This window comes from uncultured Maribacter sp., assembly GCF_947496775.1.
GTDB lineage: Bacteria > Bacteroidota > Bacteroidia > Flavobacteriales > Flavobacteriaceae > Maribacter_B.
This window is the reverse complement of the sequence record NZ_CANMDU010000012.1, coordinates 57,672-107,202: the sequence shown is the minus strand read 5'-3', so window position 1 is coordinate 107,202 and position 49,531 is coordinate 57,672. Positions and strand designations below refer to the sequence as shown.

Genomic DNA, 49,531 nt, shown 5'->3' with positions numbered 1-49,531 from the left:
TCATTAGCAAAAACAGAAGCAGTAGTTCCACCAGCCGTACCATTAATTTTAGTAGCGCTAAGGTCATCGTTAACTGCATCAATAGTTAGAATTGATAATAATGCAGCGGTTGAATTTGTAGCTTCTATATCACAAACATTACTGACTGTAGAAACAATTATTCGGTAATAATTACCATCTAAGGAATCATCTAAAATATTTACATCTAATGAATTTGTATTTGTCCCGCTATAAATGGCATTGTCTGATATGTTAACAAAACCAGAGCCTGAATCTTCTTGCCACTGGTATAAAGGTATTGTGCCAGCCCCAATTGTTGTTGCGGTTACATTAAAATTAACGCTACTTGTAATCACAGTTGTAACTGAATTAGGATTAGTTACGTTGTCAATACCACTAAGCTGTAAATAGTCCTGGGTAAGGTTTATATCTAAATCAGCAGGGGAGGAGTATCCCGCAGCTATTACCCTACCATCCGCATCTATAGTACTAGCAACTAAGGATAATGGTTCTGTAGCGGTATTTCCCGGATTATAGATGCCTCCATCTCCACCATCGGCAGTGTTAACCCCATAACCTTCATTGGCATCAGAACAACCATCTCCATCACTATCTAAATCTTGCCAATCAAAATCTGAATCGGCATTTGTTGGATGCGCACTATCACTATTTAAAAGACTATAATTTACGCCTCCAGAGCCATTGTCAACAAGACTAGGTATACCATTTGTTGCATTTACTAAGCCATTTACTACACCATTTGTATGTGGATGTCCATGACCAGCTTCTACAGCATCGTAAATACCATCATTATCACTATCTAAATCTAAACTATCAATGATTCCGTCTCCATCGGTATCACAACCAGGTATAAGTGTGTCTCGTAAAGCAGGATCGCCTGTTGAAAATTTAGCAGCATCCGCAACTGTATAACCAAAGGCACCGTCTGCATTGTGACCAACAAAACAATAATTTTTTTGATAGCTGTCATAGTAAATAGATTGGTGTCCACCAACACCAACTCTTATTGGGTTTCTATCTAAGTTATTTACAGCTAAATCTCCATTAAAATCTGCATAAACTCCATTTCCAGCTCCAGAATAATAACTAGGAATACCTGCAAAATATTGAGGGTCCGATGAACCATCGGATAATGTTTGGTTATTGTTAGATCCCCACATATATAATTCTCTTATACCTGCAACTTCAGTTATTGCGGCTCCTTCAGGATTATCAATACTATATGATTGACCTGCCATGAAAACAACATTGGTTAATTCCGAGCCGCCAGAAACTTTAACAGTGTTCCAGTCAGCTACATGAGAATCAGTACTGTTGTTTATACCTAACTGTCCTAAACTATTTCCACCCATGGTGTAGATTTTACCATTGGTTGGATGTAATACAAAATAACTTGCGGCATCTCCAGGGTTCAAATCTGGTGAGGATCCAGCAACCCATTCTCCAGTTGCCATTTCAATTTGAATTGGAGACTGTCCAATTAAAAAGTCGCTTGGCTTGGTCATTTCGGTAGCAATGTCTAATGCTGCTGCATTAGAGCCAGAACCGTTTCCTCCCAAACTTGCTTTTGGTCCCCAAGTATACCATTCTCCGGTGCTTAAAATTGCAAAAGCACCTACTTCGGTAATATCAAGGTCTATAACATTAACTAAATCTGTTGCTCCAGACCCAGGGTTATATTGTACAGTATACCATCCATTTGAATCTGCGGATGTTCCATTTGCTCCCCTTATTTCAGAAGATGTATTTTCTAAGGAGCCTCTGGTATATACTCTTCCGTCTGTTGTATATATTGCTAATACTCCTGGGCCTGCTGTTATATCAGTTATATTTGATACATCTATTTCACCTGAATTAGTAGTGTTTCTAGGTAAAGGCAATGATTGAATAGCAGTTGACGAGGTAACACTAGTAGCAATTAGCTCGTTTTCACTACCCCATACATATAAACCGGTAGAAGTTAATAATACATACTGTGGGTCACCATTGTCTGCACCAACTAACTTTATTGTTGTTCCAGAAACAGAAGCCCAATCACCACTACCAGGTGTTATTTCTTGAAAAGAAAAATAGTTACTATTTCCAGTTGTTGGATTAGAATCTTGACCTGTCACAAAAATTTTGTTATCAGGTGCATTAATAATATTCGCATGATATAAAGGAATGAAAAAATCTTCTGGTATAGGTACTGGACAAGATTCATCTACATCTAAGATACCATCATTATCGTCATCTAAGTCAATAGCGTTTGGAATGGGGTCACCATCAGTATTTTGAGCGTGAACATTATTATTAAAAAGTAATCCCAAAAAAAATAGAATAAAAAGTACTCTTTTTAGCTTAATAATGCTTCCAATGGAGTAGGAATAAAGAGTTTTCACTGAGTTTTTCATAAATAAAATATGATTCGTTAATGGTTAAGAAACAAAGGGTGTAAATACCAATTTATTTGAATACGAATATAGAGATGCAATCACTGTTCATTCAATAAATGTTGTGAGCTGTAGAAGGGTCATCGGTGAAATGCATATTTTTTGTAGTATAGATTTTTCCTACAAAATAAAAGTTTGCTATTTTTAGCAATTAGAGTTATGGTCTCCTAAGAGAAGAGTGTATGCAAAAATAAGGGAATCTTGTTGTTTGTTATTTTTATAAATAGTGTTTTTTATCGATAAATAACGATAAACAGGAGGTTTTTAAACTAATTTTACGCTATTGTTTAGTGCTTGAAAGACCTAGTGATTTTCCTTTTTGTAACATAAAGGTATAAGCATCTTCATAACTATTTGCAATTTTGCCTTCTAAAATAGCTTCTTTAATGGCATCTTTAATAATTCCAATTTCTTTAGAAGGTTGTAGTCCAAAAATATTCATAATTTCTTCTCCGGTGATAGGAGGTTGAAAGTTTCTTATTTGATCTCTTTCTTCAACTTCTACTATTTTTTGGCGAACAATTTTAAAGTTGTTTTTGTATTTTTTTTGCTTTCTAGCATTCTTAGTAGTAATATCCGCCTCACATAGCGTCATTAGATCTTCTATATGATCGCCAGCATCAAAAATTAATCTTCTTACAGCAGAATCAGTAACAAAATCTTCGGATATTACAATGGGACGAGAACTCATGAGTACAATTTTTTGTACAAATTTCATCTTGTCGTTTAAAGGCATTCGAAGTCTTTTAAACAATTTGTAGACCATTTTGGATCCTACAAATTCATGCCCGTGAAAGGTCCAGCCAATTTTTTTATGAAATTTTTTGGTTGGCGCTTTACCAATATCATGTAGTAATGCCGCCCAACGTAACCATAAATTATCGGTAGTTTTGGCTATATTATCTACAACTTCTAAGGTATGCCAAAAGTTGTCTTTATGTTTTTGTCCTTCTATTTCTTCAATACCTTGTAATGCCACAAGTTCTGGAAGAATAAAAGGTAATAACCCAGTTTTATGTAGTAAGGCTAATCCAATAGAGGGAGTTTTACTTGCTAGTATTTTATGTAGTTCATCTACAATACGTTCTTTAGATATGATTTGGATACGATCTTTATGTTCCGTAATAGCATCTAAAGATTCTTTTTCAATTGTAAAATTTAATTGGGTTGCAAAACGTATGGCACGCATCATTCGTAAAGGGTCATCGGAATACGTTATGCCTGGTTTTAAAGGTGTTTGTATACTTTTTTGTTCTAAGTTTTTTATTCCAGAAAAAGGGTCTACTAAGTTTCCAAAAGACGTTTTGTTTAAAGAAAGCGCTAGAGCATTAATAGTAAAATCTCGCCTTTTTTGATCGTCCTCTAATGTTCCATTCTCTACCACAGGTTTACGACTGTCTCTATGGTAGCTTTCTTTTCTAGCACCAACAAATTCTAATTCTAAATTTTTGTATTTAATCATGGCGGTACCAAAATTCTTAAATACCGAAACTTGGGGGCTATTTGGCAATAAAGAAGCTACTTTTTTTGCAAGTTCAATACCGCTTCCTACTGCTACAATATCTATGTCTTTTGGAGTTCCTCTTTGTAATACAAAATCCCGAACGAAACCACCTATTACATAAACTTCAAGAGATAAGGACTCTGAAGCTTCCATTAATATTTTAAAAATAGGGTCTTGTAAGGCCTTGGTGTAGTTTTCTTGCATTTTTATTCGCGAATCACCTTTACCTTTCCGTCATTACTTAATTTAATGATAGAAGATGGAGATCCAAAATTTTGTTCAGGATGCAAATCTACAATATAGTCTACACCTTTTAAAATTACATTGCTAATTTCATTTCTGCTTTTAGGAGTCGGTTTACCAGAAACGTTTGCAGATGTAGAAACTATAGGTTTTTTAAATTTGTTTATTAAGTATTGACAAAATTTATCAGAGGCTATTCTAATGGCTAAAGTGTTATCTTCTGCAATTAAATTTTTAGCAATGCCTTTGGGCTGGTCGTAAATTATAGTGGTGGGTTTGGTAGCTAAATCAATAATGTCGTAAGCTAAATCTGGTACATTTTCAATATGACGTTCTAACATGCCATCATGGGCCACTAAGCAAATTAAAGCTTTGCTATCTTCTCTTTGTTTAAGTGCGTATACTTTTTTTACTGCCTCTACATTTGTGGCATCACAACCTATTCCCCATACCGTATCTGTAGGGTAGAGAATGATTCCGCCGTTTTGTAAAATTTCAATCGCTTTGTTTATTTCTTGTGTCAATTTACATTTTTTATTTTGTAAGGATTAAGCTTGCCAAATTAAAATGATTTGACAGATTAATCCATTGGGTAGTATTTTTATCCTTCCCAATGTTATCTTTTTTTAATGATACTTTTTGAGAACCTATTATAGGTATTGGTTCTCTGGCTTTTTCTTTTGCTTCTATGCTATTTGTTTTATTTAAAAGAGACATAGCTTTAAACCATAAATCATCAGCTTTTGGTGCTAATTTTAAGAATAATTCTACATCTGTAACTTTTTGGTTTAAAGAATTAGGAGGGTAAAGAACACCCCAAGCTCCAATTGGCAAAAAGGATTTTGGGTTAATAATATTATTTAAAGGCTGTCTCCAGTTTTTAAAAGGGAGAGGATTACTAGATGCATCATGGTTTATATGTACGGTTTTGTTTCCAATAACTACATTAGGGTTTTTTTTATGTGCTTTGAATAATAATGATAACCATTCTTTTCTATAAATTAAATCATCATCACAAGTAACAATAATCTTATTTGGAAAAAGATCTAGCGTATGTATAAGTTTTCTGTGCGAACAGTTTAACTCGGAATATCTAATTTCAAATAAGCTCGACTGTAATTTAAGTAGGGATTTGGGTACTTTCGGTTTTAAATCATTATTAAGCCAAAGAATAATTTTTTGCGGTAACTCCTCCTGTTTTATGAGGCTTTTTATTACTAAATGTAGAGTTTTTAATCTCGGTTCTATTGATGTTAAAGAAACAACAACAGGCAGTTTTTCTTTACTCAATATTTTTTTTGAAGTTCCAGATATTAACGATAATTTGCAACTATGTAATATGGAAAGAGGAAGTTCTTTTATTACTTTCATCTCAATTATATTTATAAACGGGTGATATATTTTTGACCTTTTGGAATACTAGGTAATGTTATGTAATCTCCAAAAGTAGTATTGTATTCATCTGGTTCAAAATCCATTCTTCCATCCGTAGGATAAAATGTCATTTCTCCAAATAAAATATTCCCATTTATATTATATAAATCCACTCTCACAAAAGGAAATTTGTTTGCTAGTTTGGTAGCTACAGCTACCATTTCGTCATAATTTTTTGGTTTCTCGAGGGTTTCTTTATATTCCTTAATACCTTTTGTTGTTAAACCTTCTATCTTATTCCAACCTAAATCGTAGAAACACCGTAAATGTTCAATAGTACGGTCTAAATCTACTTGTATAAATTTAGGTTCCCCATTAAAACAGAAGAATTTATAATCGTTAATGGATGCTTTTCCCATTTCCGAAAGATACTTTTCTGCGATTAATTTTGGGGTAACGTTTTTATAAGCCCATTCTAATCCTCCTCTGGTATATTGATTTTTAGACATCCATTTAGTCATCAATAATTTAGATTTTATTTTGTTTAATTCGTCTTTGTTTTCTACAATTAGGTTAAAGTGATATCCATGAACAGCCTTTATTACAAATTGTTGGGGTAATTCGTCAAAACTAACTTCACTGGTTTTGCTATATACTTTGATTAGTTCATTTAAATATTTTACTCCAACGGTTTTTTGTACATATTCTCTAACTTCATACTTATCCACCAATTGTGTTAAAAGAGGAACTCTATAATAGGCTTTTAGCCATTGTAGTTTTTGATTAAATTCTATTGGGTTGTCTAAGTCTAGTTTTTTTCCAACATAGTATTCATAATAACTTTCTAGATATAATTTTATAGGTAAGAATTGCATTTTTTTAATAATTGCTAATCTTAATTTTCGTAACGAATAAGCCATTTTAACAAAGAGTATGATAGGTGTTAATCTGTTTTTCTTAAAGAGGATAAAGATAACAAAGAAAATCTAAGAATTTAGAGAATATAGAGGCAGTAAAACTTTAGACAAACGGGTATAAACGAAAATTGTATATAAGATAAGATAATAGTTTTATATTTTTGCACATAACTTATAATAGTTTATGAAAAATATTCAAATTTCAATAATAGTAAGTACATATAATTCTGAAGACTGGCTGCGCAAAGTATTATTGGGATTTAATAGCCAAACATTTAAGAATTTTGAAGTTGTAATAGCTGATGATGGTTCTGGTCCAAAAACTAAAGAGTTGTTGGAAAGCATGTCTAAAGAAGTATTTTATCCAATAGTACATGTATGGCAAGAAGATGAGGGTTTTCAAAAATCTAGAATATTAAATAAAGCTGTTGTAGCCTGTAATTCGGAATACATAATAATGACAGATGGCGATTGTATTCCTAGGGAAGATTTTGTACAAGTACATTATATAAATAAACAACCTGGTTATTTTATTTCTGGTGGGTATTATATGTTACCTATGAATATTTCTAAAGCTATTACAGCGGAAGATATAAAAAAACAAAATTGCTTTAATATAGAATGGCTCATGGAAATGGGTATACCAAAAACGTTCAAAAATAAAAAACTTACTGCTAAAGGATGGATATCTAAAATATTCAATACAGTTACACCTACGAATGCTAGTTGGAATGGACATAATTCTTCTGGGTGGAAGAAAGACATTGTAAATGTTAATGGTTTTGATGAAAGAATGCAATATGGGGGGCAAGATAGAGAACTAGGAGAGCGCTTATTTAACTTTGGAATAAAATCTAAGCAATTGCGCTATAGTGCGGTATGTGTGCATTTAGACCATAAAAGAGGGTATAAAACTCCAGAATCTATAGAAAAGAATCAGGGTATTCGTAAAGAAACTAGAAATAAGAAATTAGTTTGGACGCATTATGGCATTACTAAGTAATATGCAAGCTCATTCTTTTTCTCTAATCTTTTTAATTCTTTACAGTATTCCAAAACACCTAAAGCGTTTAAATAAGAGATTGTAATTCCTTTTTTACCATCTAAGAAACCTAAGCGTAAAAAATAATGGTTAAAAAATTTCCAAAGAGGTTTTACAGCTAACAAGAAATAAGTGAATTTTTTTTCGCGGTAAAAAGCTTCTTTAGCTTTTAGTTTACCGTACTTCAGCATTTTACCTTTGTAGTCTTTGTAATTTTTGTAGCAGTAGTGGGTTAATTTATTATTTAATATTCCAGATGTGCCCTCTACTTCTAAGGTTTCATGTACTATTTTTTTATCAGAAAATTGCGCTTTACTCTTTCTAAAAAGACGATAGTTCTTATCCGTTTGCCAACCACTAAAATTTAACACTTGGTCTTGAAACATAAATTTTCTATAAAACCAATACGCAACTTCACTACGGTCAGAATTTATTGTATTTGCAATTTCTAACTCCAATTCTTCGGTAACAACTTCATCTGCATCTAAAAACAATACCCAGTCATTAGCAGCTTGTTTTAAAGTAAATGCTTTTTGCGCTGTAAAATTTGAAAATGGATGTTGAATTACCTTTACCTTAGGGTGATCAACTAAAAACTCGTAAGTGCCATCTGTACTATAAGAATCTACCACTATTATCTCATCGGCAAATGAAACAGAATTAATACATTTTTCAATATATCCTATTTCATTATATGTAATAATTAAAGCGGAAAGTTTTTCTTTACTGTTGTTTGGCATTATTCTTAAATTAATCTAATTATTAGATTCGGATTTTTATAAAGGTTGCGCTTTTTTTAAAATCAATCTTTCTATATAACGTATGAGAAAATAAAAAAGTATAAAATTACAATGTAATATTCTTACAAATAAAAGATTACGAGCTTTTTTTAATTTTTCAACGGCTATATTAATTACTAACTAAATATTTTTTTTGTTTTGGAAAGGGCGGAACCAATAACTTGGTGCATGTCGTAATATTTATATTCCGCAAGTCTTCCTCCAAAAATTACATTGCTTTCAAGAGATTTTTGTTTGTATTTTTTATAAATAGATGTGTTTTTAAAGTCATTAATAGGGTAGTAGGGCTCTTTTTTTATAGACCATTCTGCTGGATATTCTTCCGTAATAATTGTTTTCTTTTGTTTTCCAAATTCAAAATGTTTGTGTTCTATAATTCTAGTATAGGGAATCGAAGCTTCGGTATAATTTACAACAGCATTACCTTGGTAATTTTCACTATCTAAAATTTTGTGTTTAAAATCTAAACTGCGGTATTCTAACTTGCCATAACAGTAGTCATAATATTCATCAATCTTACCGGTAAAGACAATAGTTTCCGCAATTTCGGCGAATTCTTTTTTATTCGCATAGAAATTAGTGTTTAGTCTAACTTCTATATCATTTAATAACCCTTCGGTTAATTTATTATAACCTCCTATGGGAATACCTTGATAAATATCGTTAAAATAATTATTGTCAAATGTAAATCTTAATGGTAGCCTTTTTATAATAAAAGCAGGGAGTTCTGTTGCTTTTCTACCCCATTGTTTTTCTGTATAACCTTTGATAAAAGTTTCATAAATATCCTTGCCAACTAATGAAAGGGCTTGTTCTTCTAAATTTTGAGGATTTTTGATGTTAGCTTCTAAAGTTTGTTTTTTAATTATTTCTTTAGCTTGTTCAGGGGTGTTAACATTCCATAATGTATTAAATGTATTCATATTAAAAGGAAGATTAAAAAGTTTTCCTTTATAATTAGCAATTGGAGAATTAGTGTATCTATTAAACGGGACAAAACTGTTAACATAATCCCAGATTTCTTTATTACTAGTATGGAAAATATGAGCGCCGTATTTGTGTACATTTATGCCTTCGATATTTTCACAATAGGTATTTCCGCCAATATGACTTCGTTGGTCTATGACTAAACATTTCTTCCCGTTTTTATGCGCTTCATGTGCAAAAACGGAACCATAAAGTCCTGCTCCAACGATTAAATAATCGTATTTTTTGGTACTTAAATTCTCTTTATTCATCCTAAATTTTCAAAGTGTTAAATTTAAGACAAAAGATTGAGGTTTATCTGTAAATAACCCTTCAGTTTTTCGGCAATACTTATATTTGAATTTATAACTAACCATTTTTTTAATGAGCTTATTTTACATTTCTCGGAACTATAAATCTAGCAATAATGCCGCATCTAAGCCTAAAACCGATTGTGAGGTTGTTATGGCAAAGAACGGCTTTAAGAACTTAGGATTTAAACAAACTACACATGCTAGTTCGGCTATAGGCGCAATAATTAGTTTTTTTGGTATTACCAAGGGTTTACTATGGTTACCTAGAAAATCTGTATTGGCAATGCAGTATCCTCTAAGTAAATTTTATGGGTATGTAACAAATGTTGCAAGAATTAAAGGGTGTAAAGTAATTTTAATTGTGCATGACGTAAAAACCTTAATGGGAAAGACAAAGAACATTAAAAAAGAAATGCAAAAATTTTCTAAGGCCGATGTTTTAATAGTTCATAATGACGAAATGAAAAAATGGTTTATAACTAATGGGTATAATGGTAAAATTGTTCCATTGTATCTTTTTGATTACATGTCTTTTGATACCTCTTTAGAAACAGGTTTGATTAAAAAAAATGAGAAATATGAAATTGTTTTTGCAGGAGGTTTAGGAAAAGAAAAGAGCGCTTTTATTTACGAAATGGATAATTTTAAAAATCGAAATTTTGCTTTAAAATTATACGGAAATGGTTTTCAGAAAAATGAAGTTAATTCCGAAAATTCGGTTATAAAATATCAAGGAGTATTTTCTCCGGACGAAGTTGTAAAGAAAATTAAAGGAAATTTTGGGTTAGTTTGGAATGGAAATTCTGTAGAGGAATGCGCAGGGGATTTTGGTAAATACCTTTTGTATAATAATCCTCATAAAACTTCTTTATATATATTATGTGGTTTGCCTATTTTAGTTTGGAAAAAAGCGGCAATAGCGAAATTTATTACTTCTAACAAATTGGGTATAGCTATTAATACTTTAGAAGAGGTAGATGAAAAGTTAAGAAATCTTAGTACAGAAGAGTATAAAGAGATGACAGATAATGTCGCAGAGACTAGAGAAAAAATTATGGAAGGCGGTTTTTTGTCAGAAGCTCTAAAAAAAGCACTGCAAATGGTGTAAAAAAACGCTCCTTAAACTTAATATTTTAAGGAGCGTTTATCCATAAGTTTGTTAAACAGCAACATCATATTCTCTTAATGCATCGTTCAAAGAAGTCTTTTTATTGGTACTTTCTTTACGTTTTCCAATGATTAGAGCACAAGGAACATTGTATTCACCAGCAGCAAATTTTTTAGTATAACTACCAGGAATCACAACAGAACGAGCAGGAACAACACCTTTTGTTTCTACTGGCTTATCCCCGGTTACATCTATAATTTTTGTACTCATGGTTAAAACAACATTAGCACCTAGAACAGCCTCTTTTTCTACTCTAACACCTTCTACGACAATACAACGCGAGCCAACAAAAACGCCATCTTCAATAATTACGGGAGCAGCTTGTAAAGGTTCTAAAACACCACCTATACCAACACCACCACTTAAGTGAACGTTTTTACCAATTTGTGCACAGCTACCAACAGTTGCCCAAGTATCTACCATAGTACCTTCATCTACATAAGCACCTATGTTTACATAACTAGGCATTAAAATAGTTCCGGCAGATAGGTAAGAACCTTGGCGAGCAGATGCACCAGGTACAACACGAACTCCTTGTTCTTCATAATTAGTTTTTAAAGGCATTTTGTCATGATATTCAAAAATACCAGCCTCTAAAGTTTCCATTTTCTGAATAGGGAAATAAAGAACTACGCCCTTTTTTACCCATTCATTTACTTGCCAACCATCCGTAGTTGGTTCAGCAACACGTAATTCACCTTTGTCTAATAAAGCAATAACCTTTCTAATAGCATCTTGGGTTGCGCTTTCTTTTAATAGGTCTCTATTATCCCACGCTTTTTCTATAATATTCTGTAATTCCGTCATTTTATATCTAATGTTTACACAAATATAAGTGGAAGTGTGGGAATTCATCTTTCAAATTTATAGTTATAACAATTTATCGTTTATTTTTGCCAAAAATTAATTTGGGAAGAATTGTAGCAATAGATTTTGGAAGAAAAAGAACTGGGATAGCAGTTACAGATGAATTACAAATTATTGCATCTGGTCTTACCACTGTAGCCACGCACGATTTAGTTTCTTTTTTACAAAAGTATATTGCTGAAGAAAAAGTAGATGCTATTATTGTGGGAGAGGCAAAACAAATGGATAATACGCCATCTGAGTCAGAGGCTTTTATTATCCCTTTTTTAAATAGATTAGCAAAGGTTTTTCCTAATATGCCTGTAGAAAGGCAAGATGAAAGGTTTACTTCTAAAATGGCTTTCCAAACCATGATAGATAGTGGATTAAAAAAGAAGCAAAGAAAAAATAAAGCTTTAGTAGATGAAATTAGCGCTACTATAATTTTACAAGCATATTTAAATAGAAAGTAAATGATATTACCAATTATAGCTTACGGTGATCCTGTTTTAAGAAAAGTAGGAAAGGATATAAATGTGGACTACCCTAAACTAGACGAGTTATTAGAAAATATGTGGGAGACCATGTATAATGCACATGGGGTGGGTTTAGCTGCTCCGCAAATAGGTCTTCCTATTCGTTTGTTTTTAGTAGATGCTACTCCATTTGCCGACGATGAAGATATGTCGGCAGAAGAAAAAAAACAGTTAGATGGGTTTAAGAAAGCGTTTATTAATCCTAAAATAACTGAAGAGTCTGGTGAAGAATGGACCTTTAATGAAGGATGTCTTAGTATACCGGATATAAGAGAAGATGTTTCACGAAAAGGAACTATCCACATAACATACTTAGACAAGAACTTTAAAGAGCACAAAGAGACTTATGGTGGGTTATTGGCAAGAGTTATACAACATGAGTATGATCATATTGAGGGGGTTTTATTTACAGATAAATTATCTACTCTTAAAAAACGATTATTAAAAGGAAAATTAAGTAATATTTCTAAAGGAAAAATATCCGTAGACTATAGAATGCGTTTTCCTGACATGAAAAAACGTAGATAATAGATAATTAATCAAAGTAAAAGTAGCATATTTGCGGTCTTAAAAATTGAAAGAAAATATGGGTTTAGATAAAATTTTGTCCATTGCAGGAAAACCAGGATTATATAAGTTGTTAACACAAACTAGAACGGGCTTTGTGGCGGAATCTTTAGTGGATGGTAAAAAACTAAGTGTTAGTTTACGAAGTAATGTAAGTGTATTATCAGAAATAGCTATTTATACTTTGGATGAAGAATTACCTTTACGAGATGTGTTTTTAAAAATACAAGCAAAAGAAAAAGGAGAGAAAACTTCTATAGGGCATAAAGAAGACAAAATAAAGCTAGAGGAGTATTTCTTTGAAGTTTTACCAAATTACGATGAGGATAGAGTATATGCTAGTGATATTAAAAAAGTAATACAATGGTATAACTTATTGCACGATCAAGGTATTACTGATTTTGATGAGAAAAAAGATGCTCAGGACACTGAGGAAGAATAAAACCTTTATAATAGACATAAAAAAGCCTTCATAATTTGAAGGCTTTTTGGTTTTTTACAATATAAATGTTTTAATCTTTTTCTATTATTTCATACGTATGTTTGCTTTTTTTCCAATCTATTAATTTAGATGGATAATATTTTACATCCATACGGTCTAAAAACGGAGCTTGGTTTGCTAAACGAATTTTATAATCTTCCCAATCTCTATTTTCTTTGGTACTCCAACTTAGTTCTGAGTACCCAATAATTCTAGGAAAAGCTAAATACTCTAACTCATCTATATTACTTATAGTTTCTGACCACAAAGGAGCTTCTATTCCAAGAATGTTTTTCCGTGGAATATTGCCAAACGTTTCCGGAGTCCAAACATAAGCAGTATCTACAGGGATATATGCTGCCCAATGCAATCCGTGTTTAGAAAGAGTATCATACTCCATATCTAAATATGCTTTTTTTGCAGGAGACATAATTATTTTCATGCCTTTTTTTATTGCTTTTTTCGCATTTTCTTCACTCGCCCACCATTGTGAGATGGAGGTAGAGTCTACATTGGCAATTGCAACTTCGTCCCAACCAATCATTCTTTTACCATGTTTTTGTACAATCTTTTCTACTCTGTTTACAAAATAGATATAATCCTTTTTCTTGGTAACATGGCTTTCATCTCCTCCAATATGAAAATAAGGCCCCGGAGTTATTTCGGATATTTCTCTAACTACATCATCAATAAAACTATATACTGTATCTTTTTTTGTGTCAAAAGTACTAAAGCCAACTCGCATACCTTCGTATAATTTTAAAGGTTTACCATTTCCATTTAAAAAAGGATAAGAAACAGATGCTGCGTTGGTGTGGCCTGGCATATCTATCTCGGGAATTATTGTCATATATCTTTCTGCAGCGTAGGCAACAATTTCTTTATAATCTTCTTGAGTATAAAAACCTCCAGCTTCTCCTCCAACTTCAGTACTTCCACCGACCTCCGTGAGTTTAGGCCAAGATTTTATTTCTATGCGCCACCCTTGGTCATCGGATAGGTGTAAGTGTAAAACATTGATTTTGTAATATGATAATAGGTCTATATATTTTTTAACATCTTTTACACTAAAAAAATGCCGCGCCACATCTAACATGGAACCTCTATATTCAAAATTTGGATTGTCGATTATTTTACCTGAAGGTACTGGCCATATTTTCTGCTCCGCTAAGGTGTCATTACTAATTTCTGGAATGATTTGTCTTAGGGTTTGTATGCCTCTAAAAGCACCCTCTGCTGTATTGGAGTTAAGAATAATAGAATCTTGATTTATATATAATTGATAGGCTTCTGGGGTTTCTAAATCTAAGCTATCCGATTGATTTATGTAAATAACACGCTCTACGGGTTCTTGACTTTCAGAATTTACTGGGATATCTAAATCTATTTTCGATTTAATTTTTTTAGCCAAAAAATTGCCTACGCTTTCAAAACCAGCAGCTCCTTTTGTGGTATAAATTGCAGTATATCTATCTAAACCAAAAGCGTTATTTGTAGCAACGATTTTAAGTGGTTTAGGCATCATATTCGCTTTAGATAAATCTGTGGTAGGAAATTTAATCCGCGGTTTTGGTTCTTCTTTACAGGCAAAGACTAATAATATTAAAAATATGGTAGTTAGTAATTGATATCCTTTTTTCATTTTGTGTCGTTTTTAATTTAGATGCTGTTTTATTGCCATATACCAAATTTTATACCCTTGCGGGTTCATATGTAGTCCGTCCGGAGAAAATAAATCAGTATTTATTTTTTTTCCCTTTAACATAGGTTTCCAGACATCGACAAAATGTATGTCCGATTCCTTTTTGGTTATGCGTTTTAATTTTCTATTAAACCGCTTATATTTTTTCTTTAAGTGCCATCTATTTATGCTTGGCTTTGCTGAGATTAAAATTACATCAATTTCTTTGTTACTTTTTTTAATCTTTTCAATTATAGCTATAAGGTTTTTTAAAATTTCTTTTGGCGTTTTATCGTATGCTATATCATTATCACCTTCATAAATAAAGACTTTAGTTGGGTTATATTTAATTATTAGTTCATCCGTAAAATGTAATAAGTCGCCAGAAAGAGACGCTCCAAATCCGGTGTTTATTATTTGTTTATTGGGAAAAATTGAATCTAAATTTTTCCATAGTCGTATACTAGAACTACCTGTAAAAACTATAGTTTCTTTATTTTTATTCCATAGAGTTTCGTATTTTTTTTGAATAGAATTTACTTCAGTTTGAAATCTATTTTGACTATAAATACAAAAAGTACTCTGAATTAATAAAAAGAATATAAAAACTCTTTTCGGCATTTTTGAATATGGTATTAAGTTAATGTATTAGAGTTTTTTAAGCAAACAACAGAGATTGAATGTTGTAGGATGAAATTTTTCTTAAAATTTAAAGATATAGAAGTTCTTACTGTTTTTAAAATAAATATTTTTTTATCATTTTGATTTATTTTTTTGACTTAGTTTTTTTAACTTACTGGACAGTAATAAATTATTAACTTAAAAACAATTGTATTATGAGTGAATTAGCGGAAAAGCTAGCAAAACTAAAGGCTACGGCTGTGAGTCAATTAAATGATTGTGGAGTTACAGATATTGATCATGATAAATTAGATGGTTATGTAAACAGTCTAAAATCTATGGTTAATAATAAGGACGCTACACTAGTTTCTGGACAGGATGAATCGGAATTGGAAACAGTTCGTAGAAATTTTGTGGAAAAAAAGTTAGGAGTTACAGATAAAGATAAAGCAATGGCTGCAATAGAAGGTGTAGCTTCTAAAATGTCTGGTATTCGAATGAAAAGTAGACCAGCTTTTTATTATTTGGTACAAGCTGAGTTAAGTTAGTAGTTTAAAACAACCAATTAGGGTAACTAACAATTTATAAACCACTCTTTTAAGGGTGGTTTTTTAGTACCTAACGCCTTTTACATTCATTTTTAATGTGTAAACAGAATTCATCGCCGTTATAAAAAGGATGTTTTGTTCAGGACCTCCGAAAGTTACATTGGCAGTCCAATTTTGATTTATATTAATATGATGAATTTGCTTTCCTTTTTTATTAAAAACGGTAACTCCTTTTCCTGTTAAATATACATTTCCTTTATTATCTATAGTCATACCATCTGACCCCATAGAAGTAAAAAGTGCTTTGTTGCTTAATGATCCATCTTCACCTATGGTGTAGCTATATGTTTTTTTATTTCCAATATCTGCAACATAAAGTGTTTTGCCATCAGGAGCTCCTATAATACCATTAGGTTGTATTAAATCATTAGCAACAATATGTACGGTTTTCTTTTTAGGATCTATATAATATACTCGTTCTTTTTCTATTTCTTTTTTTGTTCTTGTCCAATATGGTCTTTGGTAATATGGGTCTGTAAAATAAATACCACCATTTGGTGTAACCCATAAATCATTAGGGCCATTTAGTTTTAAATTATTAAAATCAGACACCAGTACCTTTTTGTTTTTCTTTGGGTCTATTTGCCATAATTCAAAATTTTCATCAGCACAGGCTAACAAATTCTCATTGTTATCAAAATATAATCCGTTAGAACGTCCTGCATTTTCCATAAAAGTACTAATAGCATTAGTTTGCGATGACCACATAAGAATGCGATTATTTGGTTGGTCGGTAAAATAGACGTTGCCATCTTTGTCCGATGCAGGACCTTCCGTAAATTTAAAAGCATCGGATACTAATTCTAATTTTGCATTTTTAGCTATAATACCTTGAGCAGTAATCTGCATTATTGAAAAAAACATACAAATAGCTATGATTATATACTTGTTGTCCATATTTTTTACTCTAAAATTAAATTTGGCAAAATCAGAGAAATACTAGGAAATAAAGTTACAAGTATTAAAACTAATATACTTACAGCTAAAAAAGGTAAGCTAGCCTTACTTACTTTACTTATAGATACTTTTCCGATACTGGAAGAAACAAACAAGCATATTCCTAATGGAGGGGTCGTGAGCCCTATCATTAAATTCAGCAATGCAATAATAGCAAAATGAATTGGGTCTACGTCAACTGCAACTGCAAGCTTTAACAAAATAGGAAAAAGAATGAGTAGAGCAGCAATGGTTTCCATAAATGTACCTATAAAAATAAGCAGTAAATTAATAACTAGTAGTACTACGTATTTGTTGGTAGAAAACCCTAAAATTTCAGTGGAGATTATTTGCGGTAATTGCTCTGTAATTAAAATCCATCCAAAAAGATTAGCAAACCCAATTAAGACCATTAATGAAGCTGAGGTTTTCATGGAGTCTAAAGTAATTACCGCTAAATTTTTAAAACTAATTTTTTTGTAGACAAAAGCTCCAATTAAAAGAGCATAAATTACGGCTATAATAGATGCCTCTGTTGGAGTGAAAACACCGCCGATAATACCAAATAAAATTATAAAGGTCATTAAGAGAGACCAAAAAGTATCTTTAAACCCAATCATAATTTGCTTAAATGAACTTTTGGGGTGTTTAGGGTATTTTCTTTTTACTGATATGTAGTACGTCGTAATCATAAGTCCTACTCCCAATAAAAGTCCAGGTAAAGCTCCTGCTAAAAACAGTTTACCAACGGATAAGCCACTTAAAGTTGCTGCAATAATCATGGGTACACTTGGAGGTATAATTGGCCCAACTGTAGAAGAGGAAGCGGTAACAGCACAAGAAAAATCCGCATCATAACCTTCTTTTTTCATTGCAGGAATCATTACGGCTCCAATACTTGCGGTATCTGAAACAGCTGTACCGGAAATTCCTGCAAATAGCATAGAAGCACCAATATTTGCTAGTGCTAGCCCTCCTCTAATATGCCCTAATAGGTGATTGCAAAAACCAATTATTTTTGCTGTTAAGCCTCCTTGATTCATTAAATTACCAGCTAGTATAAACCCAGGAATGCTTAGAAGAACAAAAACGTCAATTCCTGAGTACATTTTCATTGGAATCAAAATCAAAGGTATTCCTTTAATGAGTAAATATGCTAAACAAGATATTCCTAGGGAAAATGCAATTGGAAACCTTAGTATTAAGCATATTGCAAATATTATTATAACAGTCCAAATCATTATTTTCTTTTAATTAGATCAATAATTGAATAGTAAGTAATAGAAATTCCCATTAAGGTCATACTGGCAAAACCTATAGCCATTGGTATTTCCATACTAGGAGATTTTTCAGGGATTCCTAGAATAACGAATTTTAAACTATAAATAGTAAATGTTGTAAACAGAAAAGAGGTAATTATACTTATAAACAGAGTTAATTTTGGTTTAAAAGAGTCACTAAATGTATTATATAGTCCATCAAAAAAAACATAACTTTTATCTTTCATGGCTAACCCAGCTGCAAAACTCACCGCATATATAAAGAAAAAACGAGAGGCTTCTTCTGTCCATGAAGGAGGTTTTTCCATAAAAAATCGACTATAAATTTGAATTATTGTAGAAATAATAAAACCCAAAGTCCCTAACAGGGTTCCGTATTTAAAAAATGTATTTATTCTTTTTTTCATACTATAAAATTATCTGTCAGCTAAAATTTGGTGATATATTTCCTGCATTTCCGGAGACAAACTTTTATAAATAGCATCTTTACATTTTTCATTAAAAGCATCTTTGTCTACATCAACAAAAATCATCCCTTTATCTTTAAGTTCTTTTTGAACCTTTTTTTGATTTTCTACATATAAATCGTGTTCATAAATTTGCATTTCTTTGGCACATTCTAGAAATATGGACTTTAAATCATCAGGGAATTTTTGAAATTGTTTTTCTCCAATAACAGGATACGTCCAACTAACTACATGTGATGTTAGGTTAAGGTATTTTTGAACTTCGTAAAATCCAGTAGATTTAATTAATGCAAACCCATTTTCTTGAGCATCAACTGTACCTTGTTGTAATGAAGTAAAAACTTCAGAAAAAGCCATAGGTGTTGGTTTTGCTCCTAGAGCTCCCCATGCGGTAACAAAGGAAGGAACGTTTGGGACTCTTACAATTAGACCTTTAAGGTCGTCAGGGTGTTTTATAGGTCTATTCGATGTTAAATGCCTTAGTCCACTTTGAAAATAACAAACGGGACGTAAACCTACTTTTTCAAGCATTTCTTTTTCCATTCGTTTACCAATAGGTCCATTAATTAGATTTTTCATATCTACGGAATCTCTTAAAAGAAAAGGTAATTCGCAGAATGCCATAATTTCGATCCAATTATTTAAAAGAGAACCTGTAACTGTCATATCAATTACTTCTGTTTGAACCATTCTAATAGATTCTATTTCCTTTGCTATTTGTTCCGAATGATAGTTCTGTACAACAATCCTTCCGTTGGATCTTTCTTTAAGAATTTCTCCAAAATGTTCAAAGGCTTTAAACCATGTATGTTGGTCATTTACAAGATGACTTGCTCGAAGGATAAATTCTGGTTCTTTATTTTGTTTGGGTTTACATTGAATTGCTATTACGCAAACTAGAGTGTATAAAACACTTCTATAGAAAAGACTGTTAATTTTTTTCAATTTTATTAATTATGTGCATGATTTAATGATGATGGGGTTAAAAGTAGCCGTTTTTTTTGACAAAACAAAAAGGGCTGTACTTTGTATCTTTGCATAAATTTATAGAGAATAATGAACACTAGGGAAGTACAATTAAAGGCATTTGATAGACTGTTAACTATAATGGATGAGCTTAGAGACCAATGTCCATGGGATAAAAAACAAACTATGGAAACATTAAGACACTTGACCATTGAAGAAACCTATGAATTAGGAGATGCTATTCTAGAAAATGATTTAAGTGAAGTAAAAAAAGAGCTTGGTGATGTATTGCTTCACATTGTGTTTTATGCCAAAATTGGGTCGGAAACTAATGATTTTGATATTGCTGATGTAGCAAATTCTATTTGTGATAAATTAATTCACAGACACCCGCATATTTATGGAGATGTAAAGGTGGATAATGAAGAAGATGTGAAACGAAATTGGGAAAATCTTAAACTTAAAGAAGGTAAGAAGAGTGTTTTGGAAGGAGTGCCTAAAGGACTTCCTGCCTTAGTAAAAGCTAGTAGAATACAAGATAAAGTTGCGGGAGTAGGGTTCGATTGGGAAGAGCCCCAACAAGTGTTCTTAAAAGTGCAGGAAGAATTGGCAGAACTACAAGCAGAAATTAAAGTAGGGGATAAGGATAAAATGGAAGCTGAGTTTGGAGATGTCTTGTTTTCTATGATTAATTACGCCCGATTTCTAAAAATAAACCCTGAAAATGCTTTAGAAAGAACTAACAAAAAATTTATAGGAAGATTTCAATATTTAGAGAAAAAAGCCAAAGAATTAGGTAGGTCATTAGAAGATATGACGCTTGCTGAAATGGATGTTTATTGGGAGGAATCAAAAAAGATATAAAGGTTTGCAAATATCATTAAATTGGTACTTTGTGTTAGAGGTATAACGTATCTTTGATTTTTTTAAATTAAAGATTTTGTTTCAACAATACACTAAGGAGTTTAAATATAACATAAAGTTATCTGTACCTGTAATTATGGGTATGTTAGGGCATACTTTTGTGCAATTGGCAGACAATATTATGGTTGGTCAATTGGGAACAGCAGAATTGGCTGCTGTATCTTTAGGGAATAGTTTTGTGTTTATAGCCATGTCTCTAGGTATTGGTTTTTCTACAGCCATAACACCGTTAGTAGCAGAGGCAGATGGAGCCGGAGAAAAGAAAAATGCAAAAAGTGCTCTTAAACATGGTTTGTTTTTATGCACAATTTTAGGCATTACGTTGTTTGGATTAGTCTTTTTGGCTAAACCTATAATGTACTCTATGAAACAATCAGATGAAGTTGTTGCTCTAGCAATGCCTTATCTTAATTTAGTAGCGTTTTCTTTAATTCCATTAGTTATTTTTCAAGCATTTAAGCAATTTTCTGATGGGTTGTCAGAAACTAAGTACCCTATGTATGCTACAATAATAGGGAATGTTATAAATATAATTTTAAACTACCTTCTTATTTTTGGAACTTTTGGTTTTCCTAAAATGGGTATAGTTGGTGCGGCTATCGGAACACTTGTCTCTAGAGTATTTATGATCGTATATATATGGTTTTTGCTTAATAGTAAGAAGAAGTTTAGAGGATATGTAACCAATTTTAATTTTAGGTTAATTGAAAAAAAAGTTATAAAAAAATTAATATCTCTGGGCTTCCCTTCCGCACTACAAATGTTTTTTGAAGTCGCAATATTCACGGCCGCCATTTGGTTAAGTGGCGTACTAGGTAAAAATGCACAAGCAGCAAACCAAATAGCTTTAAACTTGAGTAGTATGACTTTTATGTTTGGTATGGGACTCGGAGTTGCAGCAATGATACGTGTTGGGAATCAAAAAGGATTACAAAATTTTAGAGAACTCAGAAGAATAGGGCAATCTATATTTTTTCTTACTCTCTTGTTGGAAATAATATTTGCTATTTTATTTTTAGTATGTAGAAATTGGTTTCCTACTTTATATTTGGACTTGGATGATACTTTAAATATAGCCGACAATACAGAGGTAATAGCTTTGGCAGCGGAATTATTATTGGTCGCAGCTTTTTTTCAAATATCAGATGGAGTTCAAGTAGTGGTCCTAGGGGCCTTAAGAGGTTTGCAAGATGTAAAAATACCAACAGTAATAACATTTATCGCATATTGGGTTATAGGTTTTCCTACTTCCTTTTACTTGGGCTTATATACAGATTTTAAAAGTACCGGAATTTGGATAGGGTTACTAACAGGTTTAACAGCTTCTGGCATTATGTTGTATATTCGATTTAATTATTTAACCAAGAAATTAATAGACACTTCTTCAAAAAGAACGGAGAAAGAATCATAATAAAATTATAACCATGGAATTTCCAAAATTTTTATTAGGAGATAATACAGATTATCCAACCGCTATTTTTGTAGTGCATACAGAATACCCTAGGTTTATTATTAACTTAGAAGATGACGAGGTCGAATGGTTAGAAGATTTCACGAAAGAGGATGAGAAGGAACTAGAGGAAGAAGCAGAAACGCTGATTGCCGAAGCGTCTAGTTTTTATGATAGAGAAGTTGCCAGATACGAAGAATAGTTAGCTATGCTAGAGCAACTTGTACAGTTAGATAAATCTATTTTTTTACAGCTAAATAATTTAGGAAGTACAACGTGGGATGGTTTTTGGTTATTTATTACTAATAAAGTCAACTCTATTCCTCTTTATTTAGTTTTACTTTTTTTATCCTATAAGACATTGGGGGTAAAGAAAACAGTGTTGTTATTGATAACTGTTGGGATTATGATTGGGGTTACAGACCAACTAGCGAACTTTTTTAAATATGGAGTGCAACGACTAAGACCCTGTCATGATGATGAGGTAAATACGCTTATGCGACTTGTAAAAAGTTATTGCGGGGGTAAATATGGTTACTTTTCAGCGCATGCGGCTAATTCGTTTGCAGTAGCAATATTCTTTACAAGAATAATGAAAGAAAAATATAATTATATTGGTGTTGTGTTGTTGTTTTGGGCAGCAATGGTGGCGTATAGTAGAGTGTATATCGGAGTTCATTTTCCTTTGGACATACTTACAGGAACGGCTATAGGTGTATTTTTGGGTTGGTTGTTTACAAAGTTATATATATTTGCACTTCAGAAATTTCCTATATGATATCTAACAAAAGATATTGGTTTTTTATGCTTCTTATTATTCTGGTATATATTACTGGGATGTTTGTAACTCTTTTTGAGAACGATTCGGCGCAATTTGCAGTAATGGCAATGCGAATGGTTCAAGAAAATGATTTCTTAAATTTATTTAAAGGCCCTAATGAGTATTTAGATAAGCCACATATGCATTATTGGTTAGCTGCTTTATCTTTTAAAATATTTGGTCTGCAGGATTGGGCTTATAGAATCCCAGGTATATTATCTTCTTTATTGGGTGCTTATAGTTGTTATGGTTTAGGGAAGTTATTGTACAATAGACCAACTGGAAAGTTGGCAGCATTAATTTTTATGACAGCCCAAACTATTTTCTTATCCAATATAGATGTTAGGACAGATGCTGTATTAACAGGATTTACCATTTTTGCTATTTGGAAATTAGCAGAATATATAGAAACTAAATCTCTACTTTCTATTTCTTTAGGGGCTTTTGGTGCAGCAATAGCCTTTTCTACTAAAGGGCAAATTGCTATTCTAGTTTTGGGATTACCGTTACTATGTCATATGGCATATGCTAGAAAATGGAAAGCGCTGTTGCATTGGAAAGTAATAATAGCTTTACTAGTTTTTGGAATTTGCATAGCCCCTATGTTATATGCTTATTACCATCAGTTTGATTTGCATCCGGAAAAAGTAATTCGCGGCAAGGACCATAGAAGTGGAATTTTCTTTATTTTTTGGGAGCAGAGTTTTGAACGCCTTAGTGGTGATGGAATAGGGAAGAATAGTAGCGATTATTTTTTCTTCTTTCATACTTTTTTATGGGTGTTTCTGCCATGGACAGTAATTGGTTTAGTAGCTTATTGGAACAAGGCTAAGTTAATTATCCAGACTAAGTTTAGAAAAGAACAAAACCAGGAGTTTTTAACTATCGGAGGTATAACTGTAATTTTCTTAATTATAAGTTTTGCGCAGTTTAAGTTGCCGCACTATCTAAATGTAACAATTCCTTTATTTGCAGTACTTACCGCTTCTTATTTATATAATTTGAGCCTAAAAAATGAACTTAAAACTACTAAGTACCTTTTGGGAGTGCAATACTTTATTTTAGGAATTGTATTTATTGCATCTAGTTTATTTTGCTTTTTTGTGTTTAAAGACAAACCGATGCTCGTTTGTGGAGGGTTTTTAACGGTGTCTATTATAGTATTATATTTTTGTTTAAAAAGAGAAGCATATTATTTTAGGATAATAAGTATAGCCGCCGGAAGCGCAGTACTTTTAAACCTGGTGCTTAATACGCATTTTTATCCCAATTTATTAAAATATCAAGCAGGCTCGTCCATGGCTAAAAAAATTAAGGAAGAAGGAATACCCACAGATAAAATATATAAAATATCCTCAAATTACACATGGTCTTTAGATTTTTATAACCAGAAACCTGTACATATAGCTACTGTGCAAGAGTTAAAAGGAAAGCATGACTATTGGGTTTATGGTAGTGATACAGATTTGCAACAATTGCAAAAATTGGGTTTAGACTGGGATAATCAATTAACGGTTAAACAATTTAGAATTACTCGTTTGCAGGCAAAATTTTTAAACCCTACTACTCGTAAAAAAGTGCTTCATAAGATGCATTTAATACACATATATTAACTTTCTTATATAAAGGGAGGTTTGTTTATTTAGATGTATTCGACAATCAATATTTAAATAAATAATATGGAAAATTTCTATTTAGTCATTTCCTACTCTTGAGGTAAAGCTGATTTCCTTTAATTCAGGTTTCTTAAAATGGTAAAGTATTCCAAAAAAAGAAACAGAAGCCGTAATTAAGAAAAAAAGCATGCTAATACTTAAAGATACGGTTTCGTTTAGCCCTAAGAGCGTTGCTCCATAAAAGAAGGTTATTTCTCTACTGCCAATTCCACCAATAGTTAATGGAATTACCGAGACTATGGAGGATATTAAAAAAATCAACAAATATCCTATTAAATCTGTTTCTATACCTAAAGACATTAGGACTAAGAATATACTCCCTAGTTGCGCTAATTGTACTAGAGCAGAAAAGATAAAAGAAGTCCAAAAAACTGATAAAATATAATTAAAAAATTTTTTAATGAGAAACCAAAAAACAAGCACGCTTGCAAAGAGGGTAGTTATAATTAAAATTTTTAAGTTTTGTAGCCATCCTATATCAATAATAACACTTAATGCGCAGGCGAAGATAAATAGGAGTAATAGTCCACTTAAACGGTCTATAACTAATACGGAGACTATTTTTTTTGTGTCAACTTTAAATTGTTTTTTTATCAAATACCCTTTGTAGGCATCTCCACCAATACCCCCAGGTAAGAATAAATTATAGAACATGCCTAAAAGATATAGTTTTAGATTGCTTTTCTCTGTGAGATGAACTTTTAACTGATGAAAATAGAGGTTAAGCCTTACAGAAGCAATTGCTTTAGAAAAAACGAATAAAATAACTGCAAATACTATATAGAAAGGATTAGCTTTTTTTAGGACAGCGCCTATTTCATTAATATCTATTTTAGTGAAAATAAAATAGATAAGAATAGCGCTAATAATAACTTTTAGAGCTGTTGTAATGTGCTTAGGAGGCTTTGTCACCAACAAATACTTTTTTAATTCTATACGGCCTTTTATTTTGAGATTCGTAATAGGTTCGTATCAGTAACTCCATTACAATGCCAATAGTAAATAATTGGATGCCCGCAAAAATAAACATCATACCAGCCGTTAGTAGTGGTCTACTACCAATATCTTCTCCTAGGCCAAATTTTACTATAAGTAAATAAGCATTAATACCTAAACCTGCAAATATTAATAGAGCACCAATAATACCAAATAAATGTATGGGTCTTTGAAAATACTTACGAATAAAAAGTAGCAAAGCCATATCTGCAACCACCTTAAAAACGCGCTCCAAACCGTATTTAGATACTCCTGCGTTTCTCGCATGGTGTTTAACGGGGACTTGTTTTATTTGAGCTCCTTCTAAGAAAGCAAGTAAGGTTATAAAACGGTGCATTTCTCCATATAAATTTAGCTCTTTAGCAATGTCTTTAGTAAAAACTTTTAGAGCACAACCGTTATCTTTAATATCTAATTTAGTAACTCGTCTTACTAAAAAGTTGGCTATTTTGGATGGTATTTTTTTAACTAACGAGTCTTTTCTTTTTTGTCTTATTCCAGTAATAAGGTCATGTTCTCCCTCAACAGCAAAGCGTAGCATCTCGGGTATATCACTAGGGTCATTTTGTAAATCACCATCCATTGTAATAATATATTCACCTTCCGCATAATCTAAACCTGCTGCAAGAGCTAAACTTTGTCCATAGTTCTTTTTTAGCTCAATAAAATGAATACTATTATCTTTCATGCCTTTAACAACTTTCCTAGTGCTATCAGAAGAAAAATCATCTATATAAATAATTTGGTAATTGTACCCCACCAAACTTTCATGAATTTTTTCTGTTAATAGTACAACATTGTCTTCCTCGTTATATAGAGGAACAACAATAGAAAGTAGAGAATTCGTAACAGGCCCCATAGAGTAAATTTAAAATTGCCGCAAAGTTATGTTTTTATTGCTAGTGCGCCCAACAATTTTAGAATCTAAATAGCAACCTTTATTTAATAGGAATATTTACTTTGGTAGTATCCCAAGATAAAGATAAAGCCAAATTGTTTTGCTCTTCAAAATCAATTGTAAATTGCTCTATTGTTTGAGGAATATTTGTAACTGGAACTTGAACATTTACAACATCCATTTCGGGGTTTCTGGTAGTTTCTTTCCCTCCACTTAATATAGTAACACCCCATTCTGGCATTTCACTATTAAAAATAATATCCCAATGATCTTTATTAGGTATAGTCCATAAAGAATAGATTCCGGCAGGAAGATTCTTGTCAATAATTTTAATGTCGGTTTCCGTAATAAAAGAAGTTGGTTCATTGGCTCCTGTTCTCCAAACTTGGTTAAACGGAATCAATTCCCCGAATAGAACTCTTCCTTTTTTTGACGGACTTGAATAAGTGACTTTTAAATCTTTATTGTTTTTATGATAGCTAGCAACTTTTTCAGGGCTGTGTTTTTTAGTTTGTTCCTGCATATACGGCATAGCTACAAACTTCATTAATAAGGCAATACTGGCCAATATAATTAATAGCCATTTTAACTTTTTCATAGTGTAATGATTTAGGTGATTTGGTCTAATGTACTAAATCAAACTTAAAAATAGCAACATTATGGTATTTTTCTCCGGGTCTTAAAACACTGTTAGGAAAATGTTTTTGGTTCGGAGCATCTGGATAATTTTGCGTTTCAAAACAAATTGCAGGAAAGCCCTCTGGTGTATAAATGACCACTGCTGGTTGGTTTGTATATGCTTCCATAGATATACCTGTTTTGTGAGAAATTAGTTCTCCCACTTTTTCGTTACTTAAATCAAGGACAAAAGGAGTGTCTAATCTTGTGCTCCCAATTCTTCGATTTCTAATAAAATCATACTCTGTACCACGAACCGTTTGTGTTGCTCCTGTTGGTAATAATTGCCTTGTTGTTTCTAAAAATTCGGGGCAATTAAGTTGTAAATCATAATCATCAATATAATCTTCATCATCTAACCTAAAGTAAGAATGATTGGTCAAGTTTACTACCGTAGAACGATCCGTAGTTGCTTCGTGTATTATATGTAAAGCATTGTTTATTAGTTTGTAAGTAACTGTTGCAATAAGGTTTCCTGGGTAGCCTTCTTCTAGATGTTTACTTTTGTATTGTAATTTAACATAGGGGTCAGTTTTATAGTTTACTTCAACTATTTTCCAATGTTTTTTACTGAAATTATCTTTTCCACCATGCAAGTGTACCCCATTTTTAGAATGAATATAAAACTCATCTCTGTCGATTTCAAATCCACCATTGGATATGCGCCCTGCATATCGCCCAACGCATGCGCCAAGATAAAATTCGTCGGTTAAATATTTACTAGGATAATCATACCCCACAACTACATTAGTGGATTTTCCGTTTTTATCTTTTACAAGTATTTTTTGAATAACGGCTCCGTAGTCTAAAACAATAAGTGTGATAAAACTATTATTTATAGTAACTTGTTTCAAAAGGACATTTTTTTAAAATCAGTATAAAAATAAATGTTTTCTGCAACATCAATATAATTTTATCGTCCTTAGTTTAACAAAGCAACCAAAAAAGACAGAAACTTACCAATGTTTCAAATTGACTTAGTAGAAAAGTGTAAAGCTAACAATCGTAAAGCGCAATTAAAATTGTATAAACAATATTGCGATGGTATGTATTGTGTTGCCATGAGATTTGTTAAAAATGAGGATGATGCCGAAGATGTTTTACAAGAATCATTTGTAAAAGCTTTTCAGAAAATAGATCAATTTAAAGGAGAAGTAACCTTTGGCGCATGGTTAAAGAGAATAGTAGTTAATAAGAGTATAGATTTTTTAAAAACGAAGCAAGAAAAATTAGTGGCTTTAGATGAAGGAGTTATGCATGTTGTGGAAGATGAAGATTGGACTATAGAGAATAGAGTTACCATAAATGAAATTAGAAGGGCTATAGATAGTCTTTCTGAGAAATATAAATACGTGGTGTTAATGTATTTGTTGGAAGGATTTGATCATAATGAAATATCAGAAGTACTATGTATTACGCCAACGGCATGTAGAACAAGATTGTTAAGGGGAAAAGGTTATTTAAAAGAGATATTAAAAGAAAAAGGATATGGGACAGGATCTTAGAGAGCTTTTCGAAGAGGAGAGAAAAGGATATAGACAACTTTTAAAAAAAGGACATGAGGATCGCTTTCTTAAAAAACTAGAAACGGAAATGCCTAAATCCGCTGGATTTGGTTTTAATTTTTATAAAATATCAGCAACAATTTTAGTATTGGTTAGCGTAGGTATATATAGCTACAATTACTTCGGTGCTCCTGAGGAGATAAAAACAACGATAGTTTCTAAGAATAGTGTATTAGAAAAGGAAGAAGGAATTTCTTTAGGAGATCTTTCTCCTGATTTAAAAAAAGTAGAAAATTATTACGTAGCGAATATAAATTTAGAATTGTCAGATTTGCAAATTTCTGAAGAAAATAAAACTATGGTAGATAGTTTTATGGAACAGTTGGGAACTTTAAACGAAGAATATGAAATTCTTAATAAAGAGCTAAATAGAATTGGTCCTAATGATCAGACCATTTCTGCAATTATAAAGAATTTGCAATTACGTTTACAGCTATTGCAAAAATTAAAGAAGAAGATAAATCAATTAAAATCATCAAAAAATGAACAAGTCATTTAAAATAAATATTAAGCAAGTAATCGCTGCGATAATATTGTTTACAAACGTTTCTTTTGCGCAAAATCAAAGTAAAAAAATTCAAGAATCTTTTATGGTAAAAGATAGTGCAGTACTAGAAATTAATACTAGTTATGCTGATATTGAATTTAAAACTTGGGATAAAAACGAAGTTCTTATCCAAGCTACTGTTTTTTTAGAAGGCGCCACGGATCAGGAGGCTAAAGAGTTTTTAAATGATGATGTTATTTCTATACTTGGTAATAGTAAAAAAATTAGCATAACCACGGATTGTGAAGACAATTTGTTTTTTAACACTTCGGATTTTGTATTCAATGAACTTCATGTTGAATTGCCTGAAATTCCGGAGATACCAGAAATGCCAGAAATAGAGCAATTTGTAGAAATCGTTGAAGCTCCAGAATTACCAAAGATGCCGCCTTTGCCGCCTATGGCTAAATTTAATTTTGATTATAAAGCTTATAAAAAAGAGGGCGATGTATATTTAAAAAAATGGCAAAAAGAGTTTGAAAAATCGTTTAATAAAGATTATCAGAAAAAAATTGTAGCATGGAGTGAGCGCATGGAAGAGAAACAGGAGGAAATGGCAGTTAAAAGAGAAAAGCTTCTTGCAAAACGAAATGAAAAAAGGGAGATAGCGCAAAGAAAAAGACAAGAAGCTCAAGAGGAAAGAGTTATTGTTTTAGAAAAGAGAAGAGAAGCACAAAGACAGGCTAGAAGGAGCGCTATTATTGGGAGGAATTCTAATACAGGAAGAAACACTTTTTATTATACAAATAATGGCGCCTCGAAAAAATTTAAAATTAAGAAGGCTATTAAAATTACAGTGCCAAAGTCCATTAAAATTAAAATGAATGTTAGGCATGGCGAGGTAAAATTAGCGGAAAACACAAGAAATCTTAAAGCTACCCTTTCTCACAGTAATTTATTTGGAGATACTATAGATGGAAATGAAACTATGATTATAGCCTCTTATTCTCCCGTGAGCGTGCAAAAATGGAACTATGGAAATTTAAAAGCTAATTATTCTGAATTTGTAACCATCGATGAAGTTTTGTATTTGAATCTAAATAGTACGTCTACTGATGTGATTATAGATAAAGTGTATAAAACTGTAATCGTTAATAATAAATTTGGGCCTTTACAGATTAATTACATAGATGATGGTTTTGAGAAAATAGATGTATCTATGCAAAATGCAGAATTTATATGCGAGCTACCAGATAAGTCTTGTTTATTATATGTAGAAGGAAAGGCTAGTAATGTGGATTGTCCGGAGTCTTTAGGTTTGGTTAAAGAAGATAAAGGGAATATAATAACTTGTAGAAACGAGTCTAAGGTAGATTTAAATAAAAAAGTTACTATTAAGGCAAAGTATAGCGATATTGTGTTAAAATAGTCATTGATTTATTTTTGCCTTTTGGTTATTCTTTTAAAATTAAAGTTCCAAAAATGTCAGCATTTATCCAAGCCTGATTTTTATCTTCTCCAGGTATATATACCGAACCAATAAAATTTTCTCTTTCCGTACTTCTATCATTATCGGAATAAGCTAAAGCGAAACCTATTTTTTTATTTTTTGATAGTTCTTCTATGCTATAATTTTGAATAGAGTCAAAACCTTCTTTATGTACTTTAATTGAAATTTCCCATGTACTTAGGGTGTTTTTGGTAATTCTTTGATATGTTATATGTTCATTATATAGTTGCGGTTTTTTTCTCGTATTAACATCAAGTGTATTGTTGTTTAATGCTAGGTTATAGGCAAAAGCATTATGATTGTATTGATGTAGTCCGCCGGAATTATCTTCATCGATAAATATTTGTAAAGAATCGTTATTCCACCAAAGTTTAAAAGGTTCTTTATATGGAGAATAAAGAGTGTCATCTGTTATTTCAACTAGAAGTAGGAGCTCGTTATTGCTCCAACTTATTTTATATCTACCATGAAAGTCCTCATGAGAGTATGATTTTCCTTTCCAGTTTTGATCTATGTTATACCAGGAGCAATGGTTCCAGAAACTTTCGGAACCTTTACCATCAATAATGTATGGTTTATTCGTTTTGAGAACTTCAATTATTTGATGGTCTTCCTTTTTAGGGACTGTATGACATGAAGAAAATAATACAACAATAAATACCAATGTAGAGAACTTCATAAGTAAACAAATTTGGGTTTGTTACTTGAAGATAAATATTTTTTAATTAAAAAGTAGTATTTTTCCTACAAAATATCAAAATTTAATTTCACTAGGCCAATCTATTATCGTGTTATTGTGCATGGCTTTTAGTCCCATTTCAACGGCTATTGCAGTATTTGCACCAGTAGTTAAGTTAGATATAGGGATGGAGTTAGATAAAATACTATCTCTGAAATCTTGTAAAGCTTGTTTACTAGGGTTTTGGTGCTCTATTTTTATAGGGTACCCTTTATTTTTGTCAAAAGATACTGTTGCACCCGCAACTCCATCTACCATTCCGAGTTTCTTTTCTTTTATTCCTTCTGGATAGAAAAAGGCATTTCTAGTGCCCATAATAATTGTTCCTTTATCCCCTTTTACTTTAATTTGATAACCATCTTTTGCATTGCTGGTTAAGCAAGTAAATGAAGCTTTTACACCACTAGGGTAATGGTATAATAAATGTATGTTGTCATAAGTTTCTCTTCCATCTTTCCAATAATCTATCCCTCCATAGCCCATTGCTTTATTTGGGGTTTCTTCTAGTACCCAATTCACAAAATCTATTTGGTGCGAACATAATTCGGCAACCAAACCTCCAGAGAATTCTCTATACATTCTCCAATTTATGGCTTTTTCATATTCGGGTTTTGGCACCGGTCTTCTCCAATTACCATTTCTGTTCCATTGACATTCAAAAGAAGAAATTTTTCCAACTTTACCTTCTTTTATAAGTTTTACCACATGTGTATAAAGACGGGAACTATGGTATTGGTGTCCTGTTTGAAATATTTTACTAGAATCTTTTGTTTTATTTATTAAATGTTGAATACCGTCTAAGCCTTTGGCCATTGTTTTTTCACAGTATACATGTTTTCCAGCATCTATGGCATCCATTGCAATTTTAGAGTGTGTATTAAACGGAGTCGAAATAAGTACGGCATCAATATTTTTATTGTCTAAAAGTTTTCTGTAGTCCGTATATCCTTTAGCTTTTTCCGAAACTTTACTTAATCCGTTTTCCAAACGAAAAGGAAGTGTATCGCAACAAGCTAAAACATTTAAGTTTTTTATATCATTTATGAAAGGAATTAGACCACTACCACGATCCCCGGTTCCTATTATTCCAATATTAACTTCGTTAATAGTGTTTTTTTTGCTTAATATGTTGGCCATAACACTTGTTGAAGATGTTATAGCTGCCGTAGCTAAGCTACTTTTTAATACGAAATCTCTTCTGTTCATATGTTATAATTTAGGCTCCCAACCCGCAGCGTATTCTCTTTTCCAACTTTCCATTGCTTTGGCATTGTTGGTTATTTTTCCTGTTGTAGTATCAATTTTAAGTGTTTCTCCTGCGTCCTGCGCCATATTACCTAGATGACATAACATGGTAGAAATACTGGCGTCCTGAATGTCTGAATGTAAACTTTTATCTTCACGAATAGCGTCAAAGAAATTGCCAACATGAGACACGTCTAAACTTCCATCACCTCTGGTGTTTGTAGTAGCACTTTGTCCTACTTCTTTTTCCGTTTTTATAAGGGAGCCATCTAAAGCAAATAAATTATAAGCATTTCTACTTAAAGTAATAGAGCCTTTGCTGCCATATATTGTAGCACCTCTTCCAGGTTGTTTTGGTTGTATTTTTCCACGGCTATGACCAGTCCATGTTAAAAACTTATCATCCTTAAATTTATAAGTTACTTGTTGGTTATCTACAAATTCCCAGTCGTCTTCATAGGTGTATTTACCACCAAAAGAGGTTACGCTTTCCGGTAAATCAACGCCAAGTGCCCAGCGGCATATATCTATTTCATGTGTACCATTATTATGGATTTCTCCAGTGCCCCAGTTATGAAACCAGTGCCAATTATACGGGTGGATATTATCTTTGTAATCTGTTCTAGGTGCCGGACCTTGCCATAATTCCCAATCTAATGTGGAGGGAACTTCTATTTTATTACCTATACCAATAGAGCCTCTATTGTTAGAGTAATAAGCTTCTCCTTTATAAACATTGCCAATAATGCCCTCTTCTATTTCTTTTATAGCCAGTATGGATGTTTGTGCGGAGCGCTGTTGGTTACCCATTTGCACTTTTTTGCCATATTTTTTTTGGGCAGCTACTAAAAGGTCATTCTCATGAGGATTATGACTACATGGTTTTTCTACATATACATGTTTGCCAGCTTGCATGGCCATAATAGCCATTGGTGCATGCCAATGTTCAGGAGTAGCAATGAAAATAGCATCTACCTTTTTGTCTTCCAGTACTTTTCTAAAATCTTTTTCTACTTTAGGAACATAACCAATGTTTTCCTTGCACCATATATTATGCTCTTCTATAATAGTATCATCTACATCACAATTGTATAAAATTTTTACATTTTTATCTTGATGAATAGCAAGAACGTGAGATTTTGCCCTACTACGAACACCTATTATTGCGCAGTGAATACGGTCATTCGCACCAAGAATACCGGCATAACTGGAACTAGGTAAAATTAATCCGCCTACGGTCATAGCAGCAGTTCCTGCAGTAGTTTTTTTTATAAAATTTCTTCTAGAGTTCATACTTTACTTTTTTGGTGCTCTATTTATTTTTATGTTTTTAAAGGAAACTTTATTTCCATGATCCTGAAGTAGTAATTGTCCTTTTTCTAGTTCTCCAAAATTGGGCCATTTTTTATATTTGCTTTCAGATACCAGTTTTAAATATTCTGGACTCTTTCTTTCGTATTCCAGAACTTTTACGCCATTTAGCCAATGCTCTACATGATTGTTTATAGAAGATATATAAGCAGTATTCCATTCTCCAATAGCTTTCATTGGCTTATTCGGATCGGCTTTAATTAAATCGTATAAAGAACAAACAGTTCTACTTCCTTCATGATTTCCTTTTTTTGCATCGGGATGCAATGCATCGTCTAATATTTGATATTCTAAGCCTATAGAAGAGCCTGCTCCTTTATTTAACTCCGTGTCCACATAATATTTAATACCACTGTTGGCACCAGGAGTTAATTTAAAATCGACACTTAATTCAAAATCAGAAAAGAGCTCATTAGTAACAATATCTCCGCCAGCAGCAGATTCAGCACCATCAGAAGCTAAAACGGTTAATTCTCCATTTTCTATTTTCCAACCATTCTTTGGAAATTCTTCTAGCTTAGCGCCTTTCCAACCTTGTGTAGTTTTGCCATCCCATAACATTTCCCAACCAGCTTTTTCTTCGCTTACCGTAAGTTTATTTTTAGTGTATATAGGAGTTAAAGGGGATTTTTTGGAATATTTAGCCAAGTTGTCTGTAAGAATATTAATGTTTTTCCATATTATTTCTGTCCCTTCTTTCTTATTTCCACCTATACTATGTACTTGTAATGCAATAAAACCACTTGCTGTTTTATCATCTATTAAATAAGCAGCAGGAACATCATTAATCCATGTTTTTAAAGTATCTCCAATTGCTTCAATTCTATAATGATTCCAATCATGTAGCTTAAAAGCTTTTTGGGCTTGGGTGTTTTTGTCTAAGGGGTTTAGCCAACCTCTTCGGGCTTCATCAAAAATTCCAGCACTCCAAGCTCGGGTAGAAGGGTCAATTTCTACTTGATACCCATGTACTCTGCCATTGTGATAATATGGAAAGCTGTTGCTTCTTATTTGTATCCCAGAATTCATACTAGAATCTACTTTATATTCTAATTCCAGAATAAAATCGCCATACATTTTTTCTGATGTTAAAAAGGAATTAGGCGTTTTTTTAACGGTGGTTCCTACGATGCAACCATCTCTTACGGTATATTTTGCCACGCCTCCTTTTTGTATCCATCCGTTTAAAGTCTCTCCATCAAAAATAGGAATCCATGGGGTTGCGTCTTTCTTTTCTTCTGTACAACCAAGAATTAATACTGTAGATATTAGTAAAAGAGCAAAGGGTAAGGATTTTAATAAGGTTTTCATAGAGTTGTTAATTAGTATACTTTTTGAGCTCATTAATTAATACCGTGTTCGTACACGGTAATAGAAACGAAGTTACAAATTATTAGTATATATATTATGTTTTTTATAAAAAATGCATTGTATTATTATTTGAATCTTACTAAAAAGGTATAGTTCTAATAGTATTCCAATTTTTTAAGATAAAAGAACACCCCTCTAACAAGTATATGTTAGAGGGGTGTTAATAATAAAAAAACACTAAAAAAAATCGGGCATTACTTAATGTGCCCCTTTTTCTTTTAAAAAATCTTCAAAATTCTTTTTAAATCGATTAAGCCTAGGGATAGATACGTTGCGTATATATGAATTGTTTGGGTTTCTTTTTTCGTAATCTTGGTGGTACTCTTCTGCTTTGTAGAACTTCGAAAATTTAGTTACTTGGGTAGTAATTATTTCACCGTCATATACATCTTGGTCTTTTAAAGCTTTAATATAACTAGTAATAATTTTTTTCTCGGAGTCGTTTTTGTAAAAAGCTATAGAGCGGTATTGTGTTCCTTTATCTGGTCCTTGTTGGTTTAATGTGGTTGGATCATGCGAACCAAAAAAAACTTGAACCAAAGCCGTAAAAGAAATCTCTTTAGGATCATAATAAACTTCAACAGTTTCCGCATGTGTTGTTTTTCCATAACCTACATCTTCATATGTGGGATTTTTTTCTTTTCCACCAGAATAGCCAGACACTACTTCTTTTACGCCTTTTACGCTTTCGAAAATAGCTTCTACACACCAAAAACAACCACTAGCAAAATATGCGGTTTCGTATTTATTTAATTCTTGGGGGGGTAATTTTAGTGTTTCAACTTCTTCTACTTCTGGAATTACCTGAAGAGTTTTCTTAATTTTAGATTGACATCCAACGGTAAAAAGTATCGAAGTTGCTAGTAATAGAAATTTAATGGAAGACATAATTTTTCTTTTTTAGTACTCAAAAGATAATGCACCTTACAATATGGGGAGGTTAAAAAGTTGTTAATTAAAAATATAGACTTTTTAAAAATACGTGCATTCTTGTTATAAGTTTACGGTATGACAGATTTAGAAAAGACATTATGCAATATTTCTAAAAAACCTTTGCTTATTATTGACGCAGGATTTCCTATAAATACTTATACTCTCTTAGATTTATCTGTTACGAATAAAGATTTAGAATTCTATAATATAACAACTCCCTTTGGTTGTCAAGAATACATTAGTACTGTTTTAAAAGTTAAGAATGCAAAAGTAGCTTTTGGTGGATATTTAGAACAACGAAGTTTGTATTCCAATACAGCTAGTTTTAATATAACGAAAGCATCTATTAGGAATATTCATTTGGGAATAGATATTTGGGCGCCTATAGGGACTACAGTATTAACTCCAATACCTGGTGTAGTGCATAGTTTTAAAAATAATAGTACCTCTGGAGATTACGGACCAACTATAATTTTGCAACATAATATAGACGGAGTTACTTTTTATACTTTATATGGACATCTATCTCTTTCTTCTCTGGAAAGTTTATATGTTGGTAAGCATGTGCAACAAGGCGAAAAAATAGGGGAGATGGGGGCACCGGATATAAACGTGAATTATGCACCACATGTACATTTCCAAATAATAAAAGATATACAAGGGAAAATCGGAGATTATCCAGGGGTGTGTTCACAAAAGGATATATCTTTTTATTCTAAAAATTGTCCTGATCCCAATTTATTACTTTCGATAGGTTTGTAAATCGGATAAAAAGCACATTCGTTCGGTAAGGTGTTTTTGAGGTAGCATACGTTTATCGAGCATTTTTTACACTTCATCCGAGATTAGGTAGATTGCCGAAAAATAAAGGGTTTTCAGCGTTTTGTGACCTAGCTGCATACGGCTTTGGGCGTTTTAATTATATATAAAACGCAAGTCATGAAAACTATCTTAACTTTAATCTTTGTTCTTTTTATCGGAGTAGCTGCTCAAGCTCAAAACAACACTAAAGAAGTTAAAGTTGTTACTATAGAAAAAACAATAGTAACGGAAACTACAGTTAAGAATACAGAGGTTGCTCGTTTATATAAGCGTACAAATTCTAAAGTAAAGAAAGCTTTAAAATTTACAACAAAAAGAAACAAAGCTAAATTGGCTTAATCGTTACTCGATAATCGAGATTTAAATGCTCCGACGCTTGCGTCTAAATCAATGCTAATTTTTCTTCTAATGCCTAGTGGGATTGTCTCTAGATTATTTACTCCCTATTAGTAATTTGGATAATATATAACCCTTGTTTAAGTAGATTGCGTTTTACCCATAGGTGTTTTAGCTTTTCTATTCAAGATTTTTATTCTAATCCACATCATAGCATATATTAAAATAGCTATCCATGAAAAAGTAGTTAGTAAGCTTTTTAAGATGGTAAGTGTGCTAGATAGTAAAACAAAAGATTTAGATATTTCCACATACTTTGTAATCATTAAGATAATGCATATGTTTTCAGAATAATCAAATGCCATTGCTAAAAAAGGAAGAAGCAAAAGAAGAACTTTTATTCTAGTTCTACTATTTGTAATTTTAATAAGACGAAATAAAAAGCTGCTTAAAAATAAAGCTAAAAGAAAAGGATAAAATACATCTAAGAGGGTTAATTGTGGAAATAGGTAAAGATTGGTGGTTTCATTATTAAGGTTACTTATTATTAATTCTGCTGTAGATAAAGAATAACCTAAATTTTGAAGGTCAAATGCTTTAGTACCAATTTGACTATTAATTACTGGAAAAGTATATACCATCATTAGTAACAGGATACAATGACTTGCGACAAATGTGATACTTATTTTTTTAACGGACGATGTTTTTAAAAGAATGGAGTTTAAAAATGACATACAGTTTGTTTTATTTTTAAAACAAAAGTGGTCTATAAATTAATTGTGTGCATTAACAAATGATAAGAGTTACGATTGCGTTCTTAATCTGCTTAAAGAAATAGTTGTTATGCCTAAATAAGAAGCAATATCTGTATGAGGTACAAGATTCTCAATATTTGGAAAATGTTTTCTAAGACGTTCTAATCGGTCTTTAGCTTTAAGAGAGGCTAATCCTATTTCTTTTTGAACTTTTGTCATTAGTTCTTTCCTTAATACGGTATTTGCAAAATGTCTAATTTCTAGATCTTCAATCATTAATCTTTCTAACTTGTCGGCATCAATTGTTGCAATTTCCACATCTGTTAATGTACTTATATTTAATATAGACTTTCCTTCTAAACTTCTTGTTGTGTTTGGTGATAGGATAGAGCCAGACATAAAGAAGGAAATTGTTATATCTTCTCCTTCTGGTGTATAAAGGAAACTCTTGCAAATGCCTTTAATTAAAAAGTACTCTAGATTATTATTTTGACCAACATTAGTTATTGGTTCTCCTTTTTTTAGAAAACTATATGTAACTAGTTTATTTATTTTATCTAAAGATGAAATAGATAAGGGAGTTACGGAGTGAATTATTGGGCTAATCTTGTCTTTCATTGTTTTAAGGTAGTAATCTTATCGTTTTTAACAAAAGTAAAGCATCTTATTTTCCGATTAAAAACACTTTCTTTCGGTAAGAGGTTTTTAGTTGTGCGTACGTTTGTCGAGCATTTTTCACACTTTATCCTAGATTGTGTCAATTACCGAAAAATAAGGAGTTTTCAGCGTTTTATGACCTAGCTGCATACGGCTTTGGGCGTTTTAATTATATATAAAACGCAAGTAATGAAAACTATCTTAACTTTAATCTTTGTTCTTTTTATCGGAGTAGCTGCTCAAGCTCAAAACAACACAAAAGAAGTTAAAGTTGTTACCATAGAAAAAACGATAGTAACAGAAACTACAGTTAAGAATACAGAGGTTGCTCGTTTATATAAGCGTACAAATTCTAAAGTAAAGAAAGCTTTAAAATTTACAACAAAAAGAAATAAAGCTAAATTAGCTTAAATCTTAGCCTTAATAGGAATCCACACTTCTTCTTCAGAATCTTCGGAATTATTTTTATATTTTTCGCCAAGCTTTTCAAAATGCGGGCGTTGCTCTAAAATATAATCAGATTGCGGTAACCAAATTCCATATATGTAGTTCATGGTTTTATGAAAATTACTTGCCAACCCTTTATGTATAAAAACGGCATAGGTGCCGCCGGGTAAAGTAAATGGTTCCATGGCTTGCGGTACGGCATCATAATCCTTTACTTCGACTGCAGCCCATTTGGTGAAAACTACTTGAGGGGAAAAATCTTTAAAGTTTAATGAGGTATCGTAAACTTGAATAGAGTACAGGTTAGAATCTACCAAATTGTTTATTTCCTTTTTCTGTTGCATGAAACTTTGCCAAAGGTCTAGAGTTTTATTTTCTGCTAAAGACATTTTTAATTGTTTGCCTAAGAGCTTTTTGTTTTTAATAATTTCAATTCGCGGTTTCATAAATCTAAAATAATTTTAATCTCCATCATTATCCGTTGGTAAAACAGATACGGATAGCATACTTGCCACATCTACAGAAAAGAATCGGATTAACTTGGATAATGAAATGTATAACGACTCTACTTTTTTATCATTATTAGAAATTGCATCATATAAACCAATGTTCAAACCATCTATAGTACTATAAATTTCTTTAAAAGAATTGGCAATTTCATTAGAAATTTGGTTAGAGCCAGAAATATCGTCTACAATTTCAGAAAAATTAATGGAACTTTTAGTATAGGTATACTCTATTTCTTCAATACTACTCTTAATTATGTGCAGTGTTTTTTTACTTCTAAAGGCTTGCAGTAGATTTATGTTGGTATTTTCCGAACTTTCTAAACCAGTGGGTTTACCAATTTTAGTAACCCGTATAACATCTAGTAGATTAATTATTTGATTAAAAGCCAAACAACGTGCATTTTCGGTACAAGATAAATCTTTGGAGTTTATAAAATTTTCCTTATAATTTTCTTCCCAAAAAGCAATTAACAAATTTACTTGTCTTAGAATTTCTTTAGTTGCGCCTAGCATATAATCTAGTCTGTACTCATCTTCCTGTAACAACACAAGAGCTTTGATAGAATCTTGATTGTTGTAAATTAAATATTCTAAAGCTCCTAAGCCTTTAGTAACAGTGCTCTTTGTATATAAATAGTCAGTATCGTAAATAACATTTTCTGCAATGTTGTTTTCTATTAATGCTGTATTAATAGGGTAATTGTATATGTTAGTATGGTAAAAACCTTCTTTAACAGGTACTAAATTATAGGCATTAGTTTTGGCAAATGCTATAGATGATGCTAACCATTGTTATTTTATTTTATCAAAATTGGTTGCTGTTGTTTCTCTTTTAAAATCCTCCATAAGTTGTACTAATCTTATTTTCCGATTAAAAACACTTTCTTTCGGTAAGAGGTTTTTAGTTGTGTGTACGTTTATCGAGCATTTTTTACACTTTATCCTAGATTGTGTCGATTACCGAAAAATAAGGGGTTTTCAGCGTTTTGTGACCCAGCTGCATACGGCTTTAGGCGTTTTAATTATATATAAAACGCAAGTCATGAAAACTATCTTAACTTTAATCTTTGTTCTTTTTATCGGAGTAGCTGCTCAAGCTCAAAACAACACAAAAGAAGGTAAAGTTGTTACCATAGAAAAAACGATAGTAACTGAAACTACAGTTAAGAATACAGAGGTTGCTCGTTTATATAAGCGTACAAATTCTAAAGTAAAGAAAGCTTTAAAGTTCACAACAAAAAGAAACAAAGCTAAATTAGCTTAGTCTTTATTTGAAGTAGTTTTCTTTAATAATAAATCTAATTCAAAATACTTAATAGGAAATAGGGATAAAGAAAAAGCCGCAGCTGAAGCTGTTAAAACAGAATAGTCTAACGCTCCTTTTATACCACCAGTAAATGTCATTGCTAGTGCAAATAGCAAGAGCAAGTACCCACTAATTTTGGCTGTAAGCTCTGTTTTGTAGCCTATTAAAAGAAAAATTCCTAAAAAAGTTTCTAGTATAGTTACCAAGTAACCAAGAGGGGATATTACAAATTCTGGTAAATAAGGGTTAAGGGTTTGTGTATAATCAATAAAATTTGCCCAATTTCCCCATGCAGAAATATTCTTTGGCCAAAGACCTATTCTGTCTGCTATAGCAGATAAAAAACTAAGGCTTAAGCCAATTCTTAAAAAAACTTTTACTGTATTCTTATTCATAGTTTTCTAAATTTTAAAATATTTTACATCTATTAAAGATATTACTTAAGCTTGTTTAAAAGTAGTTAGGAAGTAACTTTATATTTACCAGGGGTAAATAAAAATGTTTTCATAAGTCTATTCCATGTATTTATTTGTGTTACGGCTAGGGATAGAAAGGAAATTTCTTTTTTAGAAAAAAAAGTTTCTATAGTATTATATATATTGTTTTGTATCGGTGCATTACTTAAAGCGGTTAATTCTTCCGCAAAATTTAGTGCAGCTCTTTCTTTATCTGTAAAATATGGGGTCTCTTTCCATACTGCTAGGGAAGATAGTCTTAACTCATTTTCATTAGTATGTTTTAACTCTTTATAATGCATATCTACGCAATAAGCGCATCCGTTTATTTGCGAAATTCTTAATCGAAGTAATTCCAGGAGGTTTTGCTCCAGACCAGATTTTTTTATAAACTCTTCAATAGTAATTAAATGTTGAAACATTCCTTCTGGAATATCTTGGTAGGTAATTCTTTCCATTTTTTATCGCCTTAAAATACTACAGCAATATTAAGACTTAGGAAAGGGACATCTTCTTAGGATTTCTTAAGAAATAATTATTTATGTAATGTTTTTTTAGTTCGCTTAGGTATTCCGGGGTAATATCTAAATAAGAGGCTACCATATATTGAGGGACTCTTTGCATAAAAGTAGGATTACTACCTATAAACCCTAAATACCGTTCTTTACTACTAAGTTTCATGAAAATTTCATCTTTCCTAAGAATTGCGATAAGCATATTTTCTGTGATTATTCTAAAACAGCGTTCAAGTTTAGGTATTTTTTGGTATAGGTGGTTTAGTTTATTTTTACTAAGGCAAAGTACTGTAGTTTTTTCTATAGCTTGTAGGGCGTTAAAAGAAGCTCTTTCTTTTATAAAACTTTCCATACTAGTAACCCACCAATTTTCTATAGCAAATTGGCTTGTTTTTTCTTCTCCCATATTATCTGTGGTGAACGAACGTACGAGCCCCTCACATATAAAGAAATTGGTATCACAAACGGAGTTTTGTTCTAGTAAAAACCCCTTCTTTTTATAAACCCTCACAGTTAGATTTTTATAAATTAGGTCTATTTCAGAATCCGTAAAAAGAACAAATCTATTTAAGTAATTTTTTAATTGTAGTTTATAAGTTATCATAAATGTCGAAGCAAAATAATAAGTTTAAAGATATCGTATATCCCTTTTAGTTTGTTTAAAAATCTTTATTATTTAGGATTAAATACGTTAATATCCGATTAGTTTACCGCAGGTTTATTTCCATTCAACGAGCATTTTTGTTGCTTCACCCTAGTGGAGCGACCGTAGCCGAATATTGTTGTTGTTCAGCGTATTATCTTTTAACGGATTTTAGTTCGCCATAATTTTGGGGTAACAAATTTTACGTGATGAAATCAATTATTACCTTATTATTTATCATTTTTATTAGTGTAGCTTCTTTTGCTAAGAATCTTCCAGAAGTACAAAAAGTAAGTACAATTACTAAAGGAATAGTTTTGGAACAAACAACTTTAATCTCTTTTAAGAATATAAAAGAAATAAAGAAAAATGCTGTAACTCGCTTATATATGTCTAAAAATTCTAGGATAATGAAAGAACTATCTTTTGCTACAAAACGAAATAGACATAACCAAGCTTAAAAGTATAGGTGTTTAATCTATATGATTTAATAGAGAAGTATTACGGTAAGCTAAAATATCTGTAATTCAGCGATTTACTAAGGATATGTTAGTTGTAGTTCATACATTTAGATAAGTAACATCAAGTGATAAAAGTAATTTTAATTTTATTGATTATTTTATTTTTAGGGGCCATACCACTTGCGTAAATATTTTAGCAAATGATTAAAGGCTCGTTTTTTAAATGGATATTATTTTGGGTATTGGCACTAGCAATATTAACAATAGTTAAAAAAGTAAAATTCTGGATAGCTAAACAAAATAGTGAATAAACTTGCTTTAGTCTATTACTTGGCATAATAATTGAACTTGTTACTACACCTTAAATGGTGTACTAATTTTAAAAAAGAAGATATGATAGTATTAGTTGTTGTAATCCCTGCAGTTGTAATTGGAACTTTAGTTTTTGTTTTTAAGAAACACCAAGATTCTTTACGACCAATAAAAGTTAAAGCTAATAATAAGTATAGAAAATAATTTAATACATCCTAAACTACAGGATGTAATTGTTGTCCTATTTCCTGAAATTTAATAATATAATTGGTACCCTTTTTAGAGACATCTCTAATTACGGAACCCTTTAATTGTCTAGTAAGGTTGTATATTAATTTAAGACCAAGAGATTTTGTGTTTTTGTGATTAATGGTTTCTGGGAAACCAATACCATTATCTCCTATTTTTAAAACATATTCTTTGTTTACTTCTTTGGTAATGGCGATATGAATTTCCCCTTCGTTATCATCTACAATTCCATATTTTAAGGCATTCGTAACAGCTTCGTTAATTAATAACCCTAATGGTATTGCAGTATCGATTCCTAATTTAATATCTGGAATATCTATGGTTAATTGTATTTTATTTTCTATTCCTTTTATAGATTTTATTAAATATTGACTCAATTCTTCTACATAAGTTTTGTATTCTATTTTAGATAAGTCTTCTCGCATATATAGCATTTCATGAATCATAGCCATAGAAATAACCCTGTCTTTGGTGGCTTTAAGTAATGTTTTTACATTATCGTCTTGCGTGTTTCTAGTTTGTAAACTTAAAAGGCTAGAAACTGTTTGTAAATTGTTTTTTACTCTATGATGAATTTCTTTAAGAAGAGTTTCTTTTTCTAAGAGTTTTTTAGATAAGTCATTTTTAGAGTTATATAAAGTGTTATGTGTGTTTAATAAGTTCTTACCAAAAACATTTCCTAATAAATAGATAGAAAATAGGACACTTAAAAGACTAAAAATACTTTGATGTTTTTCAGGTATAACATTTCTTGTAAATGTAAAATCACTAGCACTTTGGGAGAATATTAAAATTACAAGAAGAAAAATGAGGCTTAAATATATTTGACCATATTTTCTTGTATTAGCATAGCCAGCAAAAACTATTAAGGCTAGAATAAAAATAAAGGAACTATGGATACCACCAGTATACAAAGTTACAATAAGTGTACAGACCAAAGCCAGAATTAAAGATATATTGTATGTTAAGTTTATATTCTTATGTTTTTTAAAAAAGAAAGAATTTATAAGGTTTACTATTCCAAAAATTAAAAGGGTCTCCGGAACAATTTCCTTAATATTTAAGGCATAGAAACAGATTATAGAAAGTATAATAGATAGAGCAGAAGAGATGTAATTTACTTTAAGAATAAGACTAATCTTGTTCTTTTGTCTTTCTTGATCTAGTATTGGTTTATGCATAGTCGGATTTTATAGCTTGGTTAGAGGTGTTATCCAATGTAAATCTAATTATGTTTTAGCATTAAAACCAAATACTTTGTTAAAATGTGTTATTTAGTTTAATAAATAGTTGGTATAGCTCTATTTTTTGGACTTTTACGGAACAAGAATTTAATCTTTTTTGAAATGGATGATAAAAAAAATGACAATCATAATTGATTGTCATTTTTTTGTTCTTTGTAAATGATAAAGTTTTAATCTTCTGTTAATACCCATTCTCCTTTATCTATCAAAGGTTCTGCTTGTTTGTATTTTACAGTTTTACTTTCACCAGACATAACATTTTTAATAGTAACTCTATCGTTTCTTCCAATTTTTGGACGTTCTCTGGTAATAGTTTCTGTAACCGCTGGTCTTTGCCCTTGTGTTTGTCCTGCTGCTCTATTTTGGGCAGCTAATTCATCGCTATTAGGAATTTCTTCTTTCGTAGTTTGTAAATTTTCTTTAGGTCTTCTTACGTTTCCGGCTTCTTGGATATTAGCATTTTCTGAAGGCAACTCTCCTTTGAATAAGAAAGAAACAATTTCTTTATTTACTTTATCAATCATCCCTTTGAAAAGCTCAAAAGCTTCAAATTTATAAATTAACAAAGGGTCCTTTTGCTCGTGTACAGCTAATTGAACAGACTGTTTAAGTTCATCCATTTTTCGCAAATGAGTTTTCCACGAATCATCTATTATTGCTAAAGAAATATTTTTCTCAAAATCTGTTACTAATTGTTTACCGTTACTTTCGTATGCCTCTTGTAAATTAGTAACTACATTAAGGCTCTTAATACCGTCTGTAAACGGAACAACTATACGCTCAAATTTATTAGCTTGGTCTTCATATACTTGTTTAATTACTGGGAAAGCTGTAGTTGCATTACGTTCCATTTTTTCTTTATAATGCGAATACGCTTCCTTGTAAATTATTCCAGCAATTTCTTGTGAAGGTAATTTGCCAAAGTCCGCTTCGGAAACTGGAGAGGTAATAGAAAAATATTTAATAAGCTCAAACTCAAAATTCTTATAATCACTTGCAACTTTATTCGTTTCTGTGATTACTTCGCAAGTATCATATACCATATTGGCAATATCTACCTTAAGTCTTTCTCCTTGTAATGCATGTCTTCTTCTTTTATAAACAACCTCTCTTTGAGCGTTCATAACATCATCATATTCTAATAAACGCTTACGTACACCAAAGTTATTCTCTTCTACTTTTTTCTGAGCACGCTCAATAGATTTGGTCATCATACTATGTTGAATAACCTCACCATCTTCTAAGCCCATCTTATCCATCATTTTAGCTACTCTATCTGAGCCAAATAAACGCATTAGGTTATCTTCTAGAGAAACGTAAAATTGAGAGCTTCCTGGGTCTCCTTGACGACCAGAACGACCTCTTAATTGCCTGTCCACCCTTCTAGAGTCATGTCTTTCTGTACCTACAATGGCTAAACCTCCTGCGGCCTTAACGGCATCTGATAGTTTAATATCGGTACCACGACCGGCCATGTTTGTTGCTATGGTTACTACCCCAGGGTTACCTGCTTCTGCAACAACGTCCGCTTCTTTTTTATGTAGTTTCGCATTTAATACATTATGCGGTACTTTGCGAATACCTAACATACGAGATAGCAATTCAGATATTTCAACTGATGTTGTACCTATTAAAACTGGTCTTCCAGATTGTGATAGTTTGGTAACTTCATCAATAATGGCATTATATTTTTCTCGTTTAGTTTTGTAAATTAAATCGTTACGATCATCCCGGGCAATTGGTCTGTTAGTAGGGATTTCCATAACATCTAATTTATAGATTTCCCAAAATTCTCCTGCTTCCGTAATAGCGGTACCTGTCATACCAGAAAGCTTACTATACATTCTAAAATAATTTTGTAAGGTAACTGTAGCGAAGGTTTGCGTAAGAGCTTCAATCTTTACATTTTCCTTAGCTTCGATTGCCTGGTGTAAACCGTCTGAGTATCTACGGCCATCCATAATACGCCCCGTTTGCTCGTCTACAATCATTACTTTGTTATCCATTACTACATACTCTACATCTTTCTCAAAAAGAGTGTAGGCTTTAAGTAATTGACTCATAGTATGGATACGCTCACTTTTTACAGTGAAGTCTTTGAATAATTCTTCTTTTAGCTCGGCTTCTTTTTCTATTTCAAGATTTTGGTTTTCAATTTTTGCAATCTCTCCACCAATATCTGGCATTACAAAAAAGTCTTTATCCTGATCTCCAGAAATATATTCTACACCTTTATCGGTAAGTTCTATTTGGTTGTTTTTCTCATCAATAACAAATAAAAGTTCCTCATCTACTTTAGGCATTTCTCTATTGTTATCTTGCATATAGAAGTTTTCTGTTTTTTGCAACAGTTGTTTTATTCCTTCTTCACTTAAGAATTTGATTAGGGCTTTATTTTTAGGTAAACCTCTATGTACTCTTAATAAAAGGAACCCACCTTCTTTTGTATCGCCTTCGGAAATATGTTTTTTAGCTTCTGCAAATACACCTGTTAGGTACTGACGTTGCTTTTGAACAATCTCCGAAACTCTAGGTTTTAATTCGTTAAATTCATGACGGTCACCCTCTGGAACTGGACCAGAAATAATTAAAGGGGTACGTGCATCATCTACCAAAACAGAATCAACCTCATCTACAATAGAAAAATTGTGCGGACGTTGTACTAAGTCTTTTGGTGTGTGGGCCATATTATCCCTTAAGTAATCAAACCCAAATTCATTATTTGTTCCGTAGGTAATATCTGCATGATAAGCAGCTCTACGACCTTCAGAATTTGGTTTATGGTAATCTATACAATCAACAGAAAGACCGTGAAATTGAAATATTGGGGCCATCCAAGCACTATCCCTTTTTGCTAAATAATCATTAACAGTTACCAAATGTGCTCCCTTACCAGTTAAAGCATTAAGATATAGTGGCAGGGTAGCAACTAAAGTTTTACCTTCTCCTGTTTGCATTTCAGCAATTTTCCCTTGATGTAATGCTATACCACCTATTAATTGAACATCATAATGAATCATGTCCCATGTAACATCTTTACCAGCAGCATTCCATGAGTTTTGCCAAGTAGCACTATCACCATCTAAAGTAACATATTCTTTTTCTCCAGAAAGTTGTCTGTCATATTCGGATGCAGAAACAGAAATGGTTTTATTATTAGCAAAACGTTTGGCAGTTTCTTTAACCACTGCAAAAGCCTCTGGTAAAATTTCATTTAAAGTGTTTTCGGAAATTTTATAGGCTTCTTCTTTTAATTTATCTATTTCAACATAGATATCTTCATTTTTGTCAATATCTGTTGAAGCATGTACTTCTTCCGTAAGTGCATCAATCTTACTAGTTATCTCCGAACAGTTTTCTTTTATTTTATTTTTAAACTCTATAGTTTTTGCTCTAAGCTCGTCATGGCTTAAATTTTCTATAGTCGCTTCGAAAGATTTTATTTGTTTTACTAAAGGTTGTAATTCCTTTACATCTTTTTCTGATTTGTCACCAACAAAAACCTTTAGTATTGAATTTATAAAACTCATAATGCTTCTTCTATTTTAGATTGTAAACCTTTTAAAACTCTAGTTAAAATGATGGTTTATCAATTATATTTTATGGTTATTATTTCTTTGTTAACCGTATAATTTTACAACAAAAGCTATTCCAGTTTAATCTTTTGTAAAAATTACACTACGTGGCTGACAAAATTACATAAAAAAAAAGCCTCCAAGGAGACTTTTTTACAGCAATTGTTATAATATTTTATTAATATTCATCCTCATTCCAGAGGTAATCTTCTTCGGTAGGATAATCTGGCCAAATTTCTTCGATAGACTCGTAAATTTCTCCACCTTCCTCTTCCATTGATTGTAAGTTTTCTACAACTTCTAACGGAGCTCCTGTTCTAATAGAGTAGTCAATCAACTCATCTTTGGTAGCCGGCCATGGCGCATCACTTAAATAAGATGCTAGTTCTAATGTCCAATACATGTTAATAATGTGTTTTAAATTTTTGCAAAAATAATTTTTAAATATAAATAGCCAAGGTTTTTTGTAAGTATTTCCACTATTTTATTAACAAAATCCCCGTGCTAATATTTTGATAACGAAGAAATAACGAATTTATTAGCCTTTTTTTTCAGGTATCCATTTAATTTCTTCAGCTTTAAGGTCAAAAGACAACTTTCGTGCCAATACAAATAGGTAGTCGGATAATCTGTTGATATATGACAAAACATTAGGATCTGTTGGTTCATTTTCATTTAAAAAAGATACCATGCGCTCCGCTCTTCTGCAAATAGTACGTGCAATATGACAGTATGACACGGTTGTGTGTCCTCCTGGTAAAATAAAATGAGTCATTTGGGGTAAACTTACCTCCATAGCATCCATATTATCT

Annotated in this window: 52 protein-coding genes and 2 pseudogenes (1 of these 54 running past the window's edge); 20 read left to right on the top strand and 34 right to left on the bottom strand. The window is 31.9% G+C overall.

From position 1 onward, the window contains the following. From Q0856_RS16600 to Q0856_RS16580, 5 genes and pseudogenes are all read right to left on the bottom strand, one after another. A pseudogene (locus tag Q0856_RS16600) lies at window positions 1-2,414 on the bottom strand (hypothetical protein); the annotation flags it as partial. Between the two features lie 319 nt (window positions 2,415-2,733). Next, complete coding sequence (locus Q0856_RS16595; protein ID WP_298506868.1) at window positions 2,734-4,161, bottom strand: HD domain-containing protein; 1,428 nt, start codon at window positions 4,159-4,161, stop codon at window positions 2,734-2,736. 2 nt (window positions 4,162-4,163) lie between these two features. After that, window positions 4,164-4,724, bottom strand: coding sequence for an L-threonylcarbamoyladenylate synthase (locus Q0856_RS16590; RefSeq protein ID WP_298506866.1), 561 nt, complete (start codon window positions 4,722-4,724; stop codon window positions 4,164-4,166). Window positions 4,725-4,734: 10 nt separating this feature from the next. After that, window positions 4,735-5,571: a glycosyltransferase gene (locus tag Q0856_RS16585; protein WP_298506862.1), complete on the bottom strand. Its 837-nt coding sequence runs from the start codon at window positions 5,569-5,571 to the stop codon at window positions 4,735-4,737. 11 nt (window positions 5,572-5,582) lie between these two features. Next, window positions 5,583-6,494 (bottom strand): ATP-grasp fold amidoligase family protein, encoded by a 912-nt coding sequence (locus tag Q0856_RS16580; RefSeq protein WP_298506860.1) that lies wholly within the window; start codon window positions 6,492-6,494, stop codon window positions 5,583-5,585. Window positions 6,495-6,675: 181 nt separating this feature from the next. On the opposite strand from Q0856_RS16580, the gene Q0856_RS16575 reads away from it, so the two are divergent. After that, on the top strand, window positions 6,676-7,494 hold the full coding sequence (locus tag Q0856_RS16575; RefSeq protein WP_298506858.1) for a glycosyltransferase family 2 protein: 819 nt from the start codon (window positions 6,676-6,678) through the stop codon (window positions 7,492-7,494). Here Q0856_RS16575 and Q0856_RS16570 read toward each other — a convergent pair. Further along, a complete protein-coding gene (locus Q0856_RS16570) occupies window positions 7,476-8,273 on the bottom strand; it encodes a glycosyltransferase family 2 protein (protein ID WP_298506855.1) in 798 nt (265 codons plus the stop codon). The two genes, Q0856_RS16575 and Q0856_RS16570, sit on opposite strands and share 19 nt — an antisense overlap. Window positions 8,274-8,449: 176 nt before the next feature. Then, the gene (gene glf, locus Q0856_RS16565) at window positions 8,450-9,571 is read right to left on the bottom strand and encodes a UDP-galactopyranose mutase (RefSeq protein WP_298506852.1); all 1,122 of its coding nucleotides are present in this window, start codon (window positions 9,569-9,571) and stop codon (window positions 8,450-8,452) included. A 112-nt stretch (window positions 9,572-9,683) separates the two neighbouring features. On the opposite strand from glf, the gene Q0856_RS16560 reads away from it, so the two are divergent. Further along, a complete protein-coding gene (locus Q0856_RS16560; protein ID WP_298506849.1) occupies window positions 9,684-10,721 on the top strand; it encodes a beta-1,6-galactofuranosyltransferase in 1,038 nt (345 codons plus the stop codon). A gap of 51 nt (window positions 10,722-10,772) precedes the next feature. Here Q0856_RS16560 and Q0856_RS16555 read toward each other — a convergent pair whose 3' ends face one another. Beyond that, window positions 10,773-11,588, bottom strand: a complete 816-nt coding sequence (locus Q0856_RS16555) for a 2,3,4,5-tetrahydropyridine-2,6-dicarboxylate N-succinyltransferase (protein WP_298472616.1) — start codon at window positions 11,586-11,588, stop codon at window positions 10,773-10,775. 101 nt (window positions 11,589-11,689) lie between these two features. Here Q0856_RS16555 and ruvX point away from each other — a divergent pair, with 101 nt between their 5' ends. The 3 genes from ruvX to Q0856_RS16540 are packed head-to-tail and all read left to right on the top strand — an operon-like array spanning window position 11,690 to window position 13,172. Next, window positions 11,690-12,100 carry a Holliday junction resolvase RuvX gene (gene ruvX, locus Q0856_RS16550; RefSeq protein ID WP_298506846.1) on the top strand — a complete coding sequence of 137 codons (411 nt, stop codon included), beginning with the start codon at window positions 11,690-11,692 and terminating at the stop codon, window positions 12,098-12,100. Continuing rightward, entirely contained in the window at window positions 12,101-12,691 is a 591-nt protein-coding gene (gene def, locus Q0856_RS16545) for a peptide deformylase (RefSeq protein WP_298506843.1), read from the top strand. It begins immediately after the preceding gene. A 58-nt stretch (window positions 12,692-12,749) separates the two neighbouring features. Beyond that, window positions 12,750-13,172 (top strand): DUF5606 domain-containing protein, encoded by a 423-nt coding sequence (locus tag Q0856_RS16540; RefSeq protein ID WP_298475110.1) that lies wholly within the window; start codon window positions 12,750-12,752, stop codon window positions 13,170-13,172. A gap of 70 nt (window positions 13,173-13,242) precedes the next feature. Here Q0856_RS16540 and Q0856_RS16535 read toward each other — a convergent pair whose 3' ends face one another. Together Q0856_RS16535 and Q0856_RS16530 are read right to left on the bottom strand one after the other, a co-directional pair. After that, on the bottom strand, window positions 13,243-14,853 hold the full coding sequence (locus tag Q0856_RS16535; RefSeq protein ID WP_298506840.1) for a family 20 glycosylhydrolase: 1,611 nt from the start codon (window positions 14,851-14,853) through the stop codon (window positions 13,243-13,245). Between the two features lie 12 nt (window positions 14,854-14,865). Beyond that, window positions 14,866-15,513 (bottom strand): GDSL-type esterase/lipase family protein, encoded by a 648-nt coding sequence (locus Q0856_RS16530; RefSeq protein ID WP_298472608.1) that lies wholly within the window; start codon window positions 15,511-15,513, stop codon window positions 14,866-14,868. Between the two features lie 215 nt (window positions 15,514-15,728). On the opposite strand from Q0856_RS16530, the gene Q0856_RS16525 reads away from it, so the two are divergent. Further along, window positions 15,729-16,061 (top strand): DUF2853 family protein, encoded by a 333-nt coding sequence (locus Q0856_RS16525; protein WP_298472605.1) that lies wholly within the window; start codon window positions 15,729-15,731, stop codon window positions 16,059-16,061. A gap of 63 nt (window positions 16,062-16,124) precedes the next feature. On the opposite strand, the gene Q0856_RS16520 is transcribed toward Q0856_RS16525, so the two are convergent. The 4 genes from Q0856_RS16520 to Q0856_RS16505 are packed head-to-tail and all read right to left on the bottom strand — an operon-like array spanning window position 16,125 to window position 19,749. Then, window positions 16,125-17,018, bottom strand: coding sequence for an SMP-30/gluconolactonase/LRE family protein (locus Q0856_RS16520; protein WP_298506838.1), 894 nt, complete (start codon window positions 17,016-17,018; stop codon window positions 16,125-16,127). Window positions 17,019-17,023: 5 nt separating this feature from the next. After that, the gene (locus Q0856_RS16515; RefSeq protein WP_298472601.1) at window positions 17,024-18,298 is read right to left on the bottom strand and encodes a TRAP transporter large permease; all 1,275 of its coding nucleotides are present in this window, start codon (window positions 18,296-18,298) and stop codon (window positions 17,024-17,026) included. Continuing rightward, window positions 18,298-18,744, bottom strand: coding sequence for a TRAP transporter small permease (locus Q0856_RS16510; protein ID WP_298506836.1), 447 nt, complete (start codon window positions 18,742-18,744; stop codon window positions 18,298-18,300). Before Q0856_RS16510 ends, Q0856_RS16515 begins: the two co-directional genes overlap by 1 nt. Before the next feature lie 9 nt (window positions 18,745-18,753). Beyond that, complete coding sequence (locus Q0856_RS16505) at window positions 18,754-19,749, bottom strand: TRAP transporter substrate-binding protein (RefSeq protein WP_298472596.1); 996 nt, start codon at window positions 19,747-19,749, stop codon at window positions 18,754-18,756. 111 nt (window positions 19,750-19,860) lie between these two features. Here Q0856_RS16505 and mazG point away from each other — a divergent pair, with 111 nt between their 5' ends. From mazG to Q0856_RS16480, 5 genes are all read left to right on the top strand, one after another. Beyond that, window positions 19,861-20,634, top strand: coding sequence for a nucleoside triphosphate pyrophosphohydrolase (mazG, locus tag Q0856_RS16500; protein WP_298506834.1), 774 nt, complete (start codon window positions 19,861-19,863; stop codon window positions 20,632-20,634). A gap of 76 nt (window positions 20,635-20,710) precedes the next feature. Further along, complete coding sequence (locus tag Q0856_RS16495; RefSeq protein ID WP_298472592.1) at window positions 20,711-22,105, top strand: MATE family efflux transporter; 1,395 nt, start codon at window positions 20,711-20,713, stop codon at window positions 22,103-22,105. 13 nt (window positions 22,106-22,118) lie between these two features. Beyond that, window positions 22,119-22,346 carry a hypothetical protein gene (locus tag Q0856_RS16490; RefSeq protein ID WP_298472590.1) on the top strand — a complete coding sequence of 76 codons (228 nt, stop codon included), beginning with the start codon at window positions 22,119-22,121 and terminating at the stop codon, window positions 22,344-22,346. 6 nt (window positions 22,347-22,352) lie between these two features. Further along, a complete protein-coding gene (locus tag Q0856_RS16485) occupies window positions 22,353-22,922 on the top strand; it encodes a phosphatase PAP2 family protein (RefSeq protein ID WP_298506832.1) in 570 nt (189 codons plus the stop codon). Continuing rightward, on the top strand, window positions 22,919-24,577 hold the full coding sequence (locus Q0856_RS16480; RefSeq protein WP_298506830.1) for a glycosyltransferase family 39 protein: 1,659 nt from the start codon (window positions 22,919-22,921) through the stop codon (window positions 24,575-24,577). Before Q0856_RS16485 ends, Q0856_RS16480 begins: the two co-directional genes overlap by 4 nt. A gap of 81 nt (window positions 24,578-24,658) precedes the next feature. On the opposite strand, the gene Q0856_RS16475 is transcribed toward Q0856_RS16480, so the two are convergent. The 4 genes from Q0856_RS16475 to Q0856_RS16460 form a co-directional block, all read right to left on the bottom strand. Further along, on the bottom strand, window positions 24,659-25,552 hold the full coding sequence (locus Q0856_RS16475) for a lysylphosphatidylglycerol synthase transmembrane domain-containing protein (RefSeq protein ID WP_298506827.1): 894 nt from the start codon (window positions 25,550-25,552) through the stop codon (window positions 24,659-24,661). Further along, window positions 25,536-26,495 carry a glycosyltransferase family 2 protein gene (locus Q0856_RS16470; protein ID WP_298506824.1) on the bottom strand — a complete coding sequence of 320 codons (960 nt, stop codon included), beginning with the start codon at window positions 26,493-26,495 and terminating at the stop codon, window positions 25,536-25,538. The genes Q0856_RS16475 and Q0856_RS16470 overlap by 17 nt, the downstream gene beginning before the upstream one ends. Window positions 26,496-26,574: 79 nt before the next feature. Further along, window positions 26,575-27,132 (bottom strand): DUF2911 domain-containing protein, encoded by a 558-nt coding sequence (locus tag Q0856_RS16465; RefSeq protein ID WP_298506821.1) that lies wholly within the window; start codon window positions 27,130-27,132, stop codon window positions 26,575-26,577. Between the two features lie 25 nt (window positions 27,133-27,157). Beyond that, on the bottom strand, window positions 27,158-28,066 hold the full coding sequence (locus tag Q0856_RS16460) for an aldose epimerase family protein (protein ID WP_298506818.1): 909 nt from the start codon (window positions 28,064-28,066) through the stop codon (window positions 27,158-27,160). Between the two features lie 108 nt (window positions 28,067-28,174). Between Q0856_RS16460 and Q0856_RS16455 the strand changes: the two genes are divergently transcribed. The 3 genes from Q0856_RS16455 to Q0856_RS16445 are packed head-to-tail and all read left to right on the top strand — an operon-like array spanning window position 28,175 to window position 30,693. After that, window positions 28,175-28,717, top strand: a complete 543-nt coding sequence (locus Q0856_RS16455) for an RNA polymerase sigma factor (protein WP_298506816.1) — start codon at window positions 28,175-28,177, stop codon at window positions 28,715-28,717. Further along, window positions 28,701-29,276: a hypothetical protein gene (locus Q0856_RS16450; RefSeq protein WP_298472573.1), complete on the top strand. Its 576-nt coding sequence runs from the start codon at window positions 28,701-28,703 to the stop codon at window positions 29,274-29,276. Before Q0856_RS16455 ends, Q0856_RS16450 begins: the two co-directional genes overlap by 17 nt. Beyond that, complete coding sequence (locus Q0856_RS16445) at window positions 29,260-30,693, top strand: hypothetical protein (protein WP_298472570.1); 1,434 nt, start codon at window positions 29,260-29,262, stop codon at window positions 30,691-30,693. Before Q0856_RS16450 ends, Q0856_RS16445 begins: the two co-directional genes overlap by 17 nt. Before the next feature lie 25 nt (window positions 30,694-30,718). Here the strand turns inward: Q0856_RS16445 and Q0856_RS16440 are convergent, their stop codons facing one another. From Q0856_RS16440 to msrA, 5 genes are all read right to left on the bottom strand, one after another. Beyond that, the gene (locus tag Q0856_RS16440) at window positions 30,719-31,453 is read right to left on the bottom strand and encodes a sugar-binding protein (RefSeq protein WP_298472568.1); all 735 of its coding nucleotides are present in this window, start codon (window positions 31,451-31,453) and stop codon (window positions 30,719-30,721) included. Between the two features lie 75 nt (window positions 31,454-31,528). Further along, complete coding sequence (locus Q0856_RS16435) at window positions 31,529-32,719, bottom strand: Gfo/Idh/MocA family oxidoreductase (protein ID WP_298506813.1); 1,191 nt, start codon at window positions 32,717-32,719, stop codon at window positions 31,529-31,531. A 3-nt stretch (window positions 32,720-32,722) separates the two neighbouring features. After that, window positions 32,723-34,051, bottom strand: coding sequence for a Gfo/Idh/MocA family oxidoreductase (locus Q0856_RS16430; RefSeq protein WP_298506810.1), 1,329 nt, complete (start codon window positions 34,049-34,051; stop codon window positions 32,723-32,725). A 3-nt stretch (window positions 34,052-34,054) separates the two neighbouring features. Beyond that, window positions 34,055-35,440 carry a DUF1080 domain-containing protein gene (locus Q0856_RS16425; protein ID WP_298506807.1) on the bottom strand — a complete coding sequence of 462 codons (1,386 nt, stop codon included), beginning with the start codon at window positions 35,438-35,440 and terminating at the stop codon, window positions 34,055-34,057. Window positions 35,441-35,698: 258 nt separating this feature from the next. After that, window positions 35,699-36,388: a peptide-methionine (S)-S-oxide reductase MsrA gene (gene msrA / locus Q0856_RS16420; RefSeq protein ID WP_298506804.1), complete on the bottom strand. Its 690-nt coding sequence runs from the start codon at window positions 36,386-36,388 to the stop codon at window positions 35,699-35,701. Window positions 36,389-36,508: 120 nt separating this feature from the next. Between msrA and Q0856_RS16415 the strand changes: the two genes are divergently transcribed. Then, window positions 36,509-37,195 (top strand): peptidoglycan DD-metalloendopeptidase family protein, encoded by a 687-nt coding sequence (locus tag Q0856_RS16415; protein ID WP_298506802.1) that lies wholly within the window; start codon window positions 36,509-36,511, stop codon window positions 37,193-37,195. A gap of 177 nt (window positions 37,196-37,372) precedes the next feature. Continuing rightward, window positions 37,373-37,594, top strand: coding sequence for a hypothetical protein (locus Q0856_RS16410; RefSeq protein ID WP_298472543.1), 222 nt, complete (start codon window positions 37,373-37,375; stop codon window positions 37,592-37,594). Between the two features lie 137 nt (window positions 37,595-37,731). Here the strand turns inward: Q0856_RS16410 and Q0856_RS16405 are convergent, their stop codons facing one another. Next, the gene (locus Q0856_RS16405; protein WP_298506799.1) at window positions 37,732-38,325 is read right to left on the bottom strand and encodes a hypothetical protein; all 594 of its coding nucleotides are present in this window, start codon (window positions 38,323-38,325) and stop codon (window positions 37,732-37,734) included. 69 nt (window positions 38,326-38,394) lie between these two features. After that, window positions 38,395-38,964: a Crp/Fnr family transcriptional regulator gene (locus tag Q0856_RS16400; protein ID WP_298506796.1), complete on the bottom strand. Its 570-nt coding sequence runs from the start codon at window positions 38,962-38,964 to the stop codon at window positions 38,395-38,397. A 228-nt stretch (window positions 38,965-39,192) separates the two neighbouring features. Between Q0856_RS16400 and Q0856_RS16395 the strand changes: the two genes are divergently transcribed. Continuing rightward, entirely contained in the window at window positions 39,193-39,414 is a 222-nt protein-coding gene (locus tag Q0856_RS16395; protein WP_298472543.1) for a hypothetical protein, read from the top strand. Here Q0856_RS16395 and Q0856_RS16390 read toward each other — a convergent pair. Both Q0856_RS16390 and Q0856_RS16385 read right to left on the bottom strand, forming a co-directional pair. After that, window positions 39,411-39,896, bottom strand: coding sequence for a GyrI-like domain-containing protein (locus tag Q0856_RS16390; protein ID WP_298506793.1), 486 nt, complete (start codon window positions 39,894-39,896; stop codon window positions 39,411-39,413). The genes Q0856_RS16395 and Q0856_RS16390 overlap by 4 nt on opposite strands. A gap of 15 nt (window positions 39,897-39,911) precedes the next feature. After that, window positions 39,912-40,739, bottom strand: a pseudogene (locus Q0856_RS16385) (imelysin family protein); the annotation flags it as partial. A 262-nt stretch (window positions 40,740-41,001) separates the two neighbouring features. Between Q0856_RS16385 and Q0856_RS16380 the strand changes: the two are divergent. Beyond that, window positions 41,002-41,223: a hypothetical protein gene (locus tag Q0856_RS16380; protein WP_298506790.1), complete on the top strand. Its 222-nt coding sequence runs from the start codon at window positions 41,002-41,004 to the stop codon at window positions 41,221-41,223. Here Q0856_RS16380 and Q0856_RS16375 read toward each other — a convergent pair. The 3 genes from Q0856_RS16375 to Q0856_RS16365 form a co-directional block, all read right to left on the bottom strand. Continuing rightward, the gene (locus Q0856_RS16375; RefSeq protein WP_298506788.1) at window positions 41,220-41,660 is read right to left on the bottom strand and encodes a DoxX family protein; all 441 of its coding nucleotides are present in this window, start codon (window positions 41,658-41,660) and stop codon (window positions 41,220-41,222) included. The genes Q0856_RS16380 and Q0856_RS16375 overlap by 4 nt on opposite strands. Before the next feature lie 65 nt (window positions 41,661-41,725). Continuing rightward, window positions 41,726-42,178: a carboxymuconolactone decarboxylase family protein gene (locus Q0856_RS16370; RefSeq protein ID WP_298506787.1), complete on the bottom strand. Its 453-nt coding sequence runs from the start codon at window positions 42,176-42,178 to the stop codon at window positions 41,726-41,728. Window positions 42,179-42,215: 37 nt separating this feature from the next. After that, window positions 42,216-42,839 (bottom strand): cyclic nucleotide-binding domain-containing protein, encoded by a 624-nt coding sequence (locus Q0856_RS16365; RefSeq protein ID WP_298506785.1) that lies wholly within the window; start codon window positions 42,837-42,839, stop codon window positions 42,216-42,218. Between the two features lie 248 nt (window positions 42,840-43,087). Here Q0856_RS16365 and Q0856_RS16360 point away from each other — a divergent pair, with 248 nt between their 5' ends. Further along, window positions 43,088-43,339, top strand: a complete 252-nt coding sequence (locus Q0856_RS16360; RefSeq protein ID WP_298472536.1) for a hypothetical protein — start codon at window positions 43,088-43,090, stop codon at window positions 43,337-43,339. A 393-nt stretch (window positions 43,340-43,732) separates the two neighbouring features. Continuing rightward, entirely contained in the window at window positions 43,733-43,855 is a 123-nt protein-coding gene (locus Q0856_RS16355) for a hypothetical protein (protein WP_298506782.1), read from the top strand. Window positions 43,856-43,866: 11 nt separating this feature from the next. On the opposite strand, the gene Q0856_RS16350 is transcribed toward Q0856_RS16355, so the two are convergent. The 4 genes from Q0856_RS16350 to Q0856_RS16335 form a co-directional block, all read right to left on the bottom strand. Further along, entirely contained in the window at window positions 43,867-45,081 is a 1,215-nt protein-coding gene (locus tag Q0856_RS16350; RefSeq protein ID WP_298472532.1) for a sensor histidine kinase, read from the bottom strand. A 233-nt stretch (window positions 45,082-45,314) separates the two neighbouring features. Next, window positions 45,315-48,674: a preprotein translocase subunit SecA gene (gene secA, locus Q0856_RS16345; RefSeq protein ID WP_298506779.1), complete on the bottom strand. Its 3,360-nt coding sequence runs from the start codon at window positions 48,672-48,674 to the stop codon at window positions 45,315-45,317. A gap of 223 nt (window positions 48,675-48,897) precedes the next feature. Then, window positions 48,898-49,122, bottom strand: a complete 225-nt coding sequence (locus Q0856_RS16340; protein ID WP_013994285.1) for a DUF2795 domain-containing protein — start codon at window positions 49,120-49,122, stop codon at window positions 48,898-48,900. 135 nt (window positions 49,123-49,257) lie between these two features. Beyond that, window positions 49,258-49,531, bottom strand: partial view of a cob(I)yrinic acid a,c-diamide adenosyltransferase gene (locus Q0856_RS16335; RefSeq protein WP_298472506.1) — the 3' portion only. 302 nt of this gene lie beyond the right edge of the window; only the last 274 of its 576 coding nucleotides appear in the window; its start codon lies beyond the right edge, outside the window; its stop codon occupies window positions 49,258-49,260.

Excerpts from the sequence above, each read along its gene's own strand:
- Q0856_RS16395 (WP_298472543.1), top strand. The coding sequence starts at position 39,193 with ATGAAAACTATCTTAACTTTAATCTTTGTTCTTTTTATCGGAGTAGCT.
- Q0856_RS16540 (WP_298475110.1), top strand. The coding sequence starts at position 12,750 with ATGGGTTTAGATAAAATTTTGTCCATTGCAGGAAAACCAGGATTATAT.
- Q0856_RS16490 (WP_298472590.1), top strand. The coding sequence starts at position 22,119 with ATGGAATTTCCAAAATTTTTATTAGGAGATAATACAGATTATCCAACC.
- Q0856_RS16350 (WP_298472532.1), bottom strand. The coding sequence starts at position 45,081 with ATGCATAAACCAATACTAGATCAAGAAAGACAAAAGAACAAGATTAGT.
- Q0856_RS16360 (WP_298472536.1), top strand. The coding sequence starts at position 43,088 with ATGAAATCAATTATTACCTTATTATTTATCATTTTTATTAGTGTAGCT.
- Q0856_RS16425 (WP_298506807.1), bottom strand. The coding sequence starts at position 35,440 with ATGAAAACCTTATTAAAATCCTTACCCTTTGCTCTTTTACTAATATCT.
- Q0856_RS16390 (WP_298506793.1), bottom strand. The coding sequence starts at position 39,896 with ATGAAACCGCGAATTGAAATTATTAAAAACAAAAAGCTCTTAGGCAAA.
- msrA (WP_298506804.1), bottom strand. The coding sequence starts at position 36,388 with ATGTCTTCCATTAAATTTCTATTACTAGCAACTTCGATACTTTTTACC.
- Q0856_RS16525 (WP_298472605.1), top strand. The coding sequence starts at position 15,729 with ATGAGTGAATTAGCGGAAAAGCTAGCAAAACTAAAGGCTACGGCTGTG.
- Q0856_RS16440 (WP_298472568.1), bottom strand. The coding sequence starts at position 31,453 with ATGAAGTTCTCTACATTGGTATTTATTGTTGTATTATTTTCTTCATGT.
- Q0856_RS16595 (WP_298506868.1), bottom strand. The coding sequence starts at position 4,161 with ATGCAAGAAAACTACACCAAGGCCTTACAAGACCCTATTTTTAAAATA.
- Q0856_RS16485 (WP_298506832.1), top strand. The coding sequence starts at position 22,353 with ATGCTAGAGCAACTTGTACAGTTAGATAAATCTATTTTTTTACAGCTA.
- Q0856_RS16400 (WP_298506796.1), bottom strand. The coding sequence starts at position 38,964 with ATGAAAGACAAGATTAGCCCAATAATTCACTCCGTAACTCCCTTATCT.
- Q0856_RS16430 (WP_298506810.1), bottom strand. The coding sequence starts at position 34,051 with ATGAACTCTAGAAGAAATTTTATAAAAAAAACTACTGCAGGAACTGCT.
- Q0856_RS16515 (WP_298472601.1), bottom strand. The coding sequence starts at position 18,298 with ATGATTTGGACTGTTATAATAATATTTGCAATATGCTTAATACTAAGG.
- Q0856_RS16445 (WP_298472570.1), top strand. The coding sequence starts at position 29,260 with ATGAACAAGTCATTTAAAATAAATATTAAGCAAGTAATCGCTGCGATA.
- Q0856_RS16455 (WP_298506816.1), top strand. The coding sequence starts at position 28,175 with ATGTTTCAAATTGACTTAGTAGAAAAGTGTAAAGCTAACAATCGTAAA.
- Q0856_RS16570 (WP_298506855.1), bottom strand. The coding sequence starts at position 8,273 with ATGCCAAACAACAGTAAAGAAAAACTTTCCGCTTTAATTATTACATAT.
- secA (WP_298506779.1), bottom strand. The coding sequence starts at position 48,674 with ATGAGTTTTATAAATTCAATACTAAAGGTTTTTGTTGGTGACAAATCA.
- Q0856_RS16470 (WP_298506824.1), bottom strand. The coding sequence starts at position 26,495 with ATGGGGCCTGTTACGAATTCTCTACTTTCTATTGTTGTTCCTCTATAT.
- def (WP_298506843.1), top strand. The coding sequence starts at position 12,101 with ATGATATTACCAATTATAGCTTACGGTGATCCTGTTTTAAGAAAAGTA.
- Q0856_RS16560 (WP_298506849.1), top strand. The coding sequence starts at position 9,684 with ATGAGCTTATTTTACATTTCTCGGAACTATAAATCTAGCAATAATGCC.
- Q0856_RS16380 (WP_298506790.1), top strand. The coding sequence starts at position 41,002 with ATGAAAACTATCTTAACTTTAATCTTTGTTCTTTTTATCGGAGTAGCT.
- Q0856_RS16410 (WP_298472543.1), top strand. The coding sequence starts at position 37,373 with ATGAAAACTATCTTAACTTTAATCTTTGTTCTTTTTATCGGAGTAGCT.
- glf (WP_298506852.1), bottom strand. The coding sequence starts at position 9,571 with ATGAATAAAGAGAATTTAAGTACCAAAAAATACGATTATTTAATCGTT.
- Q0856_RS16530 (WP_298472608.1), bottom strand. The coding sequence starts at position 15,513 with ATGCCGAAAAGAGTTTTTATATTCTTTTTATTAATTCAGAGTACTTTT.
- Q0856_RS16575 (WP_298506858.1), top strand. The coding sequence starts at position 6,676 with ATGAAAAATATTCAAATTTCAATAATAGTAAGTACATATAATTCTGAA.
- Q0856_RS16465 (WP_298506821.1), bottom strand. The coding sequence starts at position 27,132 with ATGAAAAAGTTAAAATGGCTATTAATTATATTGGCCAGTATTGCCTTA.
- Q0856_RS16480 (WP_298506830.1), top strand. The coding sequence starts at position 22,919 with ATGATATCTAACAAAAGATATTGGTTTTTTATGCTTCTTATTATTCTG.
- Q0856_RS16555 (WP_298472616.1), bottom strand. The coding sequence starts at position 11,588 with ATGACGGAATTACAGAATATTATAGAAAAAGCGTGGGATAATAGAGAC.
- mazG (WP_298506834.1), top strand. The coding sequence starts at position 19,861 with ATGAACACTAGGGAAGTACAATTAAAGGCATTTGATAGACTGTTAACT.
- Q0856_RS16510 (WP_298506836.1), bottom strand. The coding sequence starts at position 18,744 with ATGAAAAAAAGAATAAATACATTTTTTAAATACGGAACCCTGTTAGGG.
- Q0856_RS16340 (WP_013994285.1), bottom strand. The coding sequence starts at position 49,122 with ATGTATTGGACATTAGAACTAGCATCTTATTTAAGTGATGCGCCATGG.
- Q0856_RS16415 (WP_298506802.1), top strand. The coding sequence starts at position 36,509 with ATGACAGATTTAGAAAAGACATTATGCAATATTTCTAAAAAACCTTTG.
- Q0856_RS16405 (WP_298506799.1), bottom strand. The coding sequence starts at position 38,325 with ATGTCATTTTTAAACTCCATTCTTTTAAAAACATCGTCCGTTAAAAAA.
- Q0856_RS16370 (WP_298506787.1), bottom strand. The coding sequence starts at position 42,178 with ATGGAAAGAATTACCTACCAAGATATTCCAGAAGGAATGTTTCAACAT.
- Q0856_RS16375 (WP_298506788.1), bottom strand. The coding sequence starts at position 41,660 with ATGAATAAGAATACAGTAAAAGTTTTTTTAAGAATTGGCTTAAGCCTT.
- Q0856_RS16580 (WP_298506860.1), bottom strand. The coding sequence starts at position 6,494 with ATGGCTTATTCGTTACGAAAATTAAGATTAGCAATTATTAAAAAAATG.
- Q0856_RS16535 (WP_298506840.1), bottom strand. The coding sequence starts at position 14,853 with ATGAAAAAAGGATATCAATTACTAACTACCATATTTTTAATATTATTA.
- Q0856_RS16450 (WP_298472573.1), top strand. The coding sequence starts at position 28,701 with ATGGGACAGGATCTTAGAGAGCTTTTCGAAGAGGAGAGAAAAGGATAT.
- Q0856_RS16585 (WP_298506862.1), bottom strand. The coding sequence starts at position 5,571 with ATGAAAGTAATAAAAGAACTTCCTCTTTCCATATTACATAGTTGCAAA.
- Q0856_RS16355 (WP_298506782.1), top strand. The coding sequence starts at position 43,733 with ATGATAGTATTAGTTGTTGTAATCCCTGCAGTTGTAATTGGAACTTTA.
- Q0856_RS16520 (WP_298506838.1), bottom strand. The coding sequence starts at position 17,018 with ATGGACAACAAGTATATAATCATAGCTATTTGTATGTTTTTTTCAATA.
- Q0856_RS16365 (WP_298506785.1), bottom strand. The coding sequence starts at position 42,839 with ATGATAACTTATAAACTACAATTAAAAAATTACTTAAATAGATTTGTT.
- Q0856_RS16435 (WP_298506813.1), bottom strand. The coding sequence starts at position 32,719 with ATGAACAGAAGAGATTTCGTATTAAAAAGTAGCTTAGCTACGGCAGCT.